General features: G+C 60.9%; 54 protein-coding genes and 3 pseudogenes (1 of these 57 only partly in view). 20 read left to right on the forward strand and 37 right to left on the reverse strand.

The genetic code is table 11. The features are described from left to right. Window positions 1–168: pseudogene (locus tag AC1D19_RS20905) on the reverse strand (IS110 family transposase); the annotation flags it as partial. 468 nt (window positions 169–636) lie between these two features. On the opposite strand from AC1D19_RS20905, the gene AC1D19_RS20910 reads away from it, so the two are divergent. Continuing rightward, entirely contained in the window at window positions 637–900 is a 264-nt protein-coding gene (locus AC1D19_RS20910; protein ID WP_477764424.1) for a DUF6124 family protein, read from the forward strand. A gap of 98 nt (window positions 901–998) precedes the next feature. Next, window positions 999–1382 carry a type II toxin-antitoxin system PemK/MazF family toxin gene (locus AC1D19_RS20915; RefSeq protein ID WP_477764425.1) on the forward strand — a complete coding sequence of 128 codons (384 nt, stop codon included), beginning with the start codon at window positions 999–1001 and terminating at the stop codon, window positions 1380–1382. 208 nt (window positions 1383–1590) lie between these two features. Here the strand turns inward: AC1D19_RS20915 and AC1D19_RS20920 are convergent, their stop codons facing one another. From AC1D19_RS20920 to AC1D19_RS21015, 20 genes are read right to left on the reverse strand one after another with little or no spacing between them, the layout of a single operon-like run. Further along, window positions 1591–2817: a beta-ketoacyl-ACP synthase gene (locus AC1D19_RS20920; RefSeq protein WP_477764426.1), complete on the reverse strand. Its 1227-nt coding sequence runs from the start codon at window positions 2815–2817 to the stop codon at window positions 1591–1593. Continuing rightward, window positions 2817–3545 carry a 3-oxoacyl-ACP reductase FabG gene (gene fabG / locus AC1D19_RS20925; protein ID WP_477764427.1) on the reverse strand — a complete coding sequence of 243 codons (729 nt, stop codon included), beginning with the start codon at window positions 3543–3545 and terminating at the stop codon, window positions 2817–2819. The genes AC1D19_RS20920 and fabG overlap by 1 nt, the downstream gene beginning before the upstream one ends. Continuing rightward, complete coding sequence (locus AC1D19_RS20930; protein ID WP_477764428.1) at window positions 3542–4003, reverse strand: hotdog family protein; 462 nt, start codon at window positions 4001–4003, stop codon at window positions 3542–3544. The genes fabG and AC1D19_RS20930 overlap by 4 nt, the downstream gene beginning before the upstream one ends. Further along, the gene (locus AC1D19_RS20935; RefSeq protein ID WP_477764429.1) at window positions 4000–5196 is read right to left on the reverse strand and encodes a beta-ketoacyl-[acyl-carrier-protein] synthase family protein; all 1197 of its coding nucleotides are present in this window, start codon (window positions 5194–5196) and stop codon (window positions 4000–4002) included. Before AC1D19_RS20935 ends, AC1D19_RS20930 begins: the two co-directional genes overlap by 4 nt. Continuing rightward, window positions 5193–5810: a hypothetical protein gene (locus AC1D19_RS20940; RefSeq protein ID WP_477764518.1), complete on the reverse strand. Its 618-nt coding sequence runs from the start codon at window positions 5808–5810 to the stop codon at window positions 5193–5195. Before AC1D19_RS20940 ends, AC1D19_RS20935 begins: the two co-directional genes overlap by 4 nt. Beyond that, on the reverse strand, window positions 5810–6535 hold the full coding sequence (locus AC1D19_RS20945) for a class I SAM-dependent methyltransferase (protein WP_477764430.1): 726 nt from the start codon (window positions 6533–6535) through the stop codon (window positions 5810–5812). The genes AC1D19_RS20940 and AC1D19_RS20945 overlap by 1 nt, the downstream gene beginning before the upstream one ends. Further along, window positions 6532–7779, reverse strand: a complete 1248-nt coding sequence (locus AC1D19_RS20950) for an NAD(P)/FAD-dependent oxidoreductase (protein ID WP_477764431.1) — start codon at window positions 7777–7779, stop codon at window positions 6532–6534. The genes AC1D19_RS20945 and AC1D19_RS20950 overlap by 4 nt, the downstream gene beginning before the upstream one ends. Continuing rightward, complete coding sequence (locus tag AC1D19_RS20955) at window positions 7766–8923, reverse strand: sodium:proton antiporter (protein WP_477764519.1); 1158 nt, start codon at window positions 8921–8923, stop codon at window positions 7766–7768. The genes AC1D19_RS20950 and AC1D19_RS20955 overlap by 14 nt, the downstream gene beginning before the upstream one ends. Next, entirely contained in the window at window positions 8923–11262 is a 2340-nt protein-coding gene (locus tag AC1D19_RS20960) for an MMPL family transporter (RefSeq protein WP_477764432.1), read from the reverse strand. The genes AC1D19_RS20955 and AC1D19_RS20960 overlap by 1 nt, the downstream gene beginning before the upstream one ends. Further along, on the reverse strand, window positions 11246–11950 hold the full coding sequence (locus AC1D19_RS20965; RefSeq protein ID WP_477764433.1) for an outer membrane lipoprotein carrier protein LolA: 705 nt from the start codon (window positions 11948–11950) through the stop codon (window positions 11246–11248). The genes AC1D19_RS20960 and AC1D19_RS20965 overlap by 17 nt, the downstream gene beginning before the upstream one ends. Then, window positions 11947–12372, reverse strand: coding sequence for an acyl-CoA thioesterase (locus AC1D19_RS20970; RefSeq protein ID WP_477752143.1), 426 nt, complete (start codon window positions 12370–12372; stop codon window positions 11947–11949). Before AC1D19_RS20970 ends, AC1D19_RS20965 begins: the two co-directional genes overlap by 4 nt. Further along, entirely contained in the window at window positions 12365–13909 is a 1545-nt protein-coding gene (locus AC1D19_RS20975; RefSeq protein WP_477764434.1) for an HAL/PAL/TAL family ammonia-lyase, read from the reverse strand. The genes AC1D19_RS20970 and AC1D19_RS20975 overlap by 8 nt, the downstream gene beginning before the upstream one ends. Then, window positions 13890–14831 carry an LpxL/LpxP family acyltransferase gene (locus AC1D19_RS20980; RefSeq protein WP_477764435.1) on the reverse strand — a complete coding sequence of 314 codons (942 nt, stop codon included), beginning with the start codon at window positions 14829–14831 and terminating at the stop codon, window positions 13890–13892. The genes AC1D19_RS20975 and AC1D19_RS20980 overlap by 20 nt, the downstream gene beginning before the upstream one ends. Further along, window positions 14828–15562, reverse strand: a complete 735-nt coding sequence (locus AC1D19_RS20985) for a glycosyltransferase family 2 protein (RefSeq protein ID WP_477752140.1) — start codon at window positions 15560–15562, stop codon at window positions 14828–14830. The genes AC1D19_RS20980 and AC1D19_RS20985 overlap by 4 nt, the downstream gene beginning before the upstream one ends. Before the next feature lie 56 nt (window positions 15563–15618). Next, window positions 15619–17298 carry an ApeI family dehydratase gene (locus AC1D19_RS20990; RefSeq protein ID WP_477764436.1) on the reverse strand — a complete coding sequence of 560 codons (1680 nt, stop codon included), beginning with the start codon at window positions 17296–17298 and terminating at the stop codon, window positions 15619–15621. Beyond that, entirely contained in the window at window positions 17295–17840 is a 546-nt protein-coding gene (locus tag AC1D19_RS20995; RefSeq protein WP_477764437.1) for a COG4648 family protein, read from the reverse strand. The genes AC1D19_RS20990 and AC1D19_RS20995 overlap by 4 nt, the downstream gene beginning before the upstream one ends. Then, a complete protein-coding gene (locus AC1D19_RS21000; RefSeq protein WP_008025124.1) occupies window positions 17837–18091 on the reverse strand; it encodes an acyl carrier protein in 255 nt (84 codons plus the stop codon). Before AC1D19_RS21000 ends, AC1D19_RS20995 begins: the two co-directional genes overlap by 4 nt. Window positions 18092–18100: 9 nt before the next feature. Then, window positions 18101–18361 carry a phosphopantetheine-binding protein gene (locus tag AC1D19_RS21005; protein WP_095943238.1) on the reverse strand — a complete coding sequence of 87 codons (261 nt, stop codon included), beginning with the start codon at window positions 18359–18361 and terminating at the stop codon, window positions 18101–18103. Further along, the gene (locus AC1D19_RS21010) at window positions 18342–19151 is read right to left on the reverse strand and encodes a lysophospholipid acyltransferase family protein (protein WP_477764438.1); all 810 of its coding nucleotides are present in this window, start codon (window positions 19149–19151) and stop codon (window positions 18342–18344) included. The genes AC1D19_RS21005 and AC1D19_RS21010 overlap by 20 nt, the downstream gene beginning before the upstream one ends. After that, window positions 19127–19852 (reverse strand): beta-ketoacyl synthase chain length factor, encoded by a 726-nt coding sequence (locus AC1D19_RS21015; RefSeq protein WP_477752136.1) that lies wholly within the window; start codon window positions 19850–19852, stop codon window positions 19127–19129. Before AC1D19_RS21015 ends, AC1D19_RS21010 begins: the two co-directional genes overlap by 25 nt. Window positions 19853–20209: 357 nt before the next feature. Between AC1D19_RS21015 and AC1D19_RS21020 the strand changes: the two genes are divergently transcribed. After that, entirely contained in the window at window positions 20210–20980 is a 771-nt protein-coding gene (locus tag AC1D19_RS21020; RefSeq protein WP_477752135.1) for a ParA family protein, read from the forward strand. A 93-nt stretch (window positions 20981–21073) separates the two neighbouring features. Here the strand turns inward: AC1D19_RS21020 and trxC are convergent, their stop codons facing one another. After that, window positions 21074–21508 (reverse strand): thioredoxin TrxC, encoded by a 435-nt coding sequence (trxC, locus tag AC1D19_RS21025; protein ID WP_477764439.1) that lies wholly within the window; start codon window positions 21506–21508, stop codon window positions 21074–21076. A gap of 194 nt (window positions 21509–21702) precedes the next feature. On the opposite strand from trxC, the gene AC1D19_RS21030 reads away from it, so the two are divergent. Together AC1D19_RS21030 and AC1D19_RS21035 are read left to right on the forward strand one after the other, a co-directional pair. Further along, complete coding sequence (locus AC1D19_RS21030; protein WP_477764440.1) at window positions 21703–21999, forward strand: type II toxin-antitoxin system HigB family toxin; 297 nt, start codon at window positions 21703–21705, stop codon at window positions 21997–21999. Next, window positions 21996–22397: a helix-turn-helix domain-containing protein gene (locus tag AC1D19_RS21035; RefSeq protein ID WP_477764441.1), complete on the forward strand. Its 402-nt coding sequence runs from the start codon at window positions 21996–21998 to the stop codon at window positions 22395–22397. Before AC1D19_RS21030 ends, AC1D19_RS21035 begins: the two co-directional genes overlap by 4 nt. 6 nt (window positions 22398–22403) lie before the next feature. Here the strand turns inward: AC1D19_RS21035 and selO are convergent, their stop codons facing one another. The 5 genes and pseudogenes from selO to AC1D19_RS21060 all read right to left on the reverse strand — a co-directional run. Beyond that, a complete protein-coding gene (selO, locus tag AC1D19_RS21040) occupies window positions 22404–23867 on the reverse strand; it encodes a protein adenylyltransferase SelO (protein WP_477764442.1) in 1464 nt (487 codons plus the stop codon). Between the two features lie 48 nt (window positions 23868–23915). Then, window positions 23916–27284 (reverse strand): mechanosensitive channel MscK, encoded by a 3369-nt coding sequence (gene mscK, locus AC1D19_RS21045; protein WP_477764443.1) that lies wholly within the window; start codon window positions 27282–27284, stop codon window positions 23916–23918. A 34-nt stretch (window positions 27285–27318) separates the two neighbouring features. Beyond that, a complete protein-coding gene (locus AC1D19_RS21050; RefSeq protein ID WP_477764444.1) occupies window positions 27319–29061 on the reverse strand; it encodes a potassium/proton antiporter in 1743 nt (580 codons plus the stop codon). A gap of 198 nt (window positions 29062–29259) precedes the next feature. Further along, complete coding sequence (locus AC1D19_RS21055; protein WP_371927684.1) at window positions 29260–30132, reverse strand: methyl-accepting chemotaxis protein; 873 nt, start codon at window positions 30130–30132, stop codon at window positions 29260–29262. Further along, a pseudogene (locus tag AC1D19_RS21060) lies at window positions 30115–30885 on the reverse strand (MCP four helix bundle domain-containing protein); the annotation flags it as partial. The pseudogene AC1D19_RS21060 and the gene AC1D19_RS21055, both read right to left, overlap by 18 nt. Window positions 30886–31159: 274 nt before the next feature. On the opposite strand from AC1D19_RS21060, the gene AC1D19_RS21065 reads away from it, so the two are divergent. The 4 genes and pseudogenes from AC1D19_RS21065 to AC1D19_RS21080 all read left to right on the forward strand — a co-directional run bounded on the left by AC1D19_RS21065 (window position 31160) and on the right by AC1D19_RS21080 (window position 33706). Further along, on the forward strand, window positions 31160–31369 hold the full coding sequence (locus tag AC1D19_RS21065; protein ID WP_095943263.1) for a hypothetical protein: 210 nt from the start codon (window positions 31160–31162) through the stop codon (window positions 31367–31369). Next, a complete protein-coding gene (locus AC1D19_RS21070; protein WP_007981180.1) occupies window positions 31366–31668 on the forward strand; it encodes a cell division protein ZapA in 303 nt (100 codons plus the stop codon). The genes AC1D19_RS21065 and AC1D19_RS21070 overlap by 4 nt, the downstream gene beginning before the upstream one ends. 145 nt (window positions 31669–31813) lie before the next feature. Further along, window positions 31814–32842 (forward strand): annotated as a pseudogene (locus tag AC1D19_RS21075) (HAMP domain-containing protein); the annotation flags it as partial. 132 nt (window positions 32843–32974) lie between these two features. Then, on the forward strand, window positions 32975–33706 hold the full coding sequence (locus tag AC1D19_RS21080) for a methyl-accepting chemotaxis protein (protein ID WP_477759729.1): 732 nt from the start codon (window positions 32975–32977) through the stop codon (window positions 33704–33706). A gap of 126 nt (window positions 33707–33832) precedes the next feature. Here AC1D19_RS21080 and AC1D19_RS21085 read toward each other — a convergent pair whose 3' ends face one another. Both AC1D19_RS21085 and putA read right to left on the reverse strand, forming a co-directional pair. Further along, complete coding sequence (locus AC1D19_RS21085; RefSeq protein ID WP_477764445.1) at window positions 33833–35635, reverse strand: acyl-CoA dehydrogenase; 1803 nt, start codon at window positions 35633–35635, stop codon at window positions 33833–33835. A gap of 180 nt (window positions 35636–35815) precedes the next feature. Further along, the gene (gene putA, locus AC1D19_RS21090; RefSeq protein ID WP_477764446.1) at window positions 35816–39766 is read right to left on the reverse strand and encodes a trifunctional transcriptional regulator/proline dehydrogenase/L-glutamate gamma-semialdehyde dehydrogenase; all 3951 of its coding nucleotides are present in this window, start codon (window positions 39764–39766) and stop codon (window positions 35816–35818) included. Window positions 39767–40227: 461 nt separating this feature from the next. Here putA and putP point away from each other — a divergent pair, with 461 nt between their 5' ends. From putP to AC1D19_RS21120, 6 genes are all read left to right on the forward strand, one after another. Then, window positions 40228–41712, forward strand: coding sequence for a sodium/proline symporter PutP (putP, locus tag AC1D19_RS21095; RefSeq protein ID WP_414914196.1), 1485 nt, complete (start codon window positions 40228–40230; stop codon window positions 41710–41712). A 289-nt stretch (window positions 41713–42001) separates the two neighbouring features. Beyond that, window positions 42002–42847, forward strand: a complete 846-nt coding sequence (locus tag AC1D19_RS21100; protein WP_477764447.1) for a PAAR domain-containing protein — start codon at window positions 42002–42004, stop codon at window positions 42845–42847. Then, entirely contained in the window at window positions 42793–43416 is a 624-nt protein-coding gene (locus AC1D19_RS21105; protein WP_477764448.1) for a hypothetical protein, read from the forward strand. The genes AC1D19_RS21100 and AC1D19_RS21105 overlap by 55 nt, the downstream gene beginning before the upstream one ends. Next, window positions 43413–43802: a hypothetical protein gene (locus AC1D19_RS21110; RefSeq protein WP_477764449.1), complete on the forward strand. Its 390-nt coding sequence runs from the start codon at window positions 43413–43415 to the stop codon at window positions 43800–43802. The genes AC1D19_RS21105 and AC1D19_RS21110 overlap by 4 nt, the downstream gene beginning before the upstream one ends. 561 nt (window positions 43803–44363) lie before the next feature. Then, complete coding sequence (locus AC1D19_RS21115; protein WP_477764450.1) at window positions 44364–44687, forward strand: hypothetical protein; 324 nt, start codon at window positions 44364–44366, stop codon at window positions 44685–44687. 242 nt (window positions 44688–44929) lie between these two features. Next, a complete protein-coding gene (locus AC1D19_RS21120) occupies window positions 44930–45766 on the forward strand; it encodes a 23S rRNA (adenine(2030)-N(6))-methyltransferase RlmJ (RefSeq protein ID WP_429390986.1) in 837 nt (278 codons plus the stop codon). A gap of 100 nt (window positions 45767–45866) precedes the next feature. Here the strand turns inward: AC1D19_RS21120 and msrA are convergent, their stop codons facing one another. The 5 genes from msrA to AC1D19_RS21145 form a co-directional block, all read right to left on the reverse strand. Beyond that, window positions 45867–46517 (reverse strand): peptide-methionine (S)-S-oxide reductase MsrA, encoded by a 651-nt coding sequence (msrA, locus tag AC1D19_RS21125; RefSeq protein ID WP_477752862.1) that lies wholly within the window; start codon window positions 46515–46517, stop codon window positions 45867–45869. A 249-nt stretch (window positions 46518–46766) separates the two neighbouring features. Further along, window positions 46767–47285, reverse strand: a complete 519-nt coding sequence (locus AC1D19_RS21130; RefSeq protein ID WP_108216290.1) for a DUF3299 domain-containing protein — start codon at window positions 47283–47285, stop codon at window positions 46767–46769. 11 nt (window positions 47286–47296) lie between these two features. Then, window positions 47297–48562 (reverse strand): ABC transporter permease, encoded by a 1266-nt coding sequence (locus AC1D19_RS21135; RefSeq protein ID WP_477764451.1) that lies wholly within the window; start codon window positions 48560–48562, stop codon window positions 47297–47299. A 1-nt stretch (window position 48563) separates the two neighbouring features. After that, on the reverse strand, window positions 48564–49274 hold the full coding sequence (locus tag AC1D19_RS21140) for an ABC transporter ATP-binding protein (RefSeq protein WP_477764452.1): 711 nt from the start codon (window positions 49272–49274) through the stop codon (window positions 48564–48566). A gap of 130 nt (window positions 49275–49404) precedes the next feature. After that, window positions 49405–49995 (reverse strand): DUF2796 domain-containing protein, encoded by a 591-nt coding sequence (locus AC1D19_RS21145; protein ID WP_477764453.1) that lies wholly within the window; start codon window positions 49993–49995, stop codon window positions 49405–49407. A 135-nt stretch (window positions 49996–50130) separates the two neighbouring features. Here AC1D19_RS21145 and AC1D19_RS21150 point away from each other — a divergent pair, with 135 nt between their 5' ends. Beyond that, window positions 50131–50469 (forward strand): hypothetical protein, encoded by a 339-nt coding sequence (locus AC1D19_RS21150; protein WP_477764454.1) that lies wholly within the window; start codon window positions 50131–50133, stop codon window positions 50467–50469. 117 nt (window positions 50470–50586) lie between these two features. On the opposite strand, the gene trxA is transcribed toward AC1D19_RS21150, so the two are convergent. From trxA to AC1D19_RS21165, 3 genes are all read right to left on the reverse strand, one after another. Continuing rightward, entirely contained in the window at window positions 50587–51459 is an 873-nt protein-coding gene (gene trxA, locus AC1D19_RS21155; RefSeq protein WP_477752866.1) for a thioredoxin, read from the reverse strand. A gap of 137 nt (window positions 51460–51596) precedes the next feature. After that, window positions 51597–52253: a class I SAM-dependent methyltransferase gene (locus AC1D19_RS21160; protein ID WP_477764455.1), complete on the reverse strand. Its 657-nt coding sequence runs from the start codon at window positions 52251–52253 to the stop codon at window positions 51597–51599. Further along, complete coding sequence (locus AC1D19_RS21165) at window positions 52250–52714, reverse strand: hypothetical protein (protein WP_477764456.1); 465 nt, start codon at window positions 52712–52714, stop codon at window positions 52250–52252. The genes AC1D19_RS21160 and AC1D19_RS21165 overlap by 4 nt, the downstream gene beginning before the upstream one ends. A gap of 127 nt (window positions 52715–52841) precedes the next feature. Between AC1D19_RS21165 and nrdR the strand changes: the two genes are divergently transcribed. The 4 genes in view from nrdR to ribBA are tightly spaced (at most 47 nt apart) and all read left to right on the forward strand, a layout consistent with a single transcriptional unit that may run on beyond the window. Further along, complete coding sequence (gene nrdR / locus AC1D19_RS21170) at window positions 52842–53306, forward strand: transcriptional regulator NrdR (protein ID WP_003228656.1); 465 nt, start codon at window positions 52842–52844, stop codon at window positions 53304–53306. Continuing rightward, entirely contained in the window at window positions 53303–54436 is a 1134-nt protein-coding gene (gene ribD, locus AC1D19_RS21175) for a bifunctional diaminohydroxyphosphoribosylaminopyrimidine deaminase/5-amino-6-(5-phosphoribosylamino)uracil reductase RibD (RefSeq protein ID WP_477764457.1), read from the forward strand. Before nrdR ends, ribD begins: the two co-directional genes overlap by 4 nt. Window positions 54437–54483: 47 nt before the next feature. Further along, window positions 54484–55161: a riboflavin synthase gene (locus AC1D19_RS21180; protein ID WP_477752869.1), complete on the forward strand. Its 678-nt coding sequence runs from the start codon at window positions 54484–54486 to the stop codon at window positions 55159–55161. A 16-nt stretch (window positions 55162–55177) separates the two neighbouring features. Continuing rightward, a protein-coding gene (ribBA, locus tag AC1D19_RS21185; protein ID WP_007984459.1) for a bifunctional 3,4-dihydroxy-2-butanone-4-phosphate synthase/GTP cyclohydrolase II crosses the window boundary here: on the forward strand, window positions 55178–56061 show its 5' portion. Its footprint extends 208 nt past the window's final position; 884 of the gene's 1092 nt are visible here — the first part of the coding sequence; it begins with the start codon at window positions 55178–55180; its stop codon lies off the right edge, out of view.

Below are 56061 nucleotides of genomic sequence, written 5' to 3' on the forward strand. Positions count from 1 at the left end.
CGCACAGGCTTCCATCACCACGATACAACTCGGCACGTTGCCGAAAAGCTGCATCATCTGCGCCCGAGAGAGCTTCTTGCGAAACACCTCGCGGCCTGATTTATCCTGGCCGTGAAGGTGGAAATTATGTTTGCCGAGATCGATACCGATCAGTGCTGACTGGATCATGATGATGGCCTCCGAAAACAAAACACCCTGCGAAAGCGTAGCCCTCGCAGGGTGTGGGGGTGACCATCTCATTAGCCCACCTGTACGGACCTGGAATGTCCAATCCAGCAGGATGCTTCACTCCTAATCGTGGGACATTTCCGAAATCCCTCGCAATGGCTACAGCGCCTTGCGGCGTTGCCTACAACTACTCCAGAATCCGCCGGCTTGTGCGCTTTGAGGGCCATCGGTAGCTTGATCCGGGTCACTGATGGTCAGTGATCGGGTTTAGCAGCTCGTGTCCACAATGAAGCGCATTTGCGCTCCTGATAGGCAGGTATATCCATACCTGCTTTTGACGGTAGCTGTGCGCAGGGCGCCTTCTGGCGCGCCGGTTTCATCGTGGCCCGGTCTGCTAACCTGCGTACAGCTGCCACCCTTTTGATCAGTAGCGATTCGGTGTGGCCCCCACTTTCAGGACGCTGAGTCATGACCAATACGCCAAACCCACCGGATACCGATCCGGACGCGCCACGCCAACCCAGCAACCTCTTCCTCATCGCCCCCGATATCGACAACCACACCCTGCTGGAATACGCCTGCGTGTCGCTGGCATCAGCCAATGTCATGGCGAGTGATTTCGCGAGGAATCTGAACGGAGCGCAGAGCAATACATTGTTGGGGATTCAGCAATCGATCATGTTGGGGGAGCTGGCGGTGAATCGGGTGTTGGATAACCTCGATCCACCCTGAATCACCCAGGGAGCGTTGGGACACTTCGCGTAACGGATCCGGTTTCGCGATTTACCCGATTATTGAGCAGAATCGATTTCTTTAGTTGAGTGCCATGGATGCCACTTCTATATCAACCCAGGGAAGGCAGCGTACTGATTTGTGATTTCAGGGGGTATGAAGTTCCCGAGATGATCAAGATCAGACCTGTTGTCGTGATTCGCAAACACAGAACCAACAACTTGTTGGTGACGGTTGTGCCGCTTAGTACAACCGCTCCAGATCATATGCTTGAACATCATCTGGAGCTGCCGAATCATCTGCAGGGAGCAAGTCCGACGTGTTGGGCTAAATGCGATATGGTTGCCACCGTCAGTCTTTCCAGGCTCGACCGGATCAAGAGCCGAGATCGTCGAGGGAAGCGCACTTACGTCATTTTACAACTTGAAACAGACGAGTTTTTTGCGATCAAAGTCGCGGTGCGAAAGGCCTTGGGCCTGTAATCACAGCAAGTTTGATTGAGGCAGGCCAGTTGCCAGCTGTTGTTCGCAGGATGATTTCGGACAATACTGACGGCGTTCCCGAAAGGGGCTTGTGAGACTCTGAGGATCCTGGGCAACCAGCAATCACAGAGCCAGGCAGGTGAAGGGCGATGACAAGCCGACCTGTCTGTGAAGGGGCGCCGAAAGGCGCCCTTTGTCGTTTCTGGCCTTACGACCAGCGCTTGAAAATCAACGAAGTATTCACCCCGCCAAACGCAAAGTTGTTATTCATCACATACCGGTTACTCATCTGCCGAAACTCGCCGCGCAAGTAGTCGAGCTTGCCGCAATGCGGGTCGACTTCGTCAAGGTTGAAGGTGTGGGCGTACAGGTCGCTGTTCATCATTTCAATGCTGAACCAGGATTCCAAAGCACCGCAGGCGCCGAGGGTGTGGCCGAGGAAGCTTTTCTGCGAGCTGATCGGCATGTGTTCGCCGAACAGGCTGCTGGTGGCCAGGGTTTCGGCGATGTCGCCCTGTTCGGTGGCGGTGCCGTGGCCGTTGACGTAGCCGATGTCCGAAGGTTTCAGCCCGGCGTCTTCCAGGGCCAGTTCCATGGCCCGGCGCATGGTGACTTGTTCGGGGCGGGTGGTGTGCTGGCCGTCGGCGTTGCTGCCGAATCCGACGATCTCGGCATGGATGCGCGCGCCACGGGCCAGGGCGTGTTCCAGTTCTTCGAGCACCAGCATGCCGCCGCCTTCGCCGATCACCAGGCCGTCGCGAGCGGTGTCGTAAGGGCGTGGGCTGCGTTGTGGGGTGTCGTTTTTCAGGCTGGTGGCGTAGAGCGCATCGAAGACCATGGCTTCGGTCGGGCACAGCTCCTCGGCGCCGCCGGCGAGCATCAGCGGCAGGCGCCCGAACTTGATCGCCTCGTAGGCATAGCCGATGCCCTGGCTGCCGCTGGTGCAGGCGCTGGACGTCGGGATCAGTCGACCGGTGAGGCCGAAGAAGATGCTGATGTTGGCTGCCGTGGTGTGCGGCATCATGCGCACGTAGGAATTGGCGTTCAGGCCCTCGGCCACCGAGTTGAGCAGCATGTTGCCGAACGCCTTGATCTCGTCGGTGCTGCCGGTGGAGGAGCCGCAGGCGACGCCCATGCGCCCGTCCTTGATCGACTCGTCGCCCAACAGGCCGGCGTCGGCCAACGCTTGCTCGGCTGCGCCCACGGCAAACCGTGAAACCCGGCCCATGCTGCGCAGTTGCTTGCGGGTCCAATGGCTTGGGACCTTGAAGTCATCGATGGGGCCAGCCAGGCGCGTGTTGAGCTCGGTAAAACGATCCCACTCGTCCATCCGGCGGATGCCGCTACGGTTGGCCGCGAAGTTGCCGACGATGGTCTCCCAGTCGCTGCCCAGTGAGGTGATGCCGGCCATGCCGGTGACGACGACGCGCTTCATCAGCACAGGCCTCCGTTGACGGCCAGAACCTGCCGGGTGATGTACGAGGCTTCCGCCGACATCAGGAAATTCACCGCGCCGGCCACCTCTTCAGGGGTGCCCATGCGTTGTGCGGGGATCATTTTCATCAGTTCTTCCACCGGCACGTTTTCGTCGAGCATGGCTGTGTCGATCAGGCCGGGTGCGACACAGTTAACGGTGATTTTGCGCTTGCCCAGTTCGATCGCCAATGCCTTGGCTGCGCCAATCAACCCGGCCTTGGAGGCGCTGTAGTTGACCTGGCCACGGTTGCCGATCAGGCCGGATACCGAGGTGATGCAGACAATCCGCCCGGCGGCGCGACGACGGATCATCGGCATCATCACCGGGTGCAGCACGTTGTAGAAACCGTCGAGGTTGGTGCGCATCACCACATCCCAGTCTTCCTCGCTCAAGGCCGGAAAGGCTCCATCGCGGGTCAGGCCGGCATTGAGCACCACGCCATAATAGGCGCCGTGGGTTTCCACGTCGGCTTCGAGAATTTCCTTGCAACGGGCGCGGTCGGCCACATCGAACTGCAGGATGCGCGCACGACGGCCCAAGGCCTCGACTTCGGCCTTGACGGCTTCGGCGTCGGCCAGGCCGCTGCGGCAATGCAACACGATGTCGTGCCCGGCCTGGGCCAGGCGCAAGGCGATGGCGCGGCCGATGCCACGGCTGGAGCCGGTGACCAGTATGGATTCAGTCATGACTGGACTCCTTCGGGTTCATGGAGATATTGAGCGGCCTGGGGTGGGCGATACACGTTCAGACGGGCGGTAACGTGGATCCCGGGGGCGTTGATGTGGCACTCGAACACGCCCATGCCGTTGTCGTCTTCCAGGGAGCGAATCCCGTGGATGGTCAGCTCGGTACCGGCCGGAAAACTTTCGACGTTGCATTCGAACTTTCGGCTGCCGAGCAGGAAGCCCAACTCCACCGCATCACCACGCTGGCGCGCATGGCAACCGGCGAAGGCGGCCACGCTCTGGGCCATCAGTTCGATGCCGACCCAGGCCGGCAGGCTGCCGTCGGGGAGGTTGAACAGGCCATCGGGCTTGACGGTCAGGCGCGTGTGGATCTGCTCTTCATCGAACGCCAGGATCTGATCGATAAGGATCATGTCGCCAGCGTGGGGCAGCAATTCGGCGAGCGGCCAGTCAATCATGGGGCGTCTCCGATAATCAGGCTGACGTTATTACCACCGAAGGCAAAGGAATTGCTCATCAGGTAGCGGGGTGCAATGGACGCCAGGCGAGTGGTCGGGGTCACCCATTGCAGTGGCGGCAATTCGGGATCGGGCTGTCCGTCCCAGACGTGGGGCGGCAGGGCATGCTCGCGATTGTCCGGGCTCAGGCTCAACCAGCAGAACGCCGCTTCAAGCGCCCCGGCGGCACCGAGGGTGTGACCGGTCATGGGTTTGCTCGACGAACAGAGAACGCCAGCCGGGAACAGCGTCGCCACGGCCTGGCTTTCCATGGCGTCGTTGTGCTGGGTGGCGGTGCCATGCAGATTCAGATAAGCGATCTGCCCCGGTTGCAGGTTGGCGCGGCCCAAGGCTTTGCGCATCGCTTGCAGGGCGCCACGACCGGTCGGCTCCGGGGCGGAGATGTGATGGGCATCGGAGCTGGCGCCGCTGCCGAGCAAGGCAATCGCTTGGCTGTCGCCCGCACGTCTGGTCATCAGGAACAGCACCGCCGCTTCGCCAATGTTGATGCCATTGCGGTTCACCGAAAACGGATTGCAGCGTTGTTCCGAGACCGCTTCCAGCGCCGAGAAACCGTTGAGGGTCAGTTTGCACAAGGTGTCGACACCGCCACACAGCACCGCGTCGCAAATGCCCAGGTCCAACAGGCGCTGGGCGCTCATCAAGGCCCGGGCGCTGGAGGTGCAGGCCGTGGAAATGACATAGGCCGGCCCGCTCAATTGCAGCCACTCGGCGAGGAAGTTCGCCGGTGCCCCGAGTTCCTGTTGCTGATAGTCGTACTCGGCAGGGAACTGCTTTTCGCGCAGGTAATGCGCCAGGCCCTGGCTGGCCTCGTCGATGCCCGAGGTGCTGGTGCCCAGCACGACACCGATGCGGTCGCGGCCGTAGGTCTGGATCGCGCTGTCGATGTCCGCGCGGATTTGCAGCGTGGCTTCCAGCAACAACTGATTGTTGCGACTGTGATGGCGTGACATGTCGGTTGGAATGCTTGCCAGTTTGCCCTGGACCGCGCCGACCGGCAGCGTGCGTTCAGGCACCCACCCGGTCTGTTCGCGCATGCCGCCGCAGTCGCCGGCAAAGAGCTTGTTGGCCACTTCCTGCTTGTCGCGGCCCAGCGCGCAGACCAATCCGAGGGCATTGAGGTAAGCCGTCATGGCGTTTCACCCGTCAGGGGCGTGACTTGATAGGTCGGACCACTTGGAAACTTCAATTCAAAATTCTGCGGTTGTGCGTAGCGAATGTCCCAGCGCTCGGGCAGGGACCGTTGTCTGCCGTGCTGCCAGGCGTCGGGATAGTTGGCCGCCAGTTCGTCTTTCGGCGTCAGCGCAAACAGCAGCGCCGCGAACAGCTCGCGGGCTCGCGGATTGGGTGGCAAGAAACCATCGGACTCCCAGGTTTTATCGACCAATTTCTGGCGGGCCTGGGGAATGCCCAGCAGGTCCATCATCGACCAGCGAATACCCGCCTCTTCACGCTGGATCACCAGTATCCAGTCCTGGCGATCGTCGGGCTGTAAGAGCTGGATGTGCAGTTGCAGCGGCAACGGCAGATCCGGATTTTTTTCGGGCAGCGGCGCCCGGCCGGCGCAGGCGCTCAGCAGCAGGGCCGCGGCGATTAACAGAAATCGCATAGCACCGGTTACCCCTGTAGGAGCGAGCCTGCTCGCGATGGCGGCTTTATAGTCGACATCCATTTTGACTGACCCACCGCTATCGCGAGCAGGCTCGCTCCCACAGGTTGTGCAGTTCAAGCGACGGGTAATCAACATCACACAGTTCCTTCAAAAGGTTTGCGCGCCACCACATTGACCAGGGTTTCTTCCCGTTGGCCAAAGGGTTTTGGCTTGCACACACCCAATTGTTCGAGCAGGCCGAAGTCTTTGGCGCGGCTCCACCACAGGTACGGATAAGACACGTTTTTCTCGGTAAATTCGAAACCCTGCTGGCGGATCATTTGCAGATACTGCGCGGCGCTTTTCTGCACATGCATGGGGTGGCGGAACAACCAGCGGATCACCCAGGTATCAATGTAAGCCTCGGTGGATTCGGCGAACAGCAGATAACCGCCGGGTTTGAGCACGCGATAGAACTCGGCCAGTGCCTGTTCCTGCTCCACCAGATGATGGAAGGTCTGGTGACAGAACAGCAGGTCGATACAGGCGTCCGGCAGGTTGAGGCTGGCGCAGTCACTGCCGATCAACTCCACTGCCATGCCCTGGCGGGCCGCTTCTGCGCGGCTCTGGTCCAGGCTCTGGGGATCAGCATCGACGCCAATCAGACGACCGGGCGCAAAGGCCTGGTGCAGTAGCGGGAATGACTTGCCCTGGCCGCAACCGGCATCCAGCAACACCGGGCTAACCGGTAGCGCTTCGCTGAACAGGTTGCGCAAATCGTCGATCGCCAACCGCAGCACATAGTGTTGCCAGATCCGGCTGCGCAGGAACCACAAACCGAAACGGGTTTCTTCGACGTAGTGGTCGCTCAAGTAGTTCATGACGCATCCATCGCACAGAACTCCGATATCACCTTCAACCGGCGCCTGGCTTCGCTGACGAACGGGTTGCGTCGGTCCCAGGCGTACCCGGCAAGAATGGAGCTGATCATCCCGCGGATTTCCGGCGAACTGCCCTCATGGAAGATCACATCCTGGAAAGTCCCGGCGTACCAGCCTTCGACATAGCAACGGAACGTGTCGACGCCGCGCTTGAGCGGTTCGGCGAACTCGGTTTGCCAGTCGACGGCTTCGCCTTGCAACTGACGGTGCAACACCCCGGCGGCCATGCTTGCCGAACGCATGGCAATAGTCACGCCGGAGGAAAACACCGGGTCGAGGAATTCCGCGGCATTGCCCAGCAGCGCGAAACCCGGGCCGTGCAGGGTTTTGACGTTGGCCGAGTAACCGCCGATGGTCCGGGCCTCGGTGTCCCACTGCGCATTTTGCAACACGCTGGCCAGGCTTGGCGTCTCGGCGATAAAGCCGCGCAGACACTCGTCCAGATTGTCGCTGCGGCCGGCGAAACGTTCCTCGGCGGCGACCACGCCGACCGAGCAGCGCCCATTGCTGAACGGGATGGTCCAGAACCACACGTCGCGCTGGGACGGATGAGTGGTCACCAGGATCTTGCTGCGGTCGAAGGCCGGGAGGTCGATACGGTCTTCGACGTGAGTGAACACGGCCTGACGCACCGGGAAATTCGACGGTGCCTCGAGGTCGAGCAAGCGTGGCAGCACGCGGCCGTAACCACTGGCATCGAGCAGGAAATCAGCCTCGATGCGGTATTCGCTACCGTCTTCGCGGCGCACGCCGAGCTGCGGTTTTTCCGGGGCATTGTTGACGCTGACGATGGTTTCGCCATAGCGAATCTCCACGCCTTGCAGCGCGGCCTGATCGGCCAGCAGCTTATCGAAATCGGCGCGCTGGACCTGATACGTCGTCGATTTGCCGTGGCTGAACGTCTCGCCGAAGTCGAATGCGCTGTAGCGCTCGCCCCAGGCAAACGCGGCACCGGTTTTCACCTGGAAACCGGCCGCGTTGACGGCGTCGAGCATGCCCGCTTCTTCGACGAAATCCAGGCAATGGGCCAACAGGCTTTCACCGATGGAGAACCGTGGGAAATGCTGACGCTCGATCACCAGCACATCGTGGCCCTTGCACTTGAGCAACGCGGCGGCGATGGCACCGGAAGGGCCGGCGCCGATGACCACGACCTGGCGACATTCCATTTCAACGGTTGGCATGGGGGCTCCTTGCCGGGACAGCGGCTTTCAGGGGGATTCGGTGCATGCCGGTCAGGGCAGGCAGCAGTGTAGCGATCAGGCCCATCAGCATCAGGGCAAAGTACAGCGGCGGGCTGATGAGTTGCTGTTGCAGCAGCAGGTTGAGAAAGACGATCTCACTCAAGCCGCGGATGTTCAGCAGCACACTTTCCCGCCAACGGCTGGCGCCCTGGAACGAGGCCCCGGCCCAGCCGAGGCCGAGCCAGTTACCGAGCAGTTTGCTCAGCATCGGCAACAGCAGCAGGGCCAGCAGTTGCCCCCAGCCGAGGCTGTCGATCGCGTTGTGCACGTTGATCTGCACGATGCCGAATGTGAGGATCAGCGGGATGGCGATGTACGTCTGCAACCGGATCATCCACAAGGCCGGCAACGGCAGCACCAGCGGCGCTTTCAGTGCGGCCATGATCAACACATAGCCGATGCCGAAAATCAGCGCATTGAGCTTGAAGTGTTCGGCGACGACCAGCAGGGCGAAAAAGCTCAGGCTGTAAAGCCATGTCTGGCGCAAGCCGAGCAACCGCAGCAGCACCGGCAGGCACGCGCCGGCCAGCGGCAGCAACAGGCTGCTCAGGTGCAGGCTGCCTTGGGCGATGCCGAACAGGGTCCAGCAGGCGAGGTCGATGAGGATCGCGGTTTGCACCAGTCGCCGGGTGGCGGCGGGTGGGTAATCGATGTGCCGCAGGTACAGGTACAACACCGGAATCGCGGTGATGGCGAACAACAGGCCGACGGCCAGCGAACTGATCCACGGTTGCGCCGGCAACAACCAGACCGCCGTGGCCAGGCCGCAGGCAAACGGAAGGCAAAAGCTGGGCAGGGCGATTTTCAGGCTCTGGCGATCCAGTTGCAGGTCGATCACATCGCTGAGGATGTAGCCCAGCAACAGGGCAAAGCTCAGGCTGTAGAGGTTCTTCAGCCAGCCCGGCGACACCAGCAGCGCACCGCTCAATTGCCATTGGGGCTCGATCCAGAAATACATCAACAGTGGCAAGCCGAGGGTCGCCAGCAACAACTGGCTGACGATGGGAATCAGGCCGAAATGCCGGCCGACACGGGTCGCCACCGCGAACAACGCCAGCGCCATCGCCCAGAACAGCACGACCATCACGCTGCCCGCTCCACGGCCGTGGGCTCATGCACCTGGCGACCGGCCCACGGCGCGAGCAGGAAGCTGAAGATCAGACCGAGGCTCACCGACAGTCCGAAGTTACTCACCGCCGGGGTGCTCGACACCGCCAGCAAACCGAACGACAGCCAGGTGGTCAACGCCGCCAGCAGGGTGCCCAGCAGGCTCACGGCCGCGCCGCCGACCTGTTCGCGCATCAGGATCGCGTAATCGACACTGATCGCCGTCACCAGCAGCAGGCCGAACAGACTGAACAGGGTCAACGGCTGCCCCAGCCAGCCGAGGCTGGCCAGGCTGCACAGCGCTGCCAGCAGTGGCAGGGACACGATGCGCAACGCGCCGCCGAGGCCGAAGGGCAGGATCAGCACCAGCACGATCAGCACGCAGGAGGCGAGTTTCAGTTCCGCGGCACTGATTTGGGTGGCCGCGAACACATTGTTCAATTCACCCAGTCGATCTACCAGTGTCACGCCGGGTAAATCCTCACCCTGGAGCCGCAGCAAGGCAGGGTTGTTGATGCCTTGCAGGCTGACCATCGCCGCCACGCCGTCATCGGTCGGCCCCAGCCACAGGGCCCGGTAGGGTTCTGCCAACGGGCCGGCCAGCGCGGCGTCGATGTCCTCGACAGGCAATGCCTGTAACTTCGTTAGCTCGGCTTGCAGCGCCTCAGCCGGTATGCCGATGTCGAGCAACGGTTGCCAGAACGACGGCAGTTTGCTCAATGCTGCGCGCACCTGTTGCTGTTCGTTCGGCGGGCTGACCAGTTGATTGAGCGACAGATAGCCCTGGAGCTTTTCCAGGCCAATCAATTGATCCAGTCGCTCTCTCAGGGCGGTTTGGCGTTCGAGCAACTGCTGCTGATTGGCGGCGCGTATCAGGAAGAACTGGCTGGTGGGTTGATAGCCGGTGATCCGGGCAATGGTCCGGGCTTCGTCGGTCAATTGTTGCGGCGCGCTGATCCACTGGCGGATGTCGTTTTTGCTGCCGAGCTGTAACAGTCCGCCCACGCAAAAGGCAATCAGCAGCGCCAGCAAGACGGGTGTTTTCGCCTGTTTGAGCAGCGCTTCACGACAGTCCAGCAAAAGCTCGCAAACACGCAATGGCCACTGCGCCGGGCGCAGGTCTACGCCCTTGAGTAATGCCGGCAGCAGGCACACCGCGGACAGATAGGCGCCGAGCAAGCCGGCGGCAGAGAATGCGGCAATCTGGGTCAGCGCCGGGAAGGGGGTCCAGGCCAGGGCCAGATAGCCGATACCGCTGGTGATCAGGCTCAGGGTCAATCCGGGCAAGGTCATGCGCAGGGCAGGCCAGCTGTGCCAGGGTTTCAGGCTCCAGCTCTTGGACAGGTAATGCAGCGGATAATCGACGGCAACACCGATCAGGCTCGAGCCCAGCACCAGCGTCATCACGTGCATATGGCCGAACAACGCCACGCAGGCCACCGCTCCGAAGAGCATGCCGACCACCACCGGCACGAACGCCAGCAAGACGCGCCAGCGCCGGAAGGCCAACAACAGCAACAGCAAAATCCCGACGGTGGCACCGCCCCCGACCCAGGTCATCTCCCGGGCAGCCTGCTGTTGCCCGTTGGCTGCGTACAACAAGCCGCTGGCGGCGAGCAGTTGCACGTCGTGCCGGGCGGCTTCTTCGCGACTGTGCTCGAGCAGGTCGGCCACTTGCAGCGGCAGGTTCATGTCGAAGGCGTTGCCGGTGGTGCGCGCGCGCAGCAGCACCCAGCTCTTGCCATCGGCATCAGCGACCAGGGCGCCGCTGCCGATGTCCAGTTGCACCGAACCGCGTTGCGGCTGGCTGTTCTGGATGCGCCCGGTCAGGCCCAGCCAGTCGTCCTGGCTCGGCACCAGGCTGTAACCGTTGAACGGGTCGAACAACGCCTGCACCCGTTGCTGGATAAAGGTGTCGGGGTGCTCGATCAGCAGTTGTCGGTCCGCCGCCTGGAGCATCGCCAGGCGACCTTGCAGCAACTGCGTGCGCAGTGCCGGCAAGTCGGCTTGCAGGGTCCACTGGACCTTTTCGAATATTCCGCTGGCCTGCCATTGCTCGCCGAGGGTCTGCGCCATGGCGACGGCCTGCTGGCGATCGGTGTGGCCGACCAGCACCAGCATTTCACGGTTCAGCGGTTCCTGCATGCGTTGTTCGGCGCGCAGTTCCAGGGCATCGGGCGCCGTGCCGGGTACCAGTTCCATCAGGTTGGCCGACAGTGGCGCGCCGTCACGCCATTGCCAACCGGCGAGCGCCAGTACGGCCAGCAGCAGGATCAGAAACAGTCGTGGCAGTAACCGTTCACTCGGCAAAGTCATGTTGCTCCGCGTCGCTCAAGGGTTGGGTGCTGGTGCTGTCCTGCATGCGCAACAATGTGCTGTCGCCCTGGGTTTCGAGCAGTTCGATGCTGTGGACCAGTTCTGCGCCGGCAATGTTGATCTGGTTGAACACCTGCTTGAGCAGCATTGAGCGCGGCACCAGCGTGAGCTTCCAGTTCTGTGCATCGCCGCTCAGGGACAATTCGAAATCCCGTTGCAGGCCGCTGCTGTCACCTTGCAGCACGGCCAGGAACAAACGGTTCTGCTCGGCACCGGCGCTTTTGCCCGGCAGCATTTGCCAAACAATGCCGTCACGCCGGGCAATGCCTTTGGCGGTGATGCGATAGTCCTGTTGCAGTGGCGTTTTCAGCAACCACAACAAGCCGTGGTTTTTTGCCAGGACGAACGTGCCCTTGCTGACCAGCGGCTGGGGCAGGGCGCGCAGGTGTTTTTCCTGGGTGAAACTGCCGTGGATCACCTCGGGCCTGGCCAGTTGATCGCTGAGTTGTTGCAGGTCGAAGGCATGGGCTAGTCCAGGAATGCCCAGTAGCACGCAGAACACTGTAGGAGCGAGCTTGCTCGCGAAAAACCTGAGGGCGCCGCGGACTGTCAGGTGCCCGGTGTCATCGTTAACGACCATCGCGAGCAAGCTCGCTCCTACAGGGAAGCGGGAGGGGTAGAAAATCATCGCAGAGCTCTCTCTACGGCGTCGGTGAACACTGTCGGCGAGGCCAGTTGCATCTCGCGGCTGGCGAGGTCGACGGCGACTTGTACCGACATGGCCCGGGTCAAACGTTCGCCGGTTTGCAGGTCGCTGATCAGGTAGTTGATCTTCAAGCGGTTCTCCCACTCCACCAGGTTGGCGCGCACGTTGAGTGTCTGGCCGAACACCGCACCGCGCACGTAGCGCAATTGCAGGTCGATCACCGGCCACGCGTAGCCTGACTCGTTCATCGCCGTGTAGTTGTGGCCGATCTTGTCCAGCAGCGCACAGCGGGCGACTTCCAGGTATTTGACGTAATGGCCGTGCCAGACCACGTGCATGCTGTCGACGTCAAAGAACGGTACGACGATTTCCGTGTCGGTGTAGAGAAATCCCTTGCTACGCATGCAGCCTCCAGTGTTGTTCGGCGATGCGTAGCAGGCACAGGCGCAATTCGCCTTCCAGCGCGCGGTCTTCGATGACCGGTGGGAAGTCCTTGGCCAAGGCTTCATGCATGGCGGCCAATGCGGGTGGCAGTGGTCGTGCATCTTCAGCCTGACCGCGCAGCCAGACACCCTGATTGGCCGCCAGCAGCGTGGCGGCCGCCACCTGTTCAGTGAGCTCCAGCACGCGGATCGCATCCCTGGCGGCAATGGTGCCCATGCTGACTTTGTCCTGGTTGTGGCATTCGGTGGAGCGCGAAAAGACACTGGCCGGCATGGTGTTTTTCAGCGCTTCGGCGGTCCAGGCACTGGTGCCGATCTGCACCGCCTTGAAACCATGGTTGAGCATGGCGCGGTCAGCCGTGGCGCCGGACAGGTTGCTCGGCAAGCCATGGTTATAGCGCTCGTCCACCAGCAGCGCGAGTTGCCGGTCCAGCAGGTCGGCGACGTTGGCCACGAGGTTTTTCAGGCTGTCCATGGCGAACGCGATGTGGCCGCCGTAGAAGTGCCCACCGTGCAGCACGCGCTCGGCTTCGGCGTCGATGATCGGGTTGTCGTTGGCGCTGTTGAGTTCGATCTCGATGAACGAACGCAGCCAGTTCAGGCTGTCGGCCAGTACGCCCAGCACGTGGGGTGCGCAGCGCAGGGAATAACGGTCTTGCAGGCGATGCAAGGGCGCGGTCGGTGCGTCGATGGCCAGATCCTCGCGCAACCACGCGGCGACCTGCATCTGCCCCGGGTGTGGCTTGGCGGCGAACAGGCGCTCGTCGAAGTGCTCCGGGTTGCCTTGCAGGGCGACCACGTTCAGCGCGGTGATGCGTGTGGCCAGATGCAGCAGGTAATCGGCGCGGGCGTACGCCAGGCAAGCCAGACCGGTCATCACCGCGGTGCCGTTCATCAATGCCAGGGCTTCTTTCGGACGCAACACCAGTGGCTGCCAGCCGAGTTCGCGGTGCACATCGGCGGCCTGCCGGCGCTCGCCGCGGAACATCACTTCGCGTTCGCCGGACAGCGTGGCGGCAACGTACGAAAGCGGCGTCAGGTCACCACTGGCACCCACCGAACCTTCTTCCGGAATCAGCGGCAGGATGTCGTGTTCAAGGAACGCCTGCAGGCGCTCCAGCAGCTCCACGCGCACCCCGGAAACACCGTGGCACAACGACTGCAAACGCGCCGCCAGTACCGCGCGGGTGGCCTGGGCGTCGAGCAGTTTGCCCAGGCCGCAGCCGTGGAAGGTGTACAGATGACGGGGCAGCGCCTCGACGTGATGCAGTGGCACCGCGACCACGCAGGAATCGCCATAACCGGTGGTCACGCCGTAGATCACGCCTTCCTTGTCCAGCAGAGAGTCCAGAAAACGCGCGCCCTTGGCGATGCGCTCGCGGTAGGCGGGATCGCTTTGCAACTGCGTCGGCACCTTGCGGTTGGCCAGTGCCAGCACATCTTCAATGCGCAAAGGGCGTTCGCCGAAGGTTACCGGCTCAAGCGTTGGCGTCGTCATCGGTCTTCCAGAAAGGGTAAAAGTTGAACCATTGTTGGGGCGCTTCGAGGCAATAGTGACCCAAGCGTTCGGCGTAGCGGGAGGCCCACTGATGAATGACCTGTTCGCGGTCGCTGCGTTTCCAGGTGATTGCCTCAGCGAACGGCTCAATGGTCAGTCGATAATCGCCGTCGGGCTTTTTCAGGCACAGCAGCAGGTTGACCGGGCATTTCAGCAAACCGGCCAGCAGCCACGAGCCCTGGGGGAACCTGGCCGGATGACCGAGGAAGTCCACGGTCACGCTGCGTCCGCCATGCAGCGGCACGCGGTCGCCGGCAATCGCCAGCCACTCGCCACGCTCCAGGCGCTCGCTCAGTTGCAGCATGATCCCGGGGTCCAGTTCGCTGACTTGAATCAGGCGCAAATTGGTCGCTCCGGCTTCACCCAGCAAACGGTTGAACTGTTCGGCGTGCTTGGTGTGCACCAGCACGTTCATCGTGACCTTCTCGCCGATTTCCGCCAGTGCGCGGCAGACTTCCAGATTGCCCAGGTGCGCGCCCACCAGCATCTGCCCGCGGGCACCGCGCAACTGGTCACGCAGCAGCGCCGGGTCGATGATTTCGATTTGTTCGATGCTCAGCTTGCCGTTCCATACGTCGAGTTTGTCGAGCATGGAATCGGCGAAGGCCATGAACTGGCCAAACACCCGCCAATGGCTCGGGCGTAGCTCGCTGCGTCCGCTCCAGTCGGCCAGGCGTTGTTGATATTGCCAGGCACTTTTGCGTGCGCTGCGACCGAACAGGAAAAAGTACAAGACGATGCCGTACAACACGGGGCTCAGTACCCGACGGCCCAGCACTTTGGCGCCGAAGGCGGTGAGCTTCATCAGCCAGAAACTGCCCCGTTCTTCGCGGTCGGCCCAGTGTTGTTTGTCTGCGCTCATGCCCGCCACCGTCGCCAGAGGATCACTGGCGCCCGCAGCAACATGCCAAAGAACAGCCGCGTGTGCATGCTGGAAATCAGCACGTTGTCGTGGAACATCCGAAAATGCGAAACGCCGTCCAGCGGGTAATGGACTTTGGTTTGCAGCCATTGCATCGGCAGATTGCGCCAAGCCAGGCGCACCAGGATGTCCGAGTCGAAGTCCATGCGCTTGCCGATTTTCGCTGACTCGATCAACGCCAGAACCGGTGGCAATGGGTAGACCCGGAAACCGCACATGGAGTCGCGAATCTGCAACGACAGGGTGTTGATCCAGACCATGACGTGGGTCAGGTAGCGCGCATACAAACGGCCTTTCGGCACGCTGGCGTCATATAGCGGATAACCGCAAATCACCGCCTGTGGGTAGCGGCGTGATTGTTCGATGAAGCGTTTGACGTCCTGCAAGTCGTGCTGACCATCGGCATCCACCTGCAAGGCATGGCTGAAACCCAGGCGCGAAGCTTCGCGCAAGCCGGTCATGACCGCGCCACCCTTGCCCTGGTTTTCGGCGAGGCGGATCAGGTAAACCATTTCACGCTGGGCCAGGCGATCCAGCACCCGGGCGCAGCGCGGGCTGCTGGCATCGTCCACCAGAATGCACGGCAGATGGCTGGCGATCAGGGCATCGACCACCGTGGTGATTGCGTCTTCGTGGTTGTACACCGGGATGATGGCGCAGGGGCTATGCATGTTGGCTCACCTCTTCGGGACCGAGGTGTCTGCATCGCAAGCAGCACTCACCCAGCTTATGCATGCGCCACCTCCAGCAAGATCCGCCCGCTTGAGCAAGTGGCGGTTTCGTTGCGATAGGCGAAGTACAGTTTGCCGCGTACCGGGTCAAAGCGCAGGTGCAGCTGGATTTCATCCCCCGGACGCACCAGTTGCTGAAACTTCAAGACTTCCATGCCAGCGAATTTTTTCGGCAGGTTCATCAGTTGCTGGCCCAGGCTCAGCGCCCAGTCCACCTGCACCACGCCAGGCAACACCGGCGCCTTGGGGAAGTGGCCGCTGAAATAGGCCAGGTCCGGAGGAACGGCCAGTTGCAGGCTCCACTCGCCATGGCTTTCGACTTGCTCCAAGACCTCCGGCGCTTTGGGGCGCGGTGCCAACAGCAAGGCATCGACGTCGGCCTGGGGCAGTTTGCCCTGAGTGTTCGTCGGCAGTTGTCGCAGCAGGCGCCAGCGTCTTGGCAGGGCCAGTGCTTCGCAGTGTTGGCTCAGGTGTTGGCGCAATTGCTCGGTGAGACTGCGTCGGCCCTGATTGCGCAGCACATGCAAACCGGCCTCGCTCAGCACCAGCAACGCTCCCAGGGAGGCACGGTTTTCCTGAATGACACCGAGCCGCGCTTCGACGACCCAGTCATGGGCTGTCAGCGCCTGTTCCAGCATTGGCAGCGAGATGCGTTTTTCTTCCAGTTTGACGATCCGGTCCAGTCGCCCGAGCAATTCGAAGCGCCCATCGACGGCGATGCGCGCCGAATCGGCAGTCTGTTCGACATGACCGCCAGGCAAGTAGGGCGAAGCGATCAACAGCGCGCCATCACTGTCTTGAGTCAGCGTGACTTCGGCAAAGGGCCGCCAGAGTTCAGCGCCCTGACGCCAGGCGATTCCGCCGGTTTCCGAACTGCCGAAAATTTCCGTTGGCCATTGCCCCAGACGTTCGTGAAGGCTCTGTGCGGCCTCGACCGGCAATGCACCGCCGGAGGAAAAAACCCGGCGCACTGAGCTCAAGGCAGGCCAGTCGAGGTTGTCGCCCATGCGCTTGAGCAACGCCGGGCTGGCCACCCAGGCGAAGGCCGGGTACTCGCGGCTGGCGCGTTGCAGGTCTTCCGGAAAGGCCAGCTGCCGACGTACGAACGGGCGCCCGGCGCACAGCGGCCACAGCACCCGAAACAGCAGACCGTAGATGTGCTGGGTGGCGACGCTGCCAATGATGCACGCCGGGCCCAGATCAGCGCCCCACAGCTGCTCCAGGGCTTCGACTTCATTGGCCAGTTGGCGCAGGTTTTTTTCGATACGCTTGGGTTCGCCACTGGAGCCGGATGTGCACAGGCTGAGTTGGCAGTTATCCAGGTCCAGCGCGGCGGCACTGAGCGGCGGCTGTTGGAGGTCGCCAAGGTGCACATCGTCGGGCTGATCGCTCAGCCACAGATCGACTTCATCTGACCAACGTTGGCGAGTCTGCGGTTGCAGGTCAGACGGCAGCAACACACTGACCCCGGCACGCCAGGCGCCAAGCAACGCGATCGCCAGATCGGCGGCATCCTCGAGGTGCACGGCCATCTGCCGGACACCCCGGGCTTGCAGGCCGGCGGCCAGGCGCAGCGCCTGCTCGCACAGTTGGGCGTGATCCAGTGCCGGAGCGGTCGCTACGGCGCGCTCCGGCGGAGCCTTGAGCAGCAGGTGCTCAAGTTTTATCCAATTCATGGGCGGCCTCGTACCCTTAGTCTTATCAGCCATTCAATGGCAAACATCAGGCCTATCAATCCGTAGGAAATCAGGCCGGTGTACAGCGTCCACCAGCTCAGCGGCGCCCAGAGGGTCAGGGCGGCGGCGCACACACCGTTGCAGAGAAAAAAAACGCTCCAGGCGATGGTTACCTGACGGGTATAGCGAATGCCCTCGGCCGGCAATTGCGGCTCGCGTACCCGGGCCAGGCGTTCAACGATCGGTGGGCCGAATGTCAGGCTCGATCCGAACAGCGCCAACATGAAGGCGCTGATCAACACCGGATACCAACGCAACAGCGCCGGGCTGTCGAACAGTGCCAGCAACAGGCAGAACACAATGGCCACCGTGGACATCCACAGGCTGCCAGGCCGACGTTTGCCGGTCAGTGCCCGGGCCAGCCACAGTCCGCCCAGCAGCAGACCGAACTGCCACGGGGCGAAATGCTCCATGCCGAAATACACCGCAAAGGGATACAAAAGGCCTGCCAGCAGCAGGCCGAGGCCAATCAGTCGATTCATGCGGCCGGTTGAACCAGACGGTAGACCGCCTCGACCACGTCACTGACGGTACGCACCGATTTGAATTCTTCGGCGGCGATTTTCTTGCCGGTCTGACGTTTGATGTGATCAATCAGGTCGACCGCGTCGATGCTGTCGATTTCCAGGTCCTGATACAGGTTGGAATCCAGGCTCACACGCTCAGGGTCCAGTTCGAAGAGCTCGACCAAGGCATCGCGCAGGGTGTTGAAAATGTCGTCACGAGTTTGCATGGTCCGGTCTCAAGCTGCCTGTTTTGCGGTGACGAACGCCGCAAGGCTCGCCACGTTACTGAAGTGATTGCGTGTGTCCTTGGCATCGGCGTCGATCTTGATGCCGTACTTTTTCTGGATGGCCAGGCCCAGTTCCAGTGCGTCCACCGAGTCCAGGCCCAGGCCTTCGCCGAACAGCGTCTGTTCGTTGCCGATGTCTTCGGCGCTGATGTCTTCCAGGCCAAGGGCGTCGATAATAAGCATTTTGATATCACGGTGCAGATCGCTCATCTTCGGCGAGCTCCTTAATAAAGTAAGAATGTAGATATTCGTTGAGCCTGCGCGAGGCCTGCGGAGCCGGCCCCTGCGTGGCGAAGGTCTGTGGGTCTATATCGGCCCCGACCCGGAAACTGAAGTGCACGCGCCGCTTGGGGATGCGATACCAGGGTTCGGCCTTGGTCAATGTGGTCGGGCTGACCTTGATGATGACCGGGGTGAGGATTTTCGCACCACGCAGGGCGATTGCCGCGCCGCCCCGATGAAAGGCCGGCGCCTGGCCGGGCCGAGTGCGCGTCCCTTCGGGGAAAATGATCAGGGTCTGGCCGTCTTTCAATGCGTCGGCAGCCGCGTCGAGCATGTCCATGCTGCCGTCGTTGCTGATGTATTCGGTGCATCGCAGCGGCCCGCGGGTAAAAGGGTTTTCCCAGAGGCTTTGCTTGACCACGCAGTTGGTGTGACGCACCAGGCCGATCAGAAACACCACATCGATCAGCGATGGGTGATTGGCAATGATCATTTGCCCGGGGCGACCGAGTTTTTCCGCGCCTTCAATGGTGTAGGTCAGTACGCCGGTGCGGGCCATGAAACGCACGAAAATCCAGAAACAGCGGCTGACCGTTTGCCGGGCCCGCAGCCGATGGGTCCGGGCGTCGCCCGGCAGGCAGTTCAGCACAGGGAAAATCACCAGGCGCAGGCACAGCCCGCCCAGCCCGAACAGGGCAAAGCTCGCGGCGGTGGCCAGCAAGCGCCAGTAATAGGCGTCGCGGTTTTTCTCGGTCACGGGTTGCGTTGCCAGGTCCATACACGATTTTTCCAGGCATGTTGGCAGGTGGTTTGCTGGCCGAGCAGCATACGCAACAGATTCAGCGCGTGTGGCCAGCGGGATTTGGACAACACATCCGAGGGGCTGTTCAGGGACAACTGCCAGTCGGTACCGGGGGTGATCAGCAGGCCGACGGCATAAGGGAACGGCACGTCGTCGATCCAGGTTGAGTAAGCCTCGGGCGGCTGCTCTTCGGTGACCACCAGCAGTACCGCGCGAGCGCCTTCAGCCAGCAGCGCGGCAGCTTCCAGCATGCCGTGTTCCAGGCCATCGCCTGCGGCGGCCAGGGCCGTCATTTCGCTGGTTTCCCCCCGCATGATCGACCACAAGCCAATGATCGCGTTATGCACCGACAAGCTGAACCGGGTCGGCGACAGCGGCTGATCGGCGGCCAGATCACTGAGAATGTCGACGGTGCGGGGCGTTTCGCCGTGACGGGAAACAAAGACCAATGGCAGATCCTGCCGACCTTCTGCCAATGGCCAGCCGACACTGAAGGCCATCCGCGCCAGGCGGCTGAGCCGGCGGCGCTGCATGGCCGGCAGAAAAGAAACGTCGGGAGCGGCATCGCTGTCCGGCAGCACGGCCGGTTGTCGGCTCCAGGCCTGCCAATCGCTCACGCTTTCAAGCCCTGGGGCCCAGGCGCGCCATTGGGCGATGTTGAAGTTGATCACAGACATTCATCCCACCCTCACGGGCTTACTTGACGCGGGGGAGTGGCCGAGGGCCGAGACTTACCCTGCGTGGCGTTTGGCGCCGAGTGGCGCGCATTATCCCGGTGCCGGGAACGTGTAGCAAATGCTGGTTACATTTTGCTCAATAAGATGAAGCGGCTGACTCGAAAAAATTGAACGATTGGTAACTATTCACAAGGTTTTTTGCTCCGTCTGTCGGTTCTGGCGTCGAATCACCGAGCCGTTCAGGGCTTTTCAAGCAAGAGAAGGCAACTGACTGTGTAGTCCCTGTGCCGACAAGGTAGCGAAGCAACGCGGTGGACCACTACACTCGGTCATTCTTTGGTACACGGAGGTTTTGACATGCGGCGCGTGGTGTTCAATCAGAAAGGTGGCGTTGGCAAATCCAGCATTGCCTGTAATCTGGCGGCGGTCAGTGCCAGCGAGGGTTTTCGCACCTTGTTGGTGGATCTCGATGCCCAGGCCAACTCCACTCAATACCTGACGGGGCTCACCGGTAACGATATCCCGATGGGCATCGCCGACTTCTTCAAGCAGACGCTGTCTTCCGGGCCGTTCTCCAAAAAGAATCAGGTCGACATCTACGAAACCCCGTTCGATAACCTCCATGTCATTACCGCCACCGCCGAGCTGGCGGACTTGCAGCCAAAGCTTGAGGCCAAGCACAAGATCAACAAGCTGCGTAAGTTGCTTGAAGAACTGGGCGAAGACTATGACCGGATTTACCTCGATACTCCGCCCGCGCTGAATTTCTATGCGGTTTCAGCGTTGATTGCCGCCGATCGTGTGTTGATTCCCTTCGATTGCGACAGTTTTTCACGCCAGGCACTGTACGGCCTGATGGCCGAAATCGAAGAGTTGAAGGACGACCATAACGAAGGCCTGGAAGTCGAAGGCATCGTCGTCAACCAGTTCCAGGCCCGCGCCAGCCTGCCCCAGCAAATCCTCGACGAACTGATCGCCGAAGGCCTGCCGGTGTTGCCGGTGTACCTGGCCAGCTCGGTACGCATGCGCGAATCCCACCAGGCCAACACGCCGCTGATCCATCTCGACCCGCGGCACAAGCTGACCCAGCAATTCGTTGAGCTGCACAACTTGCTGGAAAACGCCTGAAGATCAAAAGATCGCAGCCTGCGGCAGCTCCTACAGATTGGGCGCTGATGTCCTTGTAGGAGCTGTCGCAGGCTGCGATCTTTCCGGGCTGTCTCAGATCCCCTGGCTACGCAACCAGCCCATCAGTTGCGGTAACGGGAAAGCCCCGCTCTGCCGGGCGACTTCCCGGCCGTTCTTGAACAGGATCAGGCTCGGAATCGAGCGAATCCCCAATTGCGCCGACAACTGCTGGTTCGCCTCACTGTCCAGTTTGGCCAGCCGACACTTGCCCTCCAGTTGCCCGGCTGCCTGCTCGAACACCGGCGCAAACGACTTGCACGGCCCGCACCAGTCCGCCCACACGTCCACCAGCAGCGGCAGATCGCCCTTGATCTGGCTGGCGTAGTCGCCTTGCTTCAATTCAAACGGCTTGTTCAGCAGGACTTCGGCCTTGCAGCGACCGCATTTTGGATGATCGTCGAGACGCGTGGCGGGAATGCGGTTGAGGCCGTTGCAGTGGGGGCAGGGGATGTGGAGTGGGTCGGTCATGAGCGATATCCAATGGGAAGCTGATAACACCTAGTTGGAGACGTTTGCTCATGTTTTCAATCGCGCAGTGTCGGGCGATGAAACCAGGCTGGGTCGTGCCGAGCCACACCGCTGGTCTGTCAAGGATTATCGCAACTTGCGATATTTTTGATCTGTGATTAACTCACCATAGCAAAATGCGATAAGGATGTTGCATGCATGTTCTCACCGAAAAAAGAGTACGTGAAGCCAAGGCCAAATGGCCAATGGCAGCCAACGCGCTGGATCATTGGTATCAATTAGCCAAAGGAAGCAAACCGCCGGATTTTGCGGCGATGAGAGCCACATTCCCTGCTGTCGACAAGGTAGGTGAGTTTCACGTTTTCGATATTGGTGGCAACAAGTTGCGGCTGATAGCTTTTGTCAGATATCGATCGCAAAAGCTTTATATCAAGCATGGGCTGGATCACCGCGAATATGACCGCGGCAAATGGAAGGAGGAAAGAGCATGAGTGTCCTGATCAAAAGAGCTGCCGAGCACTGGGAGTTCGTCTCACCGCTGCTTCGAAAGCCGCAAAGCGAAGATGACTATGACCTGCTGGCGCATGCGCTGGACGAGTTGCTCGAGATGACCGGCGATGATGAGTCCCACCCGCTGATGAGTCTGGTGGATATCATCGGTGACTGGATTGAGGAGTGGGACCATAAGCATCACCCGATGCCGAAGCCTGGCGGGGTCGAGGTTCTTGGCTACTTGATGCGTGAACACGGCCTGAGTCAGAGTGACCTGCCTGGCATCGGCCCTCAGTCTGTGGTTTCCGAGATTCTGAGTGGCAAGCGCCAGCTCAACCTGCGACAGATCCGCTGGCTGGCCGAGCGCTTTGGTGTGTCGGCAGAGGTCTTTATCTGACTCGCCTCACGACGAACAACTGATCTCCAGATGCTTGCCCCACTCCGGTGGTCGCTCGGCATAACTTTCCATCCCCGGTTGTTCCACGAACGGATTGCTCAGCACCGCGTGCAGTCGGCGGACTTCCGAGTAGTCGCCGTTCTGCGCCGCCTCGATGGCCTTTTGCGCCAGGTAGTTGCGCAGGATGTACAGCGGGTTGACCGCGTGCATCCGCTGGCTGCGCTGATGTTGATCAAGCGTGCCTTCACGGGCCACCCGGGCGACGTAGAGTTCGCCCCAGGCATCAAAGCCCTTGAGGTCGACGAAGTCGTCACGCAAGCGGGTGATGGCCTGTTGCGGTGCTTCATCACCCAGGCGACGGAAAAACAGGCTGTAGTCGACGCCGCTGTTTTGCATCAGTTGCAGCAGGCCCTCCAGCAACTTCTGGTCGTCGTCTTCAGCAGTGGTCAGGCCGAGGCGGCGGCGCATCAGGTCCAGGTAATGGGCCTGGAACAGCGGCAGGTACAGGCCGAGGGTTTCGCGCAGGGCTTCGACGCTGATGAACGGCGTCAGGGCCTGGGCCAACGCGCTGAGGTTCCACTGGCCTATCGGCACCTGGTTGCTGAAGGAGTAGCGGCCCTGGTCGTCGGAGTGATTGCAGATGAAGTTGGCGTCGAAGTCGTCGAGGAAGGCGAACGGGCCGAAGTCGAAAGTAATCCCGAGGATCGACATGTTGTCGGTGTTCATCACCCCGTGGCAGAAGCCATAGGCCTGCCATTTGGCGATCAGTTCGGCATTGCGCTCGACTACTTCGCGGAACATCGCCAGGTACGGCTCTGGTTGTTCCAGGCACTCCGGGAAGTGCATGGCCAGCACGTGATCACCCAGCTCTTTCTGCTGCTCCGGGCGCTTGGTGTAGTAGAAATATTCGAAGTGCCCGAAGCGCACATGGCTCGGCGCCAGGCGCAGGACCATGGCCGCGCGCTCCTGCTTTTCGCGCCACACCGGGGTGTCGGAGCCGATCACGCACAGGGCGCGGGTGGTCGGGATGTTCAGGGCATTCAGGGCTTCGGACGCGAGGAATTCGCGGATCGACGAACGCAGCACCGCCCGGCCGTCGCCCATGCGTGAAAACGGTGTCTGGCCGGCGCCCTTGAGGTGCAGGTCCCAGTGTTCGCCGGCCTCGTTGTACACCTCGCCAAGCAACAGGCCGCGACCGTCGCCCAGTTGCGGGTTGTAGGCACCGAACTGATGCCCGGAATAGACCATCGCCCTTGGGATCGCGTCGGCCCAGAGCTTGTGGCCGCTGAACAGTTCGGCGAACTCCGGGGTTTCGGCCACGGCCGGGTCGAGGTCCAGCAGCGCCATGGCGGCGGGGCTGGCCACGACCAGGCGCGGATTATCGATGGGCTCGGGCAGCACATGGGCGGAAAACGCATCGCCCAGGCGGTCGAAACGGTTATCGAAAGTGAGTTCGTCGAGGGCTTTCAAGGGCCGGCTCCAGCAGAATGTCCGAGCATTCTGCTGGGGAATGGCTGGTTAGTCGAGTTCGGCGGCGGGCGGCTCTTTCGGTGGCTTGCCATCGACCAGTGGCACGATGGTCTTCGCTTCCGGCTCGATCGGCACCATCTTGTATTCCTGGCCGTGGAGGTTCTTGAGGTAGACCTCCATCTGCCGGAACGAGATGTTGATGTGCTGCTTCTTGAACTCGCGGTTGATGAAGCGGTTGACCTCGTCGAGTACCGGGTTGCGGTCGCCGAGGTCGCGCACGTGCATGCGCAACTCGTGGTCGAGGGTGCTTTCGCCGAAATTCAGGAAGTACACGTGTGGCTCCGGGTCTTTCAGGACGCGCGGGTTATCGCGCGCGGCCTTGAGCAACAGCTCTTTCACCAGGTCCAGGTCCGAGCCGTAGTCGACACCGAGCTTGAGGGTCACCCGGGTGATGGTGTCGGTCAGCGACCAGTTGATCAGTTGCCCGGTAATGAACGTCTTGTTCGGGACAATGATGTCCTTGCGGTCGAAGTCGGTGATGGTCGTGGCACGGATGCGGATCTTGCTTACGGTCCCCGACAGGTTGCCGATGGTGATGGTGTCACCGATCCGCACCGGGCGTTCGAACAGGATCATGATGCCGGAAATGAAGTTGGCGAAGATCTCCTGCATGCCGAAACCGAGACCGACCGACAGTGCCGCCACCAGCCATTGCAACTTGTCCCAGCTTACGCCGAGGGTCGACAGCGTCGAGACGAAACCGACGCCGGCGATCACGTAGGACAGCAATGTGGTGGTCGCGTAGGCGCTGCCCTGGGCCAGGTTGAGTTTCGACAGCACGAACACTTCCAGCAGACCGGGCAGGTTGCGCGCCAGGGCGAAGGTGATACCGATGATGATCAGCGCGCCGAGCATGTCGCCGATGCTGATCGGCACCATGCTCATATTAGCGCCGGTGCCGCTGGTGTATTCGTAGAGCGTGACATTGTCCAGGTACGAGAACACCGTGATCAGGTCGGCCCAGACCCAATACAGTGCCGCCATGAAGCCGCCGAGCAATGCCAGGCGGATCAGGCGCAGGGACTGTTCGTTGACCTTCTCGATGTCCATCGTCGGTTCTTCGATAACCGCTTCGCCATCGCTGGCTTCTTTTGCGGCCAGTCGTTTGGCCAGGGCGCGTTGGTAGGCCAGCCGCCGGGCCGCCACACTAAGGCCGCGCACGAACGTGGCTTCGATCACCAGCCAGAACATCAGCAGGTACAGGGTGTTGATCAAGCGGTCGCTGAGCTTCAGCGCGGTGTAGTAGTAGCCGAAGCACACCGCCACGAACAGCGCGACGGGCAGGGCGGTGAACAAGATCCCCACGAACTTGCGGAACAGCGAGGCGTTCTCGTGGGTCGGGCTGCTGATGAGCAAGCGGCTGAGCAGCAAGGTCATCAAGGCGTAGCAGGTGAGCACCACCGGCATGCCGATCACGTCATCGGCCAGCGCCGCCGGTTGCTGTTCGGCAACGGCGACTACGGTCACCAGTGCCATCACCACTATGCCGAGGCGGCGGATCCATCTGCGCAGGAATTCCACCTGGGGCTTTTCCCAGCGGAAATGCAGTTCTGCCACACCACCCGGTGCGAGGATCCGGTAGGCGGTGTAGAACACCAGCCAGGCCCCGGCCATTTGCAGCAGCGCCGCGCCCATATTGGCGTTCTGCCCACGGGCGTCGATTCGCAGGGCCAGCCCGCACAAGGCGAGGCCCAGGGAAACCGGCATCGCCAGCAGAATATTGATCAGAATCGCCTGCGGCGTGTGCCACTGGCTATCGCGTTTGAAGTGACCGATGTCCTGGTGAACCTTGTTCAGTCGCGCGTACAGATTCTTGCGCCGCCACAGCAGTGCGCCGATCAGCAGGGCCAGCGGCAGGAACAGCAGCGGGCGCTGGGTCAGGCCGTCGGTCAGTTCGCTCAGGCTTGAAAGAACCGGTAGTGAATCGAGTTGCCGCTGGAGGCGATCCGGCACACTGCTGATCCACTCCAGCTCCAGCGGCTTGTTGCTGGGAATCCAGAACATTTGCTCATCGAGCGTCGCCCGCAGGCTTTGCGCCGTGCTGAGCAGTTGTTTCTGGTTCAGTTGCAGGGTGATGGATTCATTGAGCACCGCGCTCAGTTCGCGATTGAGGCGTTCCAGCAGGTCGGTGCGGGTGGTGGCCAGCTCCATCAGGCTTTTGCGCAGTTGTGGCGTGACTTGCTCGGGCGGCTGGGTCGACAGCAGGTTTTCGACATAGGTGGTCGGATTGCTCAGCAACTCCCGTTGCTGGCTGACTTCGAATTGGTACAGGCGTATGTCGGCGATCTGGTCGGCCAGGTTGCGGTCGAGCCGCAGGCGCGGCAACGCCTGTTTCTGTTTGTAGAGAATCTTCGAGAGCAGCAGGCTGCCTTTGAGCACGTTGATTTGCTCGTCCAGGGCCGAGTCGCTCTGGGTCAGGCTGTCCAGCTGTTGCTTGGTCTGCAGGTTTTGCTGGGTGACTTCGTTGAGACGGTCGGTGCTTTTGAGCAGGTAGTCCGAAAGTTTCAGGTTGGTCGCGCTTTCGGTGGCCAGCAGGCTGCTGCCGCCGGCCTTCTGCGCTTCGATGGATTGCTGGGTGACCGTTTCCTGGGACAACGCCAGACGCTTCTGGTTGATCAGGGTTTGCAGTTCCTGGATTTCCCGATCCAGGCGGTCGGATCGCTCCGACAACAGGTCGTGCTGGCTGTTGCCGAGGTCCTGCAATTGGGTATTGCCGGCCAGTTCCTGGCGCCGTAGCGGGATCAGCGCGTTCAGCGCTGCAAGCTCGGCATTGAGCTGGTCGCGCTGCTCGGCGCTCAAGGCCTTGCCGCCGTCCTTGCCGTTCTTGAGGATGGTATTGATCTGCTGAATGCGCGTCTGGCTGCTGGAGATCTCCGCCTGGGCGCGCTCGGGGCGGGTCTGGGCGGTGATGATCAGGCTGTTGGCATCGGCCAGGGCTTTTTGCAGGTCGCTTTGCTGGGTGGAACGCTCGGTGAGCATTTGCTCAAGCTGCTGGATCGGTTCTTTGGCGAATCGCTGCGCCACCGGCACCACGTTACTGGCTTTGAGGCGGGTCAGTTCCCGCTGGTTCTCGACGGTCTGTTTGGGCGCATTGTTCAATTGCTGCTTGAGCGCGGTCAGTTTCTGCTCGTAGTCACGCTTGTTGTTGAGCTGGTTCAGCGTGCTTTGCAGGACGGTTTGCAGGGCCTTCTGATCGGCTTCCGGCAGTTTGCGGTCGGCGATCTTGTCCAGGCTCGCCTGCACGGCTTCGCTGGAGGGTGGTTCGGCCGCTTGCGCCGCTTGCGATAAACCAAGGGGGCCGACAGAGAGACTCAAGCCCAAAAGGGCAATGGCGAAAATGGAGCGCAGGTTAGGCATAAAGACCGGTCAAGCAAGTGATAGTGGAAGCAGTTTAGAGGAAGAGTCCGGGACCCGGGCGACTTCCTTCGGGGAATCTGACGCCCACTTTGCCGATCTTGTTCCCGTCCATGACCGCCACGGTCCAGATGGTGTTGTTCCATTCAACCTGGTCACCCACCACCGGCGCGCCGCCGACCTTATGGGCAATGAAGTGGCCCAGGGACATGTCCGGATCGATGCCTTCGACCTTCAGGCCATAGAGGGCCGCAACCGCGGCCAGCTGGGCGTCTCCTTCGAGTACGAAGTCGCCGAAGAAGCGCAGATCGAGGCCCCGTTGTGGCGCCTGGCTGAAGAGTTTTCCGAGGGCCGGCAGGTTGTGTTCATGGCCGATAACACACAGCAAATCATCGACTTCGAGCACCGTACTACCCGACGGATGGAGCAATTGTTGGCCACGAAACAGGGCGGCGATACGGGTGCCTTCGGGCATTTTCAGCTCGCGCAGGGGCGAGCCGATGCACCATTTTTCCGCGCCGAGGCGATAGACGAACAGCTCCCACTCGCTGGTGACGTGCACTTCCAGGGCCGAGCGGGAGATGGGTGCAGGCTCCGGGGGCACCGTCACCTTCAGCAGCTTGGCGACCCACGGCAGGCTCGTGCCCTGAACCAGCAGCGACACCAGCACGATAAAGAACGCGAGGTTGAAGTACAGCTGGGCGTTGGGCAGGCCGGCCATCAGCGGGAACACCGCGAGAATGATCGGGACCGCGCCGCGCAGGCCGACCCAGGAAATGAACGCTTTTTCGCGACCATGGAACGCCTTGAACGGCAACAGGCCAACCATCACTGAGAGTGGCCGGGCAAACAGAATCATCCACAGCGCCAGGGCCAGTGCCGGCAAGGCGATAGGCAGCAGGTCGTGAGGCGTCACCAGCAGCCCCAGCACCAGGAACATGCCGATTTGCGCCAGCCAGGCCATGCCGTCGAGCATGTGCAAAATACCGTGGCGGCTGCGCACCGGGCGGTTGCCAATCATCAATCCACACAGGTACACGGCGAGGAAGCCGCTGCCGTGCAGGGCGTTGGTCAGGGCAAACACCACCAGGCCACCGGCGATGACCAGAATCGGATACAGGCCGGTGGCCAGGTTGATGCGGTTGACCAGTTGCAGCATGAGCCAGCCGCCGCCCAGGCCGATGACGCCACCGATGCCGAATTCGCGCAACAGGTGGGTCAGCAGGCTCCAGTGCAGGCCGGTCTGGCCGCTGGCGAGCATGTCGATCAGGGTAACGGTGAGGAACACCGCCATCGGGTCGTTGCTGCCGGATTCGATTTCAAGGCTGGCGGTTACCCGTTCGTTCAGGCCTTTACCGCCCAATAGCGAGAACACCGCCGCGGCATCGGTGGAGCCGACGATGGCGCCGATCAGCAGGCCCTGGATCAGGTTCAGGTTGAACAGCCATGCGGCCGCCATGCCGGTCAGCCCGGTGGTAATCAACACGCCGACCGTGGCCAGCGAGAGCGCCGGCCATAACGCCACGCGGAAACTCGACACCCGGGTGCGCAGGCCGCCGTCGAGCAGGATCACCGCCAGCGCGAGGTTACCGACCAGATAGGCCGTGGGGTAGTTATCAAAAAGAATGCCGGCGCCATCGACACCGGCCGCCATGCCGACGGCCAGGATAATCACCAGAATCGGGATGCCGAGACGGGACGAAAGTGAGCTCACCAGAATGCTCGCACCTACCAGCAACGCGCCGATCAAGAACAGGCTGTTGATGGTCGTCGCATTCAAAGGCAGTACTCCAGAAAGCTGAAAGGCGGGCGCAAACTGACCATGCAGTCTGCGTGCCAGCGATTCTAACCTGTTGAAATGTGATGCTGTCAAAAAGCTTTTGCTGCTCAAAAGATCGCAGCCTGCGGCAGCTCCTACACAGGGATGTGTGTTTTCCTGTAGGAGCTGCCGCAGGCTGCGATCTTTTTGCTTTATAGCTTAAAGGCTAAACCGCCCAACCATCGTGTTCAGGTCCACCGCCAGGCGCGACAGCTCATTGCTCGCCGCACTCGTCTGATTTGCCCCAGTGGCCGACTGCACCGACAGGTCACGAATGTTCACCAGGTTGCGATCCACTTCACGGGCCACCTGCGCCTGTTCTTCGGCGGCGCTGGCGATCACCAGGTTGCGTTCGTTGATTTCGACGATGGCGCTGTTGATGGTGTCCAGCGACATTCCGGCGCCGCGGGCGATGTTCAGGGTCGATTCGGCGCGTTCGGTGCTGTTGCGCATCGAATCCACCGCGTGCTCGGTACCGCTCTGGATGCTGCCGATCATGCGTTCGATCTCGCTGGTCGACTGCTGGGTGCGGTGGGCCAGGGCACGAACCTCGTCGGCCACTACGGCGAAACCACGACCGGCCTCACCGGCGCGTGCGGCCTCGATGGCGGCGTTCAAGGCCAGCAGGTTGGTCTGGTCGGCCAGGCCACGGATCACATCCAGCACCTTGCCGATGTCGCGGGACTCGTTGGCCAGGTCGCCGATCAGGGTGGCGGTGCTCTGCACGTCGGCGCTCATGCGTTCGATGGCGCTCACGGTTTCCTGTACCAGGTCACGGCCGTCGCCGGCAGATGTGGTGGCGTTCTTCGACGCCTCGGACGTGCTGACCGCGTTGCGCGCGACTTCTTCCACGGCGCTGGTCATTTCGTTGACCGCCGTGGCGGCCTGTTCGATTTCGTTGTTCTGTTGGGTCAGGCCTCGGGCGCTTTCGTCAGTAACGCTGTTGAGTTCTTCGGCAGCGGACGCCAGCTGCGTGGCCGAGCCGGAAATGCGCTGCAGCGTGTCACGCAGCTTGTCCTGCATCTTCGACATGGCCAGCAGCAAGCGGCCGGCTTCGTCTTTGCCGTCGACGTTGATCGGGCGCGTCAGGTTGCCTTCGGCAATCTGTTCGGCGGCGCTCAGGGCGTTGGCTATCGGTTGGGTGATGCTGTTGGTCAGCAACCAGGCGAACAGCAACGTCAGGGCGGTGGCGATCACCAACAGGGTGATCACCAGGTTGAACGCCGAATCATACTGATCGGCTGCCTGCTGGTTAGTGTCGTGGCTCTGCTGGGTGTTGATCTCCAGCAGGCGGTTCAACACGGCGTTGATCGCTTCGGAGTTGTTGAGCAAATCGGTGTTGAGCAAGCTGCGCAGTTCGTCGACCTGATTGTTGCGCGACAGGGTCTTCATCCGGTCTTCGATCTGGCGGTACTGAGCCAGCAGCTGTACGTATTGATCGTAGGCCGCACGTTCCTGCGGGCTGGCGATCAGCTTTTCGTAGGTCGCCTGGGCGGCGCGAATCTGCTGGTTACGCGTCTCCAGCAATTCCACGGTTTTCTGCTGCACGTCAGGCTCGCGATTCACCAGCAAACGGTAGGACAGCACGCGCAGGCGCAAGGTGAGCTGGGTGAACTCGTCCAGGCTCTTGATGCTCGGCACACTGTTGTTGGTGATGTTTTCGGCGGCGCCGCGGATCTTGCTCATCTGATTCAAGGAAAACACCCCCAGAACCATCATCAAGCCGCCGATCAGGGCAAAGCTGAGGAACGCCCGAGGGGCGATATTCATATTACGAAGGGACATGGCGATCACCGAAAAGAGCGCATCCGTGCGGGGCTGAGGCTGCTGTATGGATGACTTATCGGTCGCCTGGCTGAAGTCTTGAGCCCCCCGTGTTTTAGCCGGTTGCACCTTGTGGCGACGAAGTGCAGGAACCAGATTGGCCAATCACAGTCTTTAAAACTCGCGAGGAAGGTCGCCCGTCAGCAAAATCAAGGCTTTGCGCCTGTATAACCCTGGCATCCAGGGTGACTTTTCTTTATCGTACGCGCCCTTTGAAAAAGCCCGGAAAATCAAAATGTTGGAAGCATCCCTAAGCCAATTGGAACAACTGGTCAGCGACCTGGTGCAACAGAACCAGAACCTGACCGCGGAACTGGCCCAGGCCAAAGATGAAAACGAAAGCCTGCAACTGAGCCTGATGGAACACGAAGAGAAGCAAGGCGCCACGGCGGCTCGCATTCAGGCCCTGGTTGAACGCGTCAGCGCAGGTCCTGTCAGCGCATGAGTTACAACGCCGCAGGGGTAAAAGTCGTCTCGATCCTGGGAGAGGACTATTCGATCAAGGCACCGGCCGGGGAAGAACAGACCCTGCTGGACGCCGCGATGATGTTGAAGGCAGCCCTGGCCGAAACCAAGAGGAAGTACCCGACGCTGATCGGTGACCGCCTGCTGGTGCTGGCGGCGATGAATCTGTGCTCCCAGCAGATCGAAATGCAGAAACAGCACAAGCTCGAACTCGACCGTTACCAAGAGCAAGTCAGCGCCACGGTTGAAGTGATCTCCAAGACGATCAATCAGGCCTGATCGGCTTTGCGCACAACCAAAGAATAAATTGTCGTTTGGCTTGTATACAATCGGCACGGCTGTTGCAGTGTTTCAGCCTCTTATTCTTTGGGGGTGCTCCATGCAGTTCTGGCGACGCAGTATTCAATGGCAGTTGATCCTGAGTATGGGCAGCGCCTTGCTGGTCAGTATTCTGATCGTGGTTGGCATCTATACCCTGGTGGTTAACCGCCTCGCCCAGAGCTATCTGGTCGAGCAAGCCTTGCCGTCGAGCATCGAAGCGATGCGCAACGACATCGAACGCATCCTTGTCCAACCGCTCACCGCCGCCAAGGACATCGCCAGCAACAGCATGGTGCGCGACTGGCTGGCTGGGGGGGAAGACCGTGCCCAGGCCGGCACGTTCACTACCTATCTCGAAGGTGTTCGCGCCGAGCACAAGGCCTTTACCGCGATTATTGTCGGCACCACGTCCAACCATTACTTCACCGAAAAAGGCCTGGACCGCACCCTCAGTCGTTCCAATCCGAAAGATGCCTGGTTCTACTCGTTCCTCGACAGCAACCAGCCGCGCACTCTCAACATCGATAACGACACGGCCACCGGAGAATTGGCGCTTTTCATCGACTTCAAAGTCGAGCAGGCCGGTAAAGTCGTGGGCGTTGCCGGGTTGGGCCTGAGTATGAAAGAGCTGTCGGAGCTGATCCACAACTTCAGCTTCGGTGAGCGCGGCAAGGTCTATCTCGTGCGTTCCGACGGTTTGATCCAGGTCCATCCCGAGGCGCAATTGAGTGGCAAACGAACTTTGACCGAGCAGATTGGTGCTACGGCGGCACAATCGGTGATGAGTCAAAAAGCTGCCACCAGCAGCGGCTTCCAGCGTGACGGTGAAGACTTCCTCGCGTTAAGCCTGCCATTACGTGATCTCGGCTGGACCCTGGTGGCCGAAGTGCCGCAATCACAGATTTACGCCGAAGCCCGCCGCGCCATGTGGATGAGCAGTGGCATCGGCCTGGCGGTGGCGATTGTGTGCCTGCTGCTGGTGGTGTTGCTGGCCCGTGGGTTGGTACGACCGATTCGTCAGGTAACAGCGGCACTGGTGGCCATCGGTAGCGGTGGTGGCGATTTGACCCAGCGGTTAGATTCCAGCCGCGCCGATGAGCTGGGCGATCTGGCTCGCGGTTTCAATCGGTTCCTGGATAGCCAGCGCGACATGATCGGCGAAGTACTGACCACCAGCGAACGATTGCGTACGGCTGTGGGGCAAGTGGCCAGAGTTGTGGACAACACCGCCGAACGCTCCGGCCGCCAGCAGGAAATGACCGACATGGTCGCCACTGCGGTTCACGAAATGGGTCTGACCGTTCAGGAAATCGCCCAAAACGCCGGCAATGCGGCGGTCGCGTCGCAAACGGCTCGGGATGAGGCGATGCAGGCACGGGAAGTGGTGGGTGGCTCGATCCGGCATATTGAAAGCATGTCCGACGAAATCGGCGTCGCCGCCAGCGCTGTGGGTGAATTGGCGCATCAGGTGGCGTCGATCGATCAGGTGCTGGCGGTGATTCGCGGGATTTCCGAGCAGACCAACCTGCTGGCGCTCAACGCCGCTATCGAAGCGGCGCGAGCCGGAGACATGGGGCGTGGATTTGCCGTGGTGGCCGATGAAGTGCGCACCCTGGCGCGGCGCACTCAAGCCTCCACCGATGAAATCCAGCAGATGATCGGCAGCCTCAAGCAAGGTGCAGAAAACGCGGTGTCGTCGATGCATTCCGGGCAGGCCGCGACCGGCACGGGTGTCGAGTCGAGCCAGCGTACCGGGGCTTCGTTGACCGCGATTACCGGGCAAGTGGAACGCATCAGCGATATGAATCATCAGGTGGCGACGGCGACGGAAGAACAATCGGCGGTGACCGAAGAAATCAATCGTAACGTGCAGGGGATTTCCGATCTGGCGCGGGCGACGGCGGGGGAGGTCAGGGCTTGTCGGGATGATTGTCAGACGTTGCAGCGGTTGGCGGATGATCTGGCGCGGCAGATGGGTGGGTTTCGGTTGAATTAAAAGATCAAAAGATCGTCCGAACGCGGCCCGAGCCTTCGGCAGCTCCTACATGTGGAATGCGTTCCTCTGTAGGAGCTGCCGAAGGCTGCGATCTTTTTTGTGGCCGTTACGCCAATCTATACCTGATCAGAACCACTCATCCTGCATCCCCAGGCACACATCATCCCGTGCCTCGAGAATCTCCAGCTCATGGTGGCAACCCGGCACTTCCCACGTCAGGAAGTACCGCGCCGCCTGCAGCTTGCCTTTATAGAAGCTCACATCCGCCGCATTACCCTTGGCCAGGCCTTCCTCGGCACGAATCGCCTGCTCCAGCCAGCGCCAACCAATCACCGTGTGACCAAACACCTTCAGGTACAGCGCCGAGTTCGCCAGGCTGCTGTTGACCTTGCCTTGTGCCAGATCAGTCAGCAGGCCGATGGTCACGGTTTGCAGGCGCGCCACCAGCTTTTCCAGAGGTTCGCGCAGCGACGTCAGCGACTCAAACGCCTGGGCGCGCTCGGCGGTGTCGGCGATCAGGCGAATCAGCTGCTTGAGCCCCGCACCGCCGTTCTGCGCCAGTTTGCGGCCCAGCAGGTCCAGCGACTGAATGCCGTGGGTGCCTTCGTGGATCGGGTTCAGGCGGTTATCGCGGTAGTACTGTTCCACCGGGTATTCGCGAGTGTAGCCGTGGCCGCCGAGGATCTGGATCGCCAGTTCGTTGGCCTTCAGGCAGAACTCCGATGGCCAGGATTTGACGATTGGCGTCAGCAGGTCCAGCAATTCATGGGCCTGCTTGCGTTCGCCTTCGGTCGCAAGCGTCGTGGTGTCATCGAACAGCCGGGCCGCGTACAGGCCGAGGTCGAACGAGCCTTCGACGTAGGCCTTCTGCGTCAGCAGCATGCGTTTGACGTCGGCGTGCTGAATGATCGCCACCGGCGCGGTGTTCGGGTCCTTGCTGTCCGGCACGCGGCCCTGCGGGCGCTCGCGGGCGTATTCCAGCGAATACAGATAGCCCGCGTAACCAAGCATCACGGCACCCATGCCGACGCCAATCCGCGCTTCGTTCATCATCTGGAACATGTAGCTCAAGCCCTGGTGCGGCTTGCCCACCAGATAGCCGACGCATTCGCCGTTATCGCCGAAATTCAGCGCCGTGGACGTGGTGCCACGCCAGCCCATCTTGTGGAATAGCCCGGCCAGCAACACGTCATTGCGCTTGCCGAGGCTGCCATCATCGTTGACCAGGAACTTGGACACGATGAACAGCGAAATTCCCTTCACCCCGGCCGGCGCGTCCGGCAGCTTGGCGAGCACCATGTGCACGATGTTTTCCGACAGCGGATGATCGCCACCGGAGATAAAGATCTTGTTGCCTTTGAGGCGATAGGTGCCGTCGGACGCCGGCTCTGCGCGGGTACGAATATCCGACAGCGACGAGCCCGCGTGGGGTTCGGTCAGGGCCATGGTGCCGAAGAAACGGCCGTCGATCATCGGTTGCAGGAAGTGGCGCTTCTGCTCTTCGGTGCCGAAGCTTTCGATCAGGTTGGCCGCGCCCATGGTCAGGAACGGGTACGACGTCGAAGCAGCATTGGCCGATTGAAAGTGCGCGAAGCAGGCCTGGGACAGCAGCGTAGGAAGCTGCATGCCGCCGGCGTCGAAACTGCGCGCGGCGTTGAGGAAACCGGCTTCGAGGAAGGCATCCACCGCCGGTTTCACTTCCGGAATCAGAATCGCCTGACCGTTTTCATAGCGCGGCTCGTTCTCGTCGCCCTTGCGGTTGTGCGGGGCGAAGAACTTCTCGGCGATGCTGCGGGCGGTGCCAATGGCCGCATCGAAGGTTTCGCGGTTGTGCTCGGCGAAACGCTCACGCTGGGTCAGGCCCTCGGCATCAAGGACTTCATACAGTTCGAAAGCCAGATTGCGGGAACTGAGCAACGTCTCGGACATGGCGGCCTACCTTTTATTGGAGTGGGCCGAGTCTAGGCTTGGGAATAAAGACTGAACAGGATGATTGATGTGCGTGATACAGAAGCAAAAGATCGTCCGAACGCGGCCCGAGCCTTCGGACGATCTTTTGATCTTGCTTTTAAAGCTCGGGCAGCCGTAACTGCCCGGTCGTGTTGCGGTTTAGCCAATCGTCATCAGACTGGCATTACCACCCGCCGCAGCCGTGTTAACGCTCAACGCCCGCTCGATCACCAGGCGTTCCAGCGCAATGTTGGTTTCGCCTTGCGACAGACCCTGGACACCGACGATGGCGCCGGCACGCTTGGCAACCTGCTGGCACACCGCACGCAACTGGTCGGAGTGGCCGTGATGCACAACCGCATCAAACACCACTTCGTCCTTGTTCCAGTCGGAAACCAGCTTGATGCGCGCCTGAATGTCCTTCGGCAGGCGTGCGAACAAGGCCTTGGTCAAGTCAGCTTCCGGCCACACCGCTGAACCACCGACAGCCAGTACCGCCGCCAGTTGGGTCAGCAGATCGCCTTCGACTTCCGCCAGGCAAAGTACGTGCTCGCGCGGCAAGATCGCATAGCTATTGCGCTCGCCGGTCGGGCCGGCCAGGACACGGGTGATGCCACTTTGCGATTGCGCGGCGAACTGCACGCACAGGGTGCTCAGGTCGGCGAACTTGTGGCTGTCGGCCCAGGCTTTCAGGGCGGTCAGCGGCTTGCTCATGGCGTCGCGCAGACGAACGTCCGGTGCTGCGGCAGCATCGCCGCGAGCGAAGGATTGTTCGATCGCATCCGCAGGACGCGTCGACAGCAGGCGGTACAGGTACAGCGGGCCACCGGCTTTCGGGCCGGTACCCGACAAGCCTTCGCCGCCGAATGGCTGCACGCCGACCACGGCACCCACAATGTTGCGGTTGACGTAGACGTTACCGGCGTTGACGTTGTCGATCACCTTGGCGATGGTTTCGTCGATGCGGGTGTGAACGCCCAGCGTCAGGCCGTAGCCGGAAGCGTTGATCTGGCCGATCAGTTGATCGATGTCTTTGCGCTTGTAGCGAACCACGTGCAGCACCGGGCCGAAGATCTCCCGCTGCAACTCGTCGAAGCTTTCAAGTTCGATCAGCGTCGGCATCACGAAGGTGCCGCGTTTGACTTCTTCGGCGTCGGCGATGGCCACCTGGTACACGCTGCGACCTTTGTCGCGCATGGCCTGGATGTGCTTCTCGATGCCAGCCTTGGCTTCGGCGTCGATCACCGGGCCGATGTCCACGGACAGGCGCTCAGGGTTGCCGAGACGGCTTTCCGCCATGGCACCTTTGAGCATTTCGATGACGCGATCAGCGGAATCTTCCTGCAGGCACAGGACGCGCAGGGCCGAGCAACGCTGGCCGGCGCTGTCGAACGCCGACGAAACCACGTCGATCACCACCTGTTCGGTCAGTGCCGAAGAGTCGACGATCATTGCGTTCTGGCCACCGGTTTCGGCAATCAGCGGGATCGGACGACCCTGGCTGTCCAGGCGGCCGGCGATGTTGCGTTGCAGCAAGCGCGCGACTTCGGTGGAGCCGGTGAACATCACGCCTTTGACGCGTTCGTCGCCGACCAGGCCGGCACCGACGGTTTCACCGCGACCCGGCAGCAATTGCAGTACGCCTTCCGGAATCCCTGCTTCGAGCAGCAGGCGCACGGCTTGAGCGGCGACCAGCGGAGTCTGTTCCGCAGGCTTGGCCAATACCGGGTTACCAGCGGCCAACGCAGCAGCCACTTGGCCACTGAAGATTGCCAGCGGGAAGTTCCACGGGCTGATGCACACCACTGGGCCCAGCGGACGGTGAGCGTCATTGGTGAAGTCGTTGCGCGCCTGCACCGCGTAATAACGCAGGAAGTCCACGGCTTCACGCACTTCGGCAATGGCGTTGGCGAAGGTCTTGCCGGCTTCGCGAGCCAGCAGGCCCATCAGCGGCTGGATCTCGGCTTCCATCAGATCGGCGGCACGTTCCAGGATCGCGGCGCGTTCGGCGGGCGGGGTGGCCTGCCAGATCGGCGCAGCGTTCAGGGCGCACTGGATCGCGTTGTCGACGTCTTCGACGGTCGCTTCCTGCACATGGCCGACCACATCACGCAGATCGGACGGGTTCAGCACCGGTGCTGGCGCTTCGGTGCTGGAGGCGCAACCGAGCATCGGCGCCGCTTTCCAGTGGTTGTGTGCGGTAGCAAGAAGCGCGCAGGACAGGGACGCCAAACGATGTTCGTTGGCCATGTCGATGCCGCTGGAGTTGGCGCGCTCGGAACCGTACAGGTCACGCGGCAGCGGAATGCGCGGGTGTGGCAGGCCGAAACCACCTTCCACGGTCGCCATCTGCTCGATGCTTGCCACCGGATCGGCCACCAGTTCCTGGATCGAAATCGACTGGTCGGCAATGCGGTTGACGAACGAGGTGTTCGCGCCGTTCTCCAGCAGGCGACGCACCAGGTAAGCCAGCAGGGTTTCGTGGGTGCCGACCGGAGCGTACACACGGCACGGACGGTTCAGCTTGCCTTCGGAAACTTTGCCTACAACTTGTTCGTACAGCGGTTCACCCATGCCGTGCAGGCACTGGAACTCGTACTGGCCCGGGTAATAGTTCTGACCAGCGATGTGATAAATGGCCGACAGGGTGTGGGCGTTGTGCGTAGCGAACTGCGGGTAGATGACTTCCGGCACCGACAGCAGTTTGCGGGCGCAAGCGATGTAGGACACGTCGGTGTACACCTTGCGGGTGTAGACCGGGTAGCCTTCCAGGCCTTCGACCTGGGCGCGCTTGATTTCGCTGTCCCAGTACGCGCCTTTCACCAGGCGGATCATCAGGCGATGACGGCTGCGGCGAGCCAGGTCGATCACGTAGTCGATCACGTACGGGCAACGCTTCTGGTAAGCCTGGATCACGAAACCGATACCGTTCCAGCCAGTCAGTTGCGGCTCGAAGCACAGGCGCTCGAGCAGATCCAGCGACAGCTCGAGGCGGTCGGCTTCTTCGGCGTCGATGTTCAGGCCGATGTCGTATTGCTTGGCCAGCAGGGTCAGCGACAGCAGGCGCGGGTACAGCTCTTCCATCACGCGCTCGTACTGCGCACGGCTATAGCGCGGGTGCAGGGCGGACAGCTTGATCGAAATGCCCGGGCCTTCATAAATCCCGCGACCGTGGGAGGCTTTGCCGATCGAGTGGATGGCTTGTTCGTACGAGGCCAGGTACTTCTGCGCGTCGTGCTCGGTGAGTGCGGCTTCACCCAGCATGTCGTAGGAATAACGGAAGCCTTTGGCTTCGAACTTGCTCGCGTTGGCCAGGGCTTCGGCGATGGTTTCGCCGGTCACGAACTGCTCGCCCATCAGGCGCATGGCCATGTCGACGCCCTTGCGGATCATCGGCTCGCCGCTCTTGCCGATGATGCGGCTCAGGGACGACGTCAAACCAGCTTCGTTGTGCGTGGACACCAACTTGCCGGTCAGCAACAAGCCCCAGGTGGCAGCGTTGACGAACAACGACGGGCTGTTGCCCAGGTGTGGCTGCCAGTTGCCGGTGCTGATCTTGTCGCGGATCAGCGCATCGCGGGTGCCTTTGTCCGGGATGCGCAGCAGCGCTTCGGCCAGGCACATCAGCGCCACGCCTTCCTGGGACGACAGGGAGAACTCCTGCAGCAGGCCCTGAACGATGCCGGCACGGCCGCCAGCGCTCTTCTGGTTGCGCAGTTTTTCAGCAATCGAGGCGGCGAGTTTGTTGGTGGCGTCGCACATCGGTGCCGGCAGGCGCGCCTGCTCGATCAGCATCGGCACGACTTCCGGCTCAGGGCGACGGTAGGCGGCGGTGATCGAGGCACGCAGTACCGATTGCGGCAGGATGCTTTCGGCGAATTCGAGGAAGCACTGGTGGGCGTGATCCAGAGGCGCGTCGACGCTGTCGTCGGAGTCCTTGGTCAAACCGCTCAGCTCGGTCAGGGTTGCACCACCCTCGAGTTTTTCCAGGTAATTGAAGATTGCCTGCTTGATCAGCCAGTGCGGCGTGCGATCAATCGAGGTCGCGGCGGCCTTGAGGCGTTCGCGGGTCGGGTCGTCAAGTTTGACCCCAAGGGTGGTGGTAGCCATGTTTTTATCCTCATGTTTGCCACGACTGCGTGGCATCAGCTGGCGGCAAGATTAGCCGTGAGACTGTCGAGGTGCAACCGGGTGCAACCCTTTTTTTGTCGGAATATTACGCAGCTCGTCAGGAAATAAATTCTGGTAAGGCTGCGCTGCATTTGCTTGGTGCTTTTCCGGTGAGTTAACACTCGTTTTTGCTCCGAAAAGGAGCAAAAAACGATTTTTAACGTTTATTTCCCGCTAGGTGCAACTTAATCCCGAGAAACTGGTTGCACCTTATTTGCTTTGTTGAATAGCATTCGCGTCCAAGGTACAACCCGGACAAAATCCGGGTGCTCCGGCTGATGGCTTTCCTGGGGAAACATCAGTCATAAATGCGCGGGAATCCGGATCGTCTGTCAAACGTATGCGTTTGCGAGCGGTTCACCAGCCGCCGCTACATAAAAACAAAGCCAGGGCGTAACTTAATGAGCGTAAGCAATCCAACCCTGATCACGTTCGTGATCTATATCGCAGCAATGGTGCTGATCGGCTTGATGGCCTATCGCTCCACCAACAACCTTTCCGATTACATCCTGGGCGGCCGTAGCCTGGGCAGCGTCGTGACTGCACTGTCCGCCGGTGCCTCCGACATGAGTGGCTGGTTGTTGATGGGCTTGCCCGGCGCGATCTACATGTCCGGTCTTTCCGAAAGCTGGATCGCCATCGGCCTGATCGTCGGCGCCTACCTGAACTGGCTGTTCGTCGCCGGCCGTCTGCGTGTACAGACCGAGCACAACGGTGATGCACTGACCTTGCCGGACTACTTCGCCAGCCGTTTCGAAGACAAAAGCGGCCTGCTGCGGATCATCTCTGCGGTCGTGATCCTGGTGTTCTTCACCATCTACTGCGCTTCCGGCATCGTGGCCGGGGCCCGTCTGTTCGAAAGCACCTTCGGCATGTCCTACGAGACGGCGCTGTGGGCCGGTGCTGCGGCGACGATTGCCTACACCTTTATCGGTGGTTTCCTGGCGGTGAGCTGGACCGATACCGTACAAGCCACCCTGATGATCTTCGCGCTGATCCTGACGCCGGTCATCGTGCTGCTGGCCACCGGTGGTGTCGACACCACCTTCCTGGCCATCGAAGCGCAAGATCCAAGCAACTTCGACATGCTCAAGGGCACCACTTTCATCGGCATCATCTCGCTGATGGGCTGGGGTCTGGGCTACTTCGGCCAGCCGCACATCCTGGCGCGTTTCATGGCTGCCGATTCGGTTAAGTCGATCGCCAAGGCCCGTCGCATCTCCATGACCTGGATGATCCTGTGCCTAGGCGGCACCGTGGCAGTCGGCTTCTTCGGTATCGCCTACTTCTCGGCGCACCCGGACATGGCTGGCGCAGTCTCCGAGAACCACGAGCGTGTGTTTATCGAACTGGCCAAGATCCTCTTCAACCCATGGATCGCGGGTATCCTGCTGTCGGCCATCCTGGCTGCCGTCATGAGCACCCTGAGCTGCCAGTTGCTGGTGTGCTCGAGCGCCCTGACCGAAGACTTCTACAAGACCTTCCTGCGTAAATCCGCTTCCCAGGTTGAGCTGGTGTGGGTCGGCCGTGCCATGGTGCTGTTGGTTGCCCTGATTGCTATCGCGCTGGCAGCCAACCCGGAAAACCGTGTACTGGGTCTGGTGAGCTACGCCTGGGCTGGTTTCGGTGCCGCATTCGGTCCGGTCGTGCTGATCTCCGTGATCTGGAAAGACATGACCCGCAACGGCGCACTGGCCGGTATCCTGGTCGGCGCGATCACCGTGATCGTCTGGAAACACTTCGAACTGCTGGGCCTGTACGAAATCATCCCTGGTTTCATCTTCGCCAGCCTGGCGATCTACTTCGTCAGCAAAATGGGCACGCCGACTGCCGGCATGTTCCAGCGTTTTGCTGCTGCCGAGAGTGATTATCGTTTGAACAAGTGATGGGTGATGGGTTGAACTCTTCCCAACTCTGATAAAAGAACGGCTCGCAGCTTTAACAGTGCGGGCCGTTTTTTTTGCAAGCCAAGTCCGAAAAACAAGCATTGGCCCTCCAATATCCGTGGTCCTTTTCAGTATTGGTCGTGAGACATTTCCTGATTTTCTCGGCCATCTTGAGTTTCCTCTCTGTCCACGTACTTTGCGTTAAGCCACTCATCCCGAGTCGGCTTACCGATCGTTAACAGTGGTGCGCTGCCCATGACTGGGGCGCCAGTAGAGAGGGAGATCAGTAATGGCAAAGGGATATTTCATTCGCAAAGACGACGAGACTACCTGCGGTGGCAAGGTTCTGGAGGGCGCTACAAATATCATGATGTTTGGCATCGCCCATGCTCGTGTGGGGGATCAAGTTTCCTGTGGTAAGGACAACAAAACCTACGTCATTGAGGGCGGCGTTTCATACATCAAGAGTCACGGAAGGTTGGTGGCGGGCTCGCTGGACAGCTACAGCAGCTGTCCCTGTAAAGCCGGGCTGATCCCATCGTTTTTCAAGGGTACCTACGAGTCCAGCCGCAGTGCTGCACCGCACGCCATGCAGACCGCCGCTCCACAGGCGACACCCACCGCCGCCAGCAACCCGGTAGCCTCACGATCTTCCAGCTTCGCGCCTGCGCCAAACCCTCCCCTGCCAACGCGTGATAACAGCATCCAGGCAGCAGAGCCTGGCTTCTATATCGTGCCCAAGAGCACCACCCGCGAACAGCTCGAGGCCTCGTTGTTCACCCTGCGCGACCCGGCGGTGATGGGTAAATTCAAGCTGCTCAATCCCCTCCAGGGCGAGATCAAAGCCGGCTCGATGATCGTATTGAGCGACCCCAGCAACTACCAGTGCACCCGTGAAGAAGCCCTGCTCATGGACGTGGCGGCCAAGACCAATCGGGTGCTTGAAACGCTTAGCCCGGAAGAGGCGGATTTCATGGTGCAACACCGGGATGTCATCCAGACCTTCTTGACCTATGGCTCGGACGCTATTGGCATCGGTGCGAGCATTTTCAAGAACAACCTGGATAACGTAGATAAACCTTGCGTGAAATCGAAGCGTTGCACCAGCGTTCATTTCTGCGCGATGGACACCTGAGTTTGCCGACATTTTTTGTAGAGCGCCAACAGCTGTTCGCGAAACTCGATACTCATATGACCAGCCTGACACGCAAAGGCATTGGTTTCCCTGATCATCCAAACTTGAAGCGTGCGCTGGGCATTTCAAGTCGCAGTTTGGTTCACCGTTGGACTGAAGCCGGCAGCGCACAGCATATACCGGGATACGCTTCCCATCTTGATGGGGTAGCCAAGGCTTCCAAATACCTTAATTACGGTGGTTGGGTCGGCACAGCCATTGGCGGTGGTGCATCTGCATTGAAGGTTCAAGATGTGTGTACTGCGGGAAATGCTGAGGCCTGTAAGCGAATTAAATTTACTGAGTCAGGTAGCTTTGCTGGCGGGGTGGCAGGTGGTGCGCTTTTTGGGCTGGCATCAACAGGTACCGCAAGCACAGCTATATGTGTCGGACTGGGTGTGCCAACTGGCGGTTTAGCTACTTTGGCTTGTGGCGTCATAGTGATTGGTATAGGCAGTTTTGCCGCAGGCACTCTTGGCAGTGCATTTGGAGAGGATATTGGCGAGGTCGTATATGAGGCTATTCAATGAGCTTGAGCGCAGCTGATAAAATATTTCTTGTTGTAGGGCTAATGAATTTCGGTGGCATATTTATTTGCCTTGCAGTCGCCCTTCATTTGGCTTACACGAAGATGGATTTTATGCTGGAGCATTTGAAAAACTGTCCGGCCGTCATGACTCAGGTCCCTCTGAGGCATGGCGGACTCTGGGGGCGGCTACTATTGGTTGGATGGATATCCGGAGTGCTTACGTTTCCGGGTTATTACCTGAAACGTGGCGGGGTTAGCGTCGAAGATTTGAACAATTTCCCGCCTCCCCTGAAGCGAAAGCTGAAATGGATCAAATGGACTTCTATAGCTTTATTAGCTGCAATGGTTTTTCTTTTCGCTATTAGAAAGTCAGAGTTGTTTCGATAGACAAACTTCATGTGGTATCAAGCCAACTTGCTGGGGCAGCGTCGTAAATTTTGTGCTCAGGCATAACATGTTGCAGCGGTGTATGTATGCCGACCAAAAAGAAAGCGGTCCGTCTCCAACAGGTGGCGGGCCGTTTTTTGGGAGGCTGGGATTTAATCGATCAACCCTGAATTCAGTTCGGCAGTGCTTCAGAACCGAGTCTGCAGCAGCGTCAGATGTAGGAAATTTCCGGGCAAGGTCTTCGGACGTTTCCTTCAAAACGTAGCGGTTTTCATGAAGTGGTGCGACCTGAGTTCCGTCGATAGTCTTTGGCGGTCACTGACAATTCAGTGGCGGGGTGTAGGAACCTCTCAAGACCGTTAGAGCTACATTGGCGTCACTGCCTGGTTTGCGGCCGCTTGCATGCGGCCGTAAGATCAGTTGCGGCGGCTATGCGCGGGCACGCTTCGGCGTGGTCGAGTTTTGCTCTAAGGGTCTCGATATTCCTACCCCGTGCATAGCTGCCACCCTAGCCCGTAGGAAGGCTAATGGCAGGTCCATTTCCTCCTTAGAGCGTTGAAAATGAAATCCATACATCCCGACCCACCCTACGAAAAGCCAATCCCCCATCCCGACAACCGCTTCATGGCGTTGACCAGCAACTGCACCGATATGCCCACCCTGTTCGTCGACACCCATGCGCCACTCGATATCCTCACCGACGCTGCCAACTACAGAATCCGCGCAGTAACCCAGGTGCTTGAGAACCTGTCCATGCGCGGTTCGATCGAGTGTGAGTCCTTCATCCTCAGCGATTTCGCCTTGCTCTGCGCCATTACGTTGCGCGATGGCTGTGATGTGCTGGATGTGGTTGGGCGGCGGTTGCGGGCGCGGCCATCGCAGTAGCGTCGAGCGGTTTGTGTGGTGAGGGGGCTTGCCCCCGTTGGGGCGCGGAGCGGCCCCAAGAAACTGGCATTTCAGTTTTGTCAGATGCACCGCAGGGTTTGGTCTTGCGACTGCTTCGCAGTCGAGCGGGGGCAAGCCCCCTCGCCACAGGGGTGGGTGGTGCCAGACCTGGCCGCTTGGCTGCGAACCCCTGACTTGCCGGCCGGTAAAAGGTAAACTCCCCGCCCTTCGCAGGAGCAACCATGAATTATCGTCACGCCTTCCATGCCGGCAATCACGCCGATGTGTTCAAACACCTGACCTTGACCCGCCTCATCGCCCTGATGTCGCGCAAGGAGCAGCCGTTTGCCTATCTCGACACCCACGCCGGCATTGGTCTGTATGACCTTCAAGGCGATCAGGCCAACCGTACCGGTGAGTACCTGGAGGGCATTGCGCGTTTGTGGGATCAGCCGGATCTGCCGATCCTGACCGCTGATTACATGCAGGTGCTGCACGAGATGAACCCGGATGGCCAGTTGCGCTATTACCCGGGGTCGCCAGAGTTGGCGCGGCGCCTGACTCGCCCGCAGGACCGTGTGTTGCTCAACGAGAAGCACCCGGAAGACGGCGTGCTGCTCAAGGACAACATGGCCGGTGATCGCCGGGTCAAGGTGCATCTGGGCGAAGGCTGGCATGTGTCGCGGGCCTTGCTGCCGGTACCGGAAAAGCGTGCGGTGATGTTGATCGATCCGCCGTTCGAGAAACTCGACGAGATGCAGCGTTGTGCCGCGTCGTTGAAAGAAGCGATTGGCCGGATGCGTCAGACCGTGGCGGCGATCTGGTACCCGGTGAAGGATCAGCGTGCGCTGCGTCGTTTCTACCAGGACCTGGCCGGTACCGGTGCGCCTAAGTTGTTGCGGGTGGAGTTGCTGGTGCATCCGCTGGATACGCCGAACAGCCTGAACGGTTCCGGGCTGGCGATTGCCAATCCGCCGTGGGGGCTGGAGGAAGAGTTGCGTGAGTTGCTGCCGTGGTTGTCCCAGAAGCTGGGGCAGACCCAGGGTGGGTGGCGGATGGATTGGCTGATAGCCGAGTAACAAGCTGCATGATCAGAAGATCGCAGCCTGCGGCAGCTCCTACAGGGTTGTGCGTACACCCGTAGGAGCTGCCGCAGGCTGCGATCTTTTGCTTTAGCGATCAGATCGGGCAGGTCACGCCTGTACCGCCAATCCCGCAATAGCCTTCCGGGTTTTTCGCCAGGTACTGCTGGTGATACGTTTCGGCAAAGTAGACGGTCGGGGCCTGGTCGATTTCGGTGCTGATTTCACCGAGACCGGCCTTGGACAGCTCGGCCTGGTAGGTTTCCTTGCTCTTGAGCGCCGCGTCCAGTTGTTCCTGGCTGGTGGCGTAGATCACCGAACGGTACTGGGTGCCGATGTCATTGCCCTGGCGCATGCCCTGCGTCGGGTTGTGCAGTTCCCAGAACATCGCCAGCAGTTCTTCGTAGCTGACCTTGGCCTTGTCATACACCACCAGCACCACTTCGGCGTGGCCGGTCAGGCCCGAGCAGACTTCTTCGTAGGTCGGGTTCGGCGTGAAACCGCCGGCGTAGCCGACCACGGTGCTGACCACGCCTTCACGTTGCCAGAAGCGGCGTTCCGCGCCCCAGAAGCAGCCGAGGCCGAAGATCGCGAAGTCGACATCTTCGAAGAACGGGCCGAGCAAGGGGGTGTCTTTAAACACAAAGTGCTTTTCGGGCAGGGTCATCGCGGTTTCGCGGCCGGGCAGAGCTTGTTCTTTAGTCGGGAGCACGTTTTTGTTCACCAGGATTTCCGAGCGCAGAACCATGATCAGTCCTCTCAGTCAGGTTGGGTTGTAAATAAACAGACCGTCAGTGTGCCCAATACCTTCCAGATAATCACTATCCAGGTGGGAGCGAGCTTGTTCGCGATGAGGGCATAACGTTCAGCATCAAGGTCGACTGATCCACCGCTATCGTCGGATCGCCGCCCGGAGCGAGCTCGCACAGGGGAACGCATTCCAATGTGGGAGATTCCATGTTGCAGGGCAACCCTGCAACTTCAGGCTGGCTGGTATTCACTCCGGCAGTTCATACAGGTAAATCTTCTCCGCCTCCATCTGATACCCCGCATCCGCCAGCTCGCTGGTGGACGCCTTGACCTGCAACGCGCCTTCGATCCAGTACGGCTGATACAGCTCGTCGAGCTTCACGCCGACTTCGCTTTTGACGTGCACGATCTGGTTCGACGGCGGTGGCGGCACATGGATGCAGGCGCCGAAATACGGCACCAGCAGGAACTCCGTGGTACGTCCTTCCTCGCTCACTTCCAGCGGCACGATGTAGCCCGGCAGGCGAATGTTCTGGCCGTCGAGGGTCTTGACCACCGGTGCGTTGGGCATGTCCTGTTTGGCTGCTGGCGCCGACTCTGCCGAGAGCGTGCTGCTCATCTGCGACAGATCGTGCAGCGGCGTCATGTTCGGCACTTCTTTCGGCGCGTCGGGCGGAATCATCTCCGACCAGGTCAGGTCTTTTGGCTGGGCCGCCCACAGAGGCAGGGCGACCAGCATCAACAGCGCAAGTACAGCGCGGGGCATTTTCAACGTCCTCATAAACGGATCGACAGGCCATCGGCCAAGGATTGGCGATAGGCGCGCCAGGCCGGCACGCTGCCCATCAGTAGCGCGGCGATCAGGATGCCACCGAGCAGCGTCCATTCATATTCGCTCGGCCAGCTCAGTGGCAAATACAGACCGTAATTGGCTTGCACGTACCCTTGGGCGGCGGCGATGCACACATACAGCAGCGCCACGCCGGCGATCACGCCCGACAGTGCCAAGGCAAAGGCTTCGAGCACCAACAGCGTTGCGATGTGCCATGGCCGAGCACCCACCGAGCGCAGGATCGCCATTTCCCGGCGGCGTTCGTTGAGGCTGGTGAGAATGGCCGTGAGCATGCCGATCAACCCGGTCAGCACCACAAACAGCGAGACCACGAACAGCGCTTTTTCCGCAGTGCCCATCAGGCTCCACAGCTCTTGCAACGCCACGCCCGGCAGTATCGCCAGCATCGGCTCACCGCGGAATTCGTTGATTTCCCGTTGCAGGGCAAAAGTCGAAATCTTGTTGTTGAGGCCGAGCATGAACGCGGTGATCGCTTGCGGCGTGAGGTCCATGTTGCGCGCCTGATCGGCCGTGATGCGACCCTCGCCCCGGGCCGGCACGCCGTTATGCCAGTCGATGTGAATCGCTTCCATGCCGCCAAGGCTGATGTGCAGCGTGCGGTCTACCGGCGTGCCGGTGCGCTTGAGAATGCCGACCACGGTGAACGGTTTGTCGTCGTGCTTGACCAGGCTGATCGCCGCCACACCGTGGGCCAGCACCAGTTTGTCGCCGAGTTTGTAGTGCAGTACCTCGGCCACTTCGGCACCAAGCACCACTTCGAACGGGTCGGTGGCAAACGCCCGGCCATCGGCCAGGTCCAGGTGTTGCTGGCGGCCGTACTGGTAATGCTCGAAGTAGGCTTCGGTGGTGCCCATCACCCGGTAGCCACGATGGGAATCGCCGAGGGACATCGGGATCGCCCACTTCACTTTCGGGTTGCTGGCGAAGTGTTCGAAGCTGTCCCAACGAATGTTGTTGGTGGCGTTGCCGATACGGAACACCGAATACAGCAACAGGTTCACCGAGCCGGAGCGGGCGCCGACGATCAGGTCGGTGCCGCTGATGGTGCTGGCGAAACTGGCCTTGGCTTCGGTGCGCACCCGCTCCACCGCCAGCAACAGGCACACCGACAAGGCGATGGCGAACGCGGTGAGGATCGCGGTGAAACGGCGGTTAGCCAGACTGGCCATGGCTAGACGAAACAGATACATCTCAGACCTCGGACGGGGTAGCGGCGCGATTGAGTTCGGCCAGCGACAGGTTGTGGTCGAACAGCGGCGCCAGGCTCTGATCGTGGCTGACAAACAACAGGCTCGACCCGGCTTCGCGGCACTCGGCGAACAGCAGGCGAATGAAGTTCTCGCGGGCATCGTAATCGAGAGCCGAGGTCGGCTCGTCGGCGATCACCAGTTCCGGTTGACCGATCAGCGCGCGGGCGGCGGCGACCCGTTGCTGCTGGCCGATGGACAGCGAATCGGCGCGGCGACCGAGGATGTTTTCATCCTTCAACCCCAGGTGGGCAAGCAGCGTCGCGGCCGCTTTGTCGACGCTGCCGTGACGTTGTTTCGCCCGTGCGGCGCGCAGTTTCGAGAAGTGGCAGGGCAGTTCGACATTTTCGCGCACCGACAGAAACGGCAGCAGGTTGAACTGCTGGAAGATGTAGCCGGTGTGATCGACGCGGAAGTGGTCGCGGGCACCGGCCGAGAGTTGCGTCAATTCCTGGCCGAGCAGGCGGATGCTGCCGCGATCAGGCTTTTGCACGCCGCCGAGCAGGCCGAGCAGGGTGGTCTTGCCGCTTCCGCTGGGGCCTTTGAGGAACAGGGTTTCCCCGCGCTCCAGGCGAAACGCCGGGATGTCCAGCAGTGGCGGGTGACCGGGCCAGCTGAAGCCCAGGTCGGACAGTTCGATGAGTGCTTGGGTCATGGGAAACCGGTGTGGTTGGTGGTGAACTCCTGTAGGAGCGAGCCTGCTCGCGAAGGAGTGTCAGCCACGTTGATGTCGACTGACACACCATCGCGAGCAGGCTCGCTCCTACAGGGGGTCTTCCGTGGATTCAGAACTTCAGGCTGGCAGCCTTGGCCGTCACATCAACCCCTTGCTGCCCGCTCGGGCCGATCAGTTGTACCTGAATTGTCCGGGTGGCCGGGAAACTGGTGAAAATATTCGCCAGGTCCAGCGACTTCAGGGCCGTCGGCGTGGCGCAGGTGAGCTGATAGCGAGCGTGGATTTCGCTGTGATCATGGTGATGTTCGTGGCCGTCTTCGTCCTTGGCGTCTTCATCGTGATCATCGTCGGCATCGGGCTGGTCGCCGAACAGCGGGCTTTCCAGTTCCTGGTTTTCCACCACACATCCGGCGGCTTTGGGCAGGTTGAACAGGGCCAGTGGTTGCTCAAGCCGGGCGCGGGCGGCGGCGACTTTGGCTTTGTCTGCGTCGCTGGTGGCTACATGCTCGAAACCCACCAGGTTCATGGCCGGGCTTTCAAGCTCCAGCTCCAGGGTCTTGCCGTCCAGCGCCGCGTTCAGGCGTCCCACGCCATGTTCGTGGGCACCCAGGCTGCCATGCTCATGATCGTGTTCGTCGGCGGCATGGGCGACAGCCAGCGGCAACATGGCAAACGGCAGGGCGAGAAGCAGACGACGCATGGCGAGTCTCCGAAAAGTAAAATGAAGAAAATGTTATGTAATCTTATAACGTAAGTGCGGAGAGTTTGACTGCCTGCTTGGCGTTGCACAAGTCCCATGGGAGCATGCGGGGAAGAAAAGTGCGGGAGCAGACCTATGTTGCGAATTCGCGGAAGCATCGGCGACTGGCCGGTGGATTTGACCCTGGAGATGGACGACGCGGACTGGGCGCGACTAGGAGCGCAGTTGCAGGTGGAAAAATCCGAGGTCAGCGCGCCAGCGGCGAAACCGCTGAATCAGGATGATGCGCTGTGGCAGATCGCCAGGGATTTGCTGCGCAAGGCCGGGCAGCTCAGCGGGCCGGATCTGCTCGATCAACTCGAAGGCCTGACTGGCAGTGCGGCGGCGGGCAAACGCCTGCTGGTGCGCCTGCGCCATAGTTCGGACGTGAAGGTATTGAGCGGCGGGGATACACCGCTCTACAGCTGGTTGTAGGAGCGAGCTTGCTCGCGAAGGGCGTCAGGGCGCTGCGGTCATGCAGGCAGCCCTCGCCATCGTTGACGACCATCGCGAGCAATCGAGCGTCGACCGGCTGCTCCTACAAGGTCGTGATTAGTAGAGAGCGGCAAACAATTTGCGGCGGTACGTGCTGACCAGCGGGTGATCATTGCCCAACAACTCGAACACCTGCAGCAAGGTCTTGTGCGGCAAGCCTTCGCTGTAGCTGCGGTTACGGATGAACAACTTGAGCAATGCGTCCAGCGCGGCGTCGTACTGCTGACGGGCCAGTTGCTGGATCGCCAGTTGATAGACCGCCTCATCGTCCAGCGGGTCTTTCGCCAGTCGGGCCTTCAGGTCGGCGGCATCCGGCAAGTCCTTGGCTAAACCGAGAAACTTGATCTGTGCCTTGGCGCCGGCCAGCGCAGCCTTGTGCTCGTCGCTCTTGACCGCATCCAGCACTGCTTGCGCTTCGCCCAGCTCGCCGCGCTCGGTCAGGCAGCGGGCGTACAGGATTAACGCCTTGGCGTTGGTGTTGTCTTCACCCAGCAGTACTTTGAGCAGGGCTTCAGCATCGGCAAAGCGGCTGTCATCGAACAGTGCCTGGGCCTGTTCGAACGGATCGGCAGCGGCCGGCGGCGGCATCTGCACATGGGGTTCGAGCAGGGCACGCACGGCGGATTCCGGCTGGGCACCGGCAAAACCATCGACAGGCTGGCCGTCCTTGAACAGGACCACGGTCGGCAGGCTGCGGATGCCGAAGCGGGCGACGATGTCTTGTTCGAGGTCACAGTTGACCTTGGCCAGCAGCAACTCACCCTGGTAGCTCTCGGCAATGCTTTGCAGCATCGGCATCAGCACTTTGCAGGGTGCGCACCATTCGGCCCAGAAATCCACCAGCACCGGTTTGTGGAAAGAGTTCTCGATCACCGACTGGTCGAAATCGGCAGTCGTGGCGTCGAAGATGTACGGCGTTTCCTGACTCATGGGCAATCTCTTGGAAGCGTGAATATGCTCACTATAAGGGCTGGCGTAAAAGATCGCAGCCTTCGGCAGCTCCTACATTGGCCGTGTAAATATTCAATCCTGTAGGAGCTGCCGAAGGCTGCGATCTTTTTGCGATTTCAAGCGCGCTGCGCGTGGTAGAGGCTCACATGCCGAAACTCGTGGGGCTCGGCCAGGTCCGGCAGGGTCATCGCCTCCAGCATCTCTATGCGCCGGTACAACGGATGGCGAAAGGCCCGCACTCGGGAATCCGCCACCAGCGCCTCCCGGCCGCGACTGAGGAACTGGTCGAGCAATGGCAGGTTGGCCCGGTCGTACAGCACATCCGCCACCAGGATCAGATCGAAGCGATCGGCCTCGGCGAAAAAATCCGTCGAGTAATTGAGCTGCACGTCATTGAGCTCGGCATTGGCCCGACACGCGGCAATCGCCAGCGGGTCGAGGTCGCAGGCCAGCACCTCGAGCGCGCCGGCCTTGGCAGCGGCAATCCCCGCCACCCCGGAACCGGCACCGAAATCCAGTACCCGCTTGCCTTCGACCCAATGCGGGTTTGCGGCCAGATAACGGGCCACGGCCAAGCCGCTGGCCCAGCAGAAGCTCCAGTACGGCGGCTCATGCAGGATGCGCCGGGTTTCTTCCGGGCTGAAAGCGCGGTCCATGTTATCGCCGTCGATCAGCCACAGTTTCAAATCGGTTCCCGGTAAATCACAGTCCACCAATCGCGCGTCACCGAGCAGATCCTCCAAGGCCATTTGCAGGTCGAGCGGTGCACTCATGGGGCTTTGACGAATTGCAGTTGGCCCAGGGCCTGGGTGGTCGGCTGGGTGATCAGCTGCGATGGCAAGTGCAGGATCAATTGCCCGGACTGGCTGGCGCGGCCTCGCAGTTCAACGCGGGCGCCGACCGGAAAGGCATCCGGGTTGAAGCGCAGGTGAAACGGCAACACCTGGTTGTTGCCGATCAGGCTGGAACTGGCGAGCAATTGTTGCGGACGGTCTTTATCGTCGATCACCAACAGTGCCAGCTCGACCTCGGCGCCGGCCGGCACACCTTGCAACGTGCCGCTCAATTCGCGCTGATACGCGGGCAGCGGGCCAAGTTCGGCGGCCTCCCGGGCTTTCTTCTGCGCTTGCTGTGGCGCCGGGCCTGGCGTTGGCGGCTGGGGCCTGGGTGCGTCGCTGCCGCAAGCCACCAGCAGGCTGAAAACACTGAGCAAAATGAGCGGACGTAACGACATTGGTGGCTCCATAAAGCTGAATTCCATGGATCAAGTGATCATCCCGTCTGTATACCGCAAACCCTATGGCTTGTCTTGCCACCGGGATGCGCTACCATGGCCCTCCCTTTTTTTGTTGCCTGCCACCATGCACTGTCCCTTCTGCGGTGCCAACGACACCAAGGTCATCGACTCGCGTCTGGTCGCCGAGGGCGAACAGGTGCGCCGCCGGCGTGAATGCCTGGCCTGCGGCGAGCGTTTCACGACGTTCGAGACGGCTGAACTGGTGTTGCCGCGCCTGATCAAAACCGACGGCAGTCGCCAGCCGTTCGACGAAGAAAAACTCCGCGCCGGCATGCAGCGGGCGCTGGAAAAGCGCCCGGTGAGCGTCGAGCGCCTTGAATCGTCGCTGGTGCACATCAAACACAAACTGCGCGCCACCGGCGAACGCGAGGTCAAATCCCTCGTGGTCGGTGAACTGGTGATGGCCGAGCTGCAGAAACTCGACGAAGTCGCCTACATCCGCTTCGCTTCGGTATATCGGCGCTTCCAGGACCTCAACGAGTTCCGCGAAGAGATCGATCGCCTGGCCCGTGAACCGGTGAAAGAATGAACACGCCCGCAGAACAAGCCATCCTCGATGCCCATTTCATGGCCCGTGCCCTGGAACTGGCGCGCAAGGGGCATTACACGACGCACCCCAATCCGCGGGTCGGTTGCGTGATCGTGCAGGGTGGGCAGATTGTCGGCGAAGGCTGGCACGAGCGCGCCGGTGAACCCCATGCCGAAATTCACGCCCTGCGCGCGGCCGGTGAGTTGGCCCGTGGCGCTACTGCCTATGTCACGCTTGAACCGTGCAGCCATCACGGCCGTACGCCGCCCTGTGCCGATGCGCTGGTGAATGCCGGTGTGGCGCGGGTGGTCGCGGCGATGCAGGACCCGAATCCGGAAGTCGCCGGTCGCGGTCTGCAGCGCCTGGCTCAGGCTGGTATCACCACCGAAAGTGGTGTGCTGGAGGGTGAAGCGCGAAAGCTCAATCAAGGTTTCCTGAAACGCATGGAACACGGCTTGCCGTTCGTGCGGGTCAAATTGGCGATGAGCCTGGACGGGCGAACGGCGATGGAAAGTGGCGAAAGCCAGTGGATCACTGGCCCGGCGGCGCGCTCGGCCGTTCAGCGTCTGCGCGCGCAAGCCAGTGTGGTACTGACCGGCGCCGATACGGTACTGGCGGACAACGCGCGGTTGACCGTGCGCGCCGATGAGTTGGGGCTTGATGCCGAGCAAACCGCACTGGCCATGAGTCGTCCCCCGCTTCGAGTCCTGATTGACGGACGCCTGCGGGTACCGCTGGATGCACCGTTCTTCAAGGTCGGCCCGGCGCTGGTCGCCACCTGCGTGGCGGTGGAAGAGCAATATGCCAACGGTCCGGAATGCCTGATCGTGCCGGGCTATGACGGCCAGGTCGATTTGCGTCAGCTGCTGGTCGAACTCGCCAACCGTGGCGTCAACGAGGTGCTGGTCGAAGCCGGTCCGCGTCTGGCGGGTGCGTTTGCCCAGCTCGGACTGGTGGACGAGTTCCAGATTTTCATCGCCGGCAAGTTTTTGGGTTCCTCGGCGCGGCCGCTGCTGGACTGGCCACTCGCGCAAATGAAGGATGCGCCTGAGCTTAAGATCATCGAAATTCGTGCGGTTGGCGATGACTGGCGAGTCATCGCCATTCCTTTGCCATCAGCAAGCGTATAATTTCCGGCCATCGCGCAAGCTTTGGCTTTGTTCTCGAGGAGAACCTCATGTTTACCGGCATCATCGAATCCATCGGCAGTATTCGTGCATTGACCCCAAAGGGCGGTGATGTGCGGGTTCACGTCGAAACCGGCAAGCTCGACCTGAGCGACGTCAAACTGGGCGACAGCATCGCGGTCAACGGCGTGTGCCTGACTGCCGTGGAATTGCCCGGCAATGGCTTTGCGGCGGACGTCAGTCGCGAAACCCTCGACTGCACCGCCATGAACGACCTGAAAAGCGGCAGCCCGGTCAATCTGGAAAAAGCCCTGACCCCGACCACTCGCCTCGGCGGGCATCTGGTCAGCGGTCATGTCGATGGCGTGGGCGAAGTGGTTGCCCGTACCGAGAACGCGCGTGCCGTGGAGTTCCGCATCCGCGCGCCGAAGGACCTGGCCAAGTACATCGCCCATAAAGGCTCGATCACCGTCGACGGCACCAGCCTGACCGTGAACGCAGTTGATGGCGCCGAGTTCCTGCTGACCATCATTCCCCACACCCTGAGCGAAACCATCATGGCGTCGTACCAGCCAGGCCGCCGGGTGAATCTGGAAGTGGACTTGCTGGCCCGTTACCTGGAGCGCCTGTTGCTCGGCGACAAGGCCGCAGAACCAAGCGACTCTTCGCAAAGGCCAGGTAACATCACCGAAAGCTTTCTGGCCGCCAATGGCTATCTCAAATCCTGACTCAAGGGGGTGCCTTGTGGCGCTCAATAGCATCGAAGAACTGGTTGAAGACATCCGCCAAGGCAAGATGGTCATCCTCATGGATGACGAAGACCGCGAGAACGAAGGCGACCTGATCATGGCCGCCGAGTGCTGCAAGCCCGAGCACATCAACTTCATGGCCAAGCACGCCCGTGGCCTGATCTGCATGCCGATGAGCCGCGAGCGCTGCGAACTGCTCAAGCTGCCGTTGATGGCGCCGCGCAACGGTTCCGGTTTCGGCACCAAGTTCACCGTATCGATCGAAGCGGCCACCGGTGTGACCACCGGCATCTCCGCCGCCGACCGTGCGCGCACCGTGCAGGCTGCTGCCGCCCGTGATGCCAAGGCTGAAGACATCGTCAGCCCGGGTCACATCTTCCCGCTGATGGCCCAGGCCGGCGGTACCCTGGCCCGCGCCGGCCACACCGAAGCGGCGTGCGACCTGGCGCGCATGGCCGGTTTCGAGCCGAGCGGCGTGATCTGCGAAGTGATGAACGACGACGGCACCATGTCCCGTCGCGCCGAACTGGAAGCTTTTGCCGCCGAACACGACATCAAGATCGGCACCATCGCCGACCTGATTCACTACCGGATGATCCACGAACGTACCGTTCAGCGGATTGCCGAGCAGCCACTGGACAGCGAACTGGGCCAATTCAACCTGGTGACCTATCGTGATTCGGTGGAAGGCGACGTGCACATGGCACTGACCCTGGGCAACGTGTGTGCCGAAGAACCGACCCTGGTTCGCGTGCACAACATGGACCCGCTGCGCGACCTGCTGATGGTCAAGCAACCGGGCCGCTGGAGCCTGCGCGCCGCCATGGCCACGGTTGCCGAGGCCGGCAGCGGCGTGGTGCTGTTGCTCGGTCACCCGCT

The sequence above is a fragment of the Pseudomonas sp. P1_C12 genome (genome assembly GCF_056406435.1).

Coding starts and splice junctions, on each gene's coding strand:
- AC1D19_RS20910 (WP_477764424.1), top strand. CDS start 637: ATGACCAATACGCCAAACCCACCGGATACCGATCCGGACGCGCCACGC.
- AC1D19_RS20915 (WP_477764425.1), top strand. CDS start 999: ATGCCACTTCTATATCAACCCAGGGAAGGCAGCGTACTGATTTGTGAT.
- AC1D19_RS20920 (WP_477764426.1), bottom strand. CDS start 2,817: ATGAAGCGCGTCGTCGTCACCGGCATGGCCGGCATCACCTCACTGGGC.
- fabG (WP_477764427.1), bottom strand. CDS start 3,545: ATGACTGAATCCATACTGGTCACCGGCTCCAGCCGTGGCATCGGCCGC.
- AC1D19_RS20930 (WP_477764428.1), bottom strand. CDS start 4,003: ATGATTGACTGGCCGCTCGCCGAATTGCTGCCCCACGCTGGCGACATG.
- AC1D19_RS20935 (WP_477764429.1), bottom strand. CDS start 5,196: ATGACGGCTTACCTCAATGCCCTCGGATTGGTCTGCGCGCTGGGCCGC.
- AC1D19_RS20940 (WP_477764518.1), bottom strand. CDS start 5,810: ATGTTGATTACCCGTCGCTTGAACTGCACAACCTGTGGGAGCGAGCCT.
- AC1D19_RS20945 (WP_477764430.1), bottom strand. CDS start 6,535: ATGAACTACTTGAGCGACCACTACGTCGAAGAAACCCGTTTCGGTTTG.
- AC1D19_RS20950 (WP_477764431.1), bottom strand. CDS start 7,779: ATGCCAACCGTTGAAATGGAATGTCGCCAGGTCGTGGTCATCGGCGCC.
- AC1D19_RS20955 (WP_477764519.1), bottom strand. CDS start 8,923: ATGGTCGTGCTGTTCTGGGCGATGGCGCTGGCGTTGTTCGCGGTGGCG.
- AC1D19_RS20960 (WP_477764432.1), bottom strand. CDS start 11,262: ATGACTTTGCCGAGTGAACGGTTACTGCCACGACTGTTTCTGATCCTG.
- AC1D19_RS20965 (WP_477764433.1), bottom strand. CDS start 11,950: ATGATTTTCTACCCCTCCCGCTTCCCTGTAGGAGCGAGCTTGCTCGCG.
- AC1D19_RS20970 (WP_477752143.1), bottom strand. CDS start 12,372: ATGCGTAGCAAGGGATTTCTCTACACCGACACGGAAATCGTCGTACCG.
- AC1D19_RS20975 (WP_477764434.1), bottom strand. CDS start 13,909: ATGACGACGCCAACGCTTGAGCCGGTAACCTTCGGCGAACGCCCTTTG.
- AC1D19_RS20980 (WP_477764435.1), bottom strand. CDS start 14,831: ATGAGCGCAGACAAACAACACTGGGCCGACCGCGAAGAACGGGGCAGT.
- AC1D19_RS20985 (WP_477752140.1), bottom strand. CDS start 15,562: ATGCATAGCCCCTGCGCCATCATCCCGGTGTACAACCACGAAGACGCA.
- AC1D19_RS20990 (WP_477764436.1), bottom strand. CDS start 17,298: ATGAATTGGATAAAACTTGAGCACCTGCTGCTCAAGGCTCCGCCGGAG.
- AC1D19_RS20995 (WP_477764437.1), bottom strand. CDS start 17,840: ATGAATCGACTGATTGGCCTCGGCCTGCTGCTGGCAGGCCTTTTGTAT.
- AC1D19_RS21000 (WP_008025124.1), bottom strand. CDS start 18,091: ATGCAAACTCGTGACGACATTTTCAACACCCTGCGCGATGCCTTGGTC.
- AC1D19_RS21005 (WP_095943238.1), bottom strand. CDS start 18,361: ATGAGCGATCTGCACCGTGATATCAAAATGCTTATTATCGACGCCCTT.
- AC1D19_RS21010 (WP_477764438.1), bottom strand. CDS start 19,151: ATGGACCTGGCAACGCAACCCGTGACCGAGAAAAACCGCGACGCCTAT.
- AC1D19_RS21015 (WP_477752136.1), bottom strand. CDS start 19,852: ATGTCTGTGATCAACTTCAACATCGCCCAATGGCGCGCCTGGGCCCCA.
- AC1D19_RS21020 (WP_477752135.1), top strand. CDS start 20,210: ATGCGGCGCGTGGTGTTCAATCAGAAAGGTGGCGTTGGCAAATCCAGC.
- trxC (WP_477764439.1), bottom strand. CDS start 21,508: ATGACCGACCCACTCCACATCCCCTGCCCCCACTGCAACGGCCTCAAC.
- AC1D19_RS21030 (WP_477764440.1), top strand. CDS start 21,703: ATGCATGTTCTCACCGAAAAAAGAGTACGTGAAGCCAAGGCCAAATGG.
- AC1D19_RS21035 (WP_477764441.1), top strand. CDS start 21,996: ATGAGTGTCCTGATCAAAAGAGCTGCCGAGCACTGGGAGTTCGTCTCA.
- mscK (WP_477764443.1), bottom strand. CDS start 27,284: ATGCCTAACCTGCGCTCCATTTTCGCCATTGCCCTTTTGGGCTTGAGT.
- AC1D19_RS21055 (WP_371927684.1), bottom strand. CDS start 30,132: ATGTCGAAGATGCAGGACAAGCTGCGTGACACGCTGCAGCGCATTTCC.
- AC1D19_RS21065 (WP_095943263.1), top strand. CDS start 31,160: ATGTTGGAAGCATCCCTAAGCCAATTGGAACAACTGGTCAGCGACCTG.
- AC1D19_RS21070 (WP_007981180.1), top strand. CDS start 31,366: ATGAGTTACAACGCCGCAGGGGTAAAAGTCGTCTCGATCCTGGGAGAG.
- AC1D19_RS21080 (WP_477759729.1), top strand. CDS start 32,975: ATGGTCGCCACTGCGGTTCACGAAATGGGTCTGACCGTTCAGGAAATC.
- AC1D19_RS21085 (WP_477764445.1), bottom strand. CDS start 35,635: ATGTCCGAGACGTTGCTCAGTTCCCGCAATCTGGCTTTCGAACTGTAT.
- putA (WP_477764446.1), bottom strand. CDS start 39,766: ATGGCTACCACCACCCTTGGGGTCAAACTTGACGACCCGACCCGCGAA.
- putP (WP_414914196.1), top strand. CDS start 40,228: ATGAGCGTAAGCAATCCAACCCTGATCACGTTCGTGATCTATATCGCA.
- AC1D19_RS21100 (WP_477764447.1), top strand. CDS start 42,002: ATGGCAAAGGGATATTTCATTCGCAAAGACGACGAGACTACCTGCGGT.
- AC1D19_RS21110 (WP_477764449.1), top strand. CDS start 43,413: ATGAGCTTGAGCGCAGCTGATAAAATATTTCTTGTTGTAGGGCTAATG.
- AC1D19_RS21115 (WP_477764450.1), top strand. CDS start 44,364: ATGAAATCCATACATCCCGACCCACCCTACGAAAAGCCAATCCCCCAT.
- AC1D19_RS21120 (WP_429390986.1), top strand. CDS start 44,930: ATGAATTATCGTCACGCCTTCCATGCCGGCAATCACGCCGATGTGTTC.
- msrA (WP_477752862.1), bottom strand. CDS start 46,517: ATGGTTCTGCGCTCGGAAATCCTGGTGAACAAAAACGTGCTCCCGACT.
- AC1D19_RS21130 (WP_108216290.1), bottom strand. CDS start 47,285: ATGCCCCGCGCTGTACTTGCGCTGTTGATGCTGGTCGCCCTGCCTCTG.
- AC1D19_RS21135 (WP_477764451.1), bottom strand. CDS start 48,562: ATGTATCTGTTTCGTCTAGCCATGGCCAGTCTGGCTAACCGCCGTTTC.
- AC1D19_RS21140 (WP_477764452.1), bottom strand. CDS start 49,274: ATGACCCAAGCACTCATCGAACTGTCCGACCTGGGCTTCAGCTGGCCC.
- AC1D19_RS21145 (WP_477764453.1), bottom strand. CDS start 49,995: ATGCGTCGTCTGCTTCTCGCCCTGCCGTTTGCCATGTTGCCGCTGGCT.
- AC1D19_RS21150 (WP_477764454.1), top strand. CDS start 50,131: ATGTTGCGAATTCGCGGAAGCATCGGCGACTGGCCGGTGGATTTGACC.
- trxA (WP_477752866.1), bottom strand. CDS start 51,459: ATGAGTCAGGAAACGCCGTACATCTTCGACGCCACGACTGCCGATTTC.
- AC1D19_RS21160 (WP_477764455.1), bottom strand. CDS start 52,253: ATGAGTGCACCGCTCGACCTGCAAATGGCCTTGGAGGATCTGCTCGGT.
- AC1D19_RS21165 (WP_477764456.1), bottom strand. CDS start 52,714: ATGTCGTTACGTCCGCTCATTTTGCTCAGTGTTTTCAGCCTGCTGGTG.
- nrdR (WP_003228656.1), top strand. CDS start 52,842: ATGCACTGTCCCTTCTGCGGTGCCAACGACACCAAGGTCATCGACTCG.
- ribD (WP_477764457.1), top strand. CDS start 53,303: ATGAACACGCCCGCAGAACAAGCCATCCTCGATGCCCATTTCATGGCC.
- AC1D19_RS21180 (WP_477752869.1), top strand. CDS start 54,484: ATGTTTACCGGCATCATCGAATCCATCGGCAGTATTCGTGCATTGACC.